This is a genomic window from Streptosporangium sp. NPDC006007 (genome assembly GCF_040614315.1).
Classification (GTDB): Bacteria; Actinomycetota; Actinomycetes; order Streptosporangiales; family Streptosporangiaceae; genus Streptosporangium.
Window position 1 is genome coordinate 229,108 of the sequence record NZ_JBEXUG010000003.1, and the last position, 56,578, is coordinate 285,685.

Annotated in this window: 50 protein-coding genes, 1 other RNA gene and 1 pseudogene (2 of these 52 running past the window's edge); 28 read left to right on the forward strand and 24 right to left on the reverse strand. The window is 69.9% G+C overall.

Features of this window, described 5'->3' with window-relative positions; all coding sequences use genetic code 11:
* A protein-coding gene (locus ABZ194_RS03970; protein WP_355592188.1) for an HAD hydrolase-like protein crosses the window boundary here: on the forward strand, nt 1-336 show its end. Its footprint begins 384 nt before the window's first position; 336 of the gene's 720 nt are visible here — the last part of the coding sequence; its start codon lies off the left edge, out of view; its stop codon occupies nt 334-336.
* A 78-nt stretch (nt 337-414) separates the two neighbouring features.
* On the opposite strand, the gene tgmC is transcribed toward ABZ194_RS03970, so the two are convergent.
* The 6 genes from tgmC to ABZ194_RS04000 all read right to left on the reverse strand — a co-directional run bounded on the left by tgmC (nt 415) and on the right by ABZ194_RS04000 (nt 4,763).
* Nucleotides 415-1,572: an ATP-grasp peptide maturase system methyltransferase gene (tgmC, locus tag ABZ194_RS03975; RefSeq protein WP_355592018.1), complete on the reverse strand. Its 1,158-nt coding sequence runs from the start codon at nt 1,570-1,572 to the stop codon at nt 415-417.
* Nucleotides 1,569-2,513: an ATP-grasp ribosomal peptide maturase gene (gene tgmB, locus ABZ194_RS03980; RefSeq protein ID WP_355592020.1), complete on the reverse strand. Its 945-nt coding sequence runs from the start codon at nt 2,511-2,513 to the stop codon at nt 1,569-1,571. The genes tgmC and tgmB overlap by 4 nt, the downstream gene beginning before the upstream one ends.
* Nucleotides 2,513-2,785, reverse strand: coding sequence for a putative ATP-grasp-modified RiPP (tgmA, locus tag ABZ194_RS03985; RefSeq protein ID WP_355592022.1), 273 nt, complete (start codon nt 2,783-2,785; stop codon nt 2,513-2,515). Before tgmA ends, tgmB begins: the two co-directional genes overlap by 1 nt.
* 324 nt (nt 2,786-3,109) lie before the next feature.
* The gene (locus ABZ194_RS03990) at nt 3,110-3,433 is read right to left on the reverse strand and encodes a hypothetical protein (RefSeq protein ID WP_355592025.1); all 324 of its coding nucleotides are present in this window, start codon (nt 3,431-3,433) and stop codon (nt 3,110-3,112) included.
* 214 nt (nt 3,434-3,647) lie between these two features.
* Nucleotides 3,648-3,989: a hypothetical protein gene (locus ABZ194_RS03995; RefSeq protein WP_355592027.1), complete on the reverse strand. Its 342-nt coding sequence runs from the start codon at nt 3,987-3,989 to the stop codon at nt 3,648-3,650.
* Nucleotides 3,990-4,433: 444 nt separating this feature from the next.
* Nucleotides 4,434-4,763 (reverse strand): hypothetical protein, encoded by a 330-nt coding sequence (locus ABZ194_RS04000; RefSeq protein WP_355592029.1) that lies wholly within the window; start codon nt 4,761-4,763, stop codon nt 4,434-4,436.
* Nucleotides 4,764-5,004: 241 nt separating this feature from the next.
* On the opposite strand from ABZ194_RS04000, the gene ABZ194_RS04005 reads away from it, so the two are divergent.
* The 5 genes from ABZ194_RS04005 to ABZ194_RS04025 all read left to right on the forward strand — a co-directional run bounded on the left by ABZ194_RS04005 (nt 5,005) and on the right by ABZ194_RS04025 (nt 10,171).
* A complete protein-coding gene (locus ABZ194_RS04005; RefSeq protein ID WP_355592031.1) occupies nt 5,005-6,351 on the forward strand; it encodes a hypothetical protein in 1,347 nt (448 codons plus the stop codon).
* Between the two features lie 530 nt (nt 6,352-6,881).
* On the forward strand, nt 6,882-7,616 hold the full coding sequence (locus ABZ194_RS04010) for a Clp protease N-terminal domain-containing protein (RefSeq protein ID WP_355592033.1): 735 nt from the start codon (nt 6,882-6,884) through the stop codon (nt 7,614-7,616).
* A gap of 329 nt (nt 7,617-7,945) precedes the next feature.
* Nucleotides 7,946-8,149 carry a hypothetical protein gene (locus ABZ194_RS04015; protein ID WP_355592035.1) on the forward strand — a complete coding sequence of 68 codons (204 nt, stop codon included), beginning with the start codon at nt 7,946-7,948 and terminating at the stop codon, nt 8,147-8,149.
* Nucleotides 8,150-8,268: 119 nt separating this feature from the next.
* Nucleotides 8,269-9,570 (forward strand): ATP-binding protein, encoded by a 1,302-nt coding sequence (locus ABZ194_RS04020; protein WP_355592037.1) that lies wholly within the window; start codon nt 8,269-8,271, stop codon nt 9,568-9,570.
* Entirely contained in the window at nt 9,548-10,171 is a 624-nt protein-coding gene (locus ABZ194_RS04025) for an RloB family protein (protein ID WP_355592039.1), read from the forward strand. The genes ABZ194_RS04020 and ABZ194_RS04025 overlap by 23 nt, the downstream gene beginning before the upstream one ends.
* A 169-nt stretch (nt 10,172-10,340) precedes the next feature.
* Here ABZ194_RS04025 and ABZ194_RS04030 read toward each other — a convergent pair whose 3' ends face one another.
* Complete coding sequence (locus ABZ194_RS04030; RefSeq protein ID WP_355592041.1) at nt 10,341-10,811, reverse strand: helix-turn-helix domain-containing protein; 471 nt, start codon at nt 10,809-10,811, stop codon at nt 10,341-10,343.
* A gap of 76 nt (nt 10,812-10,887) precedes the next feature.
* Here ABZ194_RS04030 and ABZ194_RS04035 point away from each other — a divergent pair, with 76 nt between their 5' ends.
* The 3 genes from ABZ194_RS04035 (at nt 10,888) to ABZ194_RS04045 (ending at nt 15,716) form a co-directional block, all read left to right on the forward strand.
* Nucleotides 10,888-11,772, forward strand: coding sequence for an ABC transporter ATP-binding protein (locus ABZ194_RS04035; protein ID WP_355592043.1), 885 nt, complete (start codon nt 10,888-10,890; stop codon nt 11,770-11,772).
* Complete coding sequence (locus ABZ194_RS04040) at nt 11,769-13,343, forward strand: ABC transporter permease (RefSeq protein WP_355592045.1); 1,575 nt, start codon at nt 11,769-11,771, stop codon at nt 13,341-13,343. The genes ABZ194_RS04035 and ABZ194_RS04040 overlap by 4 nt, the downstream gene beginning before the upstream one ends.
* Before the next feature lie 411 nt (nt 13,344-13,754).
* Nucleotides 13,755-15,716: an acetoacetate--CoA ligase gene (locus ABZ194_RS04045; RefSeq protein WP_355592047.1), complete on the forward strand. Its 1,962-nt coding sequence runs from the start codon at nt 13,755-13,757 to the stop codon at nt 15,714-15,716.
* 22 nt (nt 15,717-15,738) lie between these two features.
* Here ABZ194_RS04045 and ABZ194_RS04050 read toward each other — a convergent pair whose 3' ends face one another.
* Nucleotides 15,739-16,377, reverse strand: a complete 639-nt coding sequence (locus ABZ194_RS04050) for a GNAT family protein (RefSeq protein ID WP_355592050.1) — start codon at nt 16,375-16,377, stop codon at nt 15,739-15,741.
* Between the two features lie 99 nt (nt 16,378-16,476).
* The gene (locus ABZ194_RS04055) at nt 16,477-17,940 is read right to left on the reverse strand and encodes an FAD-binding oxidoreductase (protein ID WP_355592052.1); all 1,464 of its coding nucleotides are present in this window, start codon (nt 17,938-17,940) and stop codon (nt 16,477-16,479) included.
* A 255-nt stretch (nt 17,941-18,195) separates the two neighbouring features.
* On the opposite strand from ABZ194_RS04055, the gene ABZ194_RS04060 reads away from it, so the two are divergent.
* Nucleotides 18,196-18,957, forward strand: coding sequence for a TetR family transcriptional regulator (locus ABZ194_RS04060; RefSeq protein ID WP_355592054.1), 762 nt, complete (start codon nt 18,196-18,198; stop codon nt 18,955-18,957).
* 1,147 nt (nt 18,958-20,104) lie between these two features.
* Nucleotides 20,105-24,982, forward strand: a complete 4,878-nt coding sequence (locus tag ABZ194_RS04065; protein ID WP_355592056.1) for an NAD-glutamate dehydrogenase — start codon at nt 20,105-20,107, stop codon at nt 24,980-24,982.
* A gap of 200 nt (nt 24,983-25,182) precedes the next feature.
* On the opposite strand, the gene ABZ194_RS04070 is transcribed toward ABZ194_RS04065, so the two are convergent.
* A complete protein-coding gene (locus tag ABZ194_RS04070; RefSeq protein WP_355592058.1) occupies nt 25,183-26,220 on the reverse strand; it encodes a hypothetical protein in 1,038 nt (345 codons plus the stop codon).
* Between the two features lie 97 nt (nt 26,221-26,317).
* Here ABZ194_RS04070 and prfB point away from each other — a divergent pair, with 97 nt between their 5' ends.
* Nucleotides 26,318-27,436, forward strand: a complete 1,119-nt coding sequence (gene prfB / locus ABZ194_RS04075) for a peptide chain release factor 2 (RefSeq protein WP_355592060.1) — start codon at nt 26,318-26,320, stop codon at nt 27,434-27,436.
* Between the two features lie 154 nt (nt 27,437-27,590).
* Here the strand turns inward: prfB and ABZ194_RS04080 are convergent, their stop codons facing one another.
* Nucleotides 27,591-27,782 carry a hypothetical protein gene (locus ABZ194_RS04080; protein WP_355592062.1) on the reverse strand — a complete coding sequence of 64 codons (192 nt, stop codon included), beginning with the start codon at nt 27,780-27,782 and terminating at the stop codon, nt 27,591-27,593.
* Between the two features lie 235 nt (nt 27,783-28,017).
* On the opposite strand from ABZ194_RS04080, the gene ftsE reads away from it, so the two are divergent.
* The 6 genes from ftsE to ABZ194_RS04110 all read left to right on the forward strand — a co-directional run bounded on the left by ftsE (nt 28,018) and on the right by ABZ194_RS04110 (nt 33,773).
* Nucleotides 28,018-28,707, forward strand: coding sequence for a cell division ATP-binding protein FtsE (gene ftsE, locus ABZ194_RS04085; protein WP_355592064.1), 690 nt, complete (start codon nt 28,018-28,020; stop codon nt 28,705-28,707).
* A gap of 31 nt (nt 28,708-28,738) precedes the next feature.
* The gene (gene ftsX, locus ABZ194_RS04090; protein ID WP_355592190.1) at nt 28,739-29,647 is read left to right on the forward strand and encodes a permease-like cell division protein FtsX; all 909 of its coding nucleotides are present in this window, start codon (nt 28,739-28,741) and stop codon (nt 29,645-29,647) included.
* A gap of 180 nt (nt 29,648-29,827) precedes the next feature.
* Nucleotides 29,828-30,295: an SsrA-binding protein SmpB gene (smpB, locus tag ABZ194_RS04095; protein ID WP_355592066.1), complete on the forward strand. Its 468-nt coding sequence runs from the start codon at nt 29,828-29,830 to the stop codon at nt 30,293-30,295.
* Nucleotides 30,296-30,297: 2 nt separating this feature from the next.
* Nucleotides 30,298-32,181, forward strand: a complete 1,884-nt coding sequence (locus tag ABZ194_RS04100; RefSeq protein WP_355592068.1) for a penicillin-binding transpeptidase domain-containing protein — start codon at nt 30,298-30,300, stop codon at nt 32,179-32,181.
* 198 nt (nt 32,182-32,379) lie between these two features.
* Nucleotides 32,380-32,764: a transfer-messenger RNA gene (ssrA, locus tag ABZ194_RS04105) on the forward strand.
* Between the two features lie 163 nt (nt 32,765-32,927).
* Nucleotides 32,928-33,773 carry an isocitrate lyase/phosphoenolpyruvate mutase family protein gene (locus tag ABZ194_RS04110; protein ID WP_355592070.1) on the forward strand — a complete coding sequence of 282 codons (846 nt, stop codon included), beginning with the start codon at nt 32,928-32,930 and terminating at the stop codon, nt 33,771-33,773.
* A 79-nt stretch (nt 33,774-33,852) separates the two neighbouring features.
* On the opposite strand, the gene ABZ194_RS04115 is transcribed toward ABZ194_RS04110, so the two are convergent.
* Entirely contained in the window at nt 33,853-34,947 is a 1,095-nt protein-coding gene (locus ABZ194_RS04115) for a trypsin-like peptidase domain-containing protein (RefSeq protein WP_355592072.1), read from the reverse strand.
* A 275-nt stretch (nt 34,948-35,222) separates the two neighbouring features.
* Nucleotides 35,223-35,948 carry a hypothetical protein gene (locus ABZ194_RS04120; RefSeq protein ID WP_355592074.1) on the reverse strand — a complete coding sequence of 242 codons (726 nt, stop codon included), beginning with the start codon at nt 35,946-35,948 and terminating at the stop codon, nt 35,223-35,225.
* Here ABZ194_RS04120 and ABZ194_RS04125 point away from each other — a divergent pair.
* The 6 genes from ABZ194_RS04125 to ABZ194_RS04150 all read left to right on the forward strand — a co-directional run bounded on the left by ABZ194_RS04125 (nt 35,932) and on the right by ABZ194_RS04150 (nt 42,081).
* Nucleotides 35,932-36,654: a hypothetical protein gene (locus tag ABZ194_RS04125; protein ID WP_355592076.1), complete on the forward strand. Its 723-nt coding sequence runs from the start codon at nt 35,932-35,934 to the stop codon at nt 36,652-36,654. The genes ABZ194_RS04120 and ABZ194_RS04125 overlap by 17 nt on opposite strands.
* 54 nt (nt 36,655-36,708) lie before the next feature.
* Nucleotides 36,709-38,907 (forward strand): acyl-CoA dehydrogenase, encoded by a 2,199-nt coding sequence (locus tag ABZ194_RS04130; protein ID WP_355592078.1) that lies wholly within the window; start codon nt 36,709-36,711, stop codon nt 38,905-38,907.
* Between the two features lie 214 nt (nt 38,908-39,121).
* Entirely contained in the window at nt 39,122-39,652 is a 531-nt protein-coding gene (locus ABZ194_RS04135; protein ID WP_355592080.1) for an RICIN domain-containing protein, read from the forward strand.
* A gap of 193 nt (nt 39,653-39,845) precedes the next feature.
* A complete protein-coding gene (locus ABZ194_RS04140) occupies nt 39,846-41,396 on the forward strand; it encodes an acyl-CoA synthetase (RefSeq protein ID WP_355592083.1) in 1,551 nt (516 codons plus the stop codon).
* A gap of 57 nt (nt 41,397-41,453) precedes the next feature.
* Nucleotides 41,454-41,846 (forward strand): DUF1622 domain-containing protein, encoded by a 393-nt coding sequence (locus ABZ194_RS04145; RefSeq protein ID WP_355592085.1) that lies wholly within the window; start codon nt 41,454-41,456, stop codon nt 41,844-41,846.
* A complete protein-coding gene (locus ABZ194_RS04150) occupies nt 41,839-42,081 on the forward strand; it encodes a hypothetical protein (protein ID WP_355592087.1) in 243 nt (80 codons plus the stop codon). The genes ABZ194_RS04145 and ABZ194_RS04150 overlap by 8 nt, the downstream gene beginning before the upstream one ends.
* Before the next feature lie 37 nt (nt 42,082-42,118).
* Here the strand turns inward: ABZ194_RS04150 and ABZ194_RS04155 are convergent, their stop codons facing one another.
* Complete coding sequence (locus ABZ194_RS04155) at nt 42,119-43,168, reverse strand: hypothetical protein (protein WP_355592089.1); 1,050 nt, start codon at nt 43,166-43,168, stop codon at nt 42,119-42,121.
* On the opposite strand from ABZ194_RS04155, the gene ABZ194_RS04160 reads away from it, so the two are divergent.
* Nucleotides 43,158-44,453, forward strand: a complete 1,296-nt coding sequence (locus ABZ194_RS04160; protein ID WP_355592091.1) for an NAD(P)/FAD-dependent oxidoreductase — start codon at nt 43,158-43,160, stop codon at nt 44,451-44,453. The genes ABZ194_RS04155 and ABZ194_RS04160 overlap by 11 nt on opposite strands.
* Here ABZ194_RS04160 and ABZ194_RS04165 read toward each other — a convergent pair.
* The 7 genes from ABZ194_RS04165 to ABZ194_RS04195 all read right to left on the reverse strand — a co-directional run bounded on the left by ABZ194_RS04165 (nt 44,423) and on the right by ABZ194_RS04195 (nt 51,415).
* A complete protein-coding gene (locus ABZ194_RS04165) occupies nt 44,423-45,613 on the reverse strand; it encodes a cytochrome P450 (RefSeq protein ID WP_355592093.1) in 1,191 nt (396 codons plus the stop codon). The genes ABZ194_RS04160 and ABZ194_RS04165 overlap by 31 nt on opposite strands.
* Nucleotides 45,614-45,749: 136 nt before the next feature.
* Nucleotides 45,750-46,514 (reverse strand): SDR family oxidoreductase, encoded by a 765-nt coding sequence (locus ABZ194_RS04170; protein WP_355592095.1) that lies wholly within the window; start codon nt 46,512-46,514, stop codon nt 45,750-45,752.
* Entirely contained in the window at nt 46,514-47,926 is a 1,413-nt protein-coding gene (locus ABZ194_RS04175; RefSeq protein ID WP_355592097.1) for a cupin domain-containing protein, read from the reverse strand. The genes ABZ194_RS04170 and ABZ194_RS04175 overlap by 1 nt, the downstream gene beginning before the upstream one ends.
* Nucleotides 47,923-48,717 (reverse strand): SagB family peptide dehydrogenase, encoded by a 795-nt coding sequence (locus ABZ194_RS04180; protein WP_355592100.1) that lies wholly within the window; start codon nt 48,715-48,717, stop codon nt 47,923-47,925. The genes ABZ194_RS04175 and ABZ194_RS04180 overlap by 4 nt, the downstream gene beginning before the upstream one ends.
* Before the next feature lie 44 nt (nt 48,718-48,761).
* Nucleotides 48,762-50,030, reverse strand: coding sequence for a YcaO-like family protein (locus ABZ194_RS04185; protein WP_355592102.1), 1,269 nt, complete (start codon nt 50,028-50,030; stop codon nt 48,762-48,764).
* Nucleotides 50,031-50,067: 37 nt separating this feature from the next.
* Nucleotides 50,068-50,997: a TOMM precursor leader peptide-binding protein gene (locus ABZ194_RS04190; RefSeq protein ID WP_355592104.1), complete on the reverse strand. Its 930-nt coding sequence runs from the start codon at nt 50,995-50,997 to the stop codon at nt 50,068-50,070.
* Between the two features lie 4 nt (nt 50,998-51,001).
* Nucleotides 51,002-51,415, reverse strand: coding sequence for a hypothetical protein (locus ABZ194_RS04195; protein ID WP_355592106.1), 414 nt, complete (start codon nt 51,413-51,415; stop codon nt 51,002-51,004).
* 190 nt (nt 51,416-51,605) lie between these two features.
* Here ABZ194_RS04195 and ABZ194_RS04200 point away from each other — a divergent pair.
* The 3 genes and pseudogenes from ABZ194_RS04200 to ABZ194_RS04210 form a co-directional block, all read left to right on the forward strand.
* Nucleotides 51,606-51,749, forward strand: a pseudogene (locus ABZ194_RS04200) (Rieske 2Fe-2S domain-containing protein); the annotation flags it as partial.
* Nucleotides 51,750-51,965: 216 nt separating this feature from the next.
* Entirely contained in the window at nt 51,966-52,493 is a 528-nt protein-coding gene (locus ABZ194_RS04205; protein ID WP_355592192.1) for a hypothetical protein, read from the forward strand.
* Nucleotides 52,490-53,386 carry an alpha/beta hydrolase gene (locus tag ABZ194_RS04210; RefSeq protein ID WP_355592108.1) on the forward strand — a complete coding sequence of 299 codons (897 nt, stop codon included), beginning with the start codon at nt 52,490-52,492 and terminating at the stop codon, nt 53,384-53,386. The genes ABZ194_RS04205 and ABZ194_RS04210 overlap by 4 nt, the downstream gene beginning before the upstream one ends.
* On the opposite strand, the gene ABZ194_RS04215 is transcribed toward ABZ194_RS04210, so the two are convergent.
* The 3 genes from ABZ194_RS04215 to ABZ194_RS04225 form a co-directional block, all read right to left on the reverse strand.
* Complete coding sequence (locus tag ABZ194_RS04215; RefSeq protein ID WP_355592109.1) at nt 53,376-54,923, reverse strand: acyl-CoA reductase; 1,548 nt, start codon at nt 54,921-54,923, stop codon at nt 53,376-53,378. The two genes, ABZ194_RS04210 and ABZ194_RS04215, sit on opposite strands and share 11 nt — an antisense overlap.
* Nucleotides 54,923-56,191, reverse strand: a complete 1,269-nt coding sequence (locus ABZ194_RS04220; protein ID WP_355592110.1) for a hypothetical protein — start codon at nt 56,189-56,191, stop codon at nt 54,923-54,925. Before ABZ194_RS04220 ends, ABZ194_RS04215 begins: the two co-directional genes overlap by 1 nt.
* 236 nt (nt 56,192-56,427) lie before the next feature.
* A protein-coding gene (locus ABZ194_RS04225) for a LysR family transcriptional regulator (RefSeq protein WP_355592112.1) crosses the window boundary here: on the reverse strand, nt 56,428-56,578 show its 3' end. 716 nt of this gene lie beyond the right edge of the window; only the last 151 of its 867 coding nucleotides appear in the window; its start codon lies beyond the right edge, outside the window — the gene reads right to left on this strand; the stop codon is at nt 56,428-56,430.

The window sequence follows — 56,578 nt, forward strand, 5'->3', positions numbered from 1 at the left end:
GGCCTCGACAAGCACATCGACTTCGAGGTGGGCGGATACGGCGAGGAGGTCTACCCCAAGGCCACCCTGCTCCAGGTCGCCCAGGGCCGGGCCGGGAAGAAGTACGGCGCGATCTTCGACGGGAGCAACACCGTGATGATCGGCGACTCGGCCAGGGACGTCCAGGCCGCCAAGATCGCCGGAGCGTCGATGATCGCGGTGGCGTCCGGCCGCTCCCTCCCGGCCGCCCTCCGCGACGCGGGCGCCGACGTGATCCTCCCCGACCTCTCCAACCCGTCCGAGGTCGTCGCCGCCGTCGCCGGCCTCACCACCCCGGCCCGAGCCCGGCAGAGCTGACGACCTCGTTCACACCCCGAGCCCGCGATGAAGAAAACCGGCGTATACCCGCATGCGCGTCATTCCTTGGTGGGCCGTTCAGGCTGGAAGGTTCCAGCTCGGCCCGTCGGGGTCGCCCAGCCAGACGTATTGGCGGTCTCTGGTGACGGTGAGCCCGAATGCCGACTGGTGGGGGGAGCCGGCCTCCTGCCAGGTCAGGATGGCGTCCTCGACCGCGTCCCACAGCCGCAGCGGGCCGTGCTGGCGTACCGTCCACCCGCCTTGTGGGTCGGCTTCGGTGCCGGCCTGTGAACCGGTGGCCACATCCAGGAGAATCACTGCGTCGCCCTTGCCGAGTTTCATCGCCGACGGCGCGGCCAGTTGCCCCACGAACAGCCCGGCTTGATCGTCCAGGATGTTTGGGTCGACGCGGCTCGCCCGTTTCTCGCCCCTGAGATATGGAGAGGCCAGCGGGGGCGAGTCGTGCGGACGGGCGATCATGAAGTAGACATCGTCTTTCAGGAACCGGCCGCTGGCGGTGCCGTCGTCGGTGAGGGTGAGATGCGCGAACGCGCTGCCGTGCATCCAGCCGGACAGAGGGGCGGTGATGGTGCCGCCGTCACGGACCTGCCACATCCATGGGAACGGGATGAAGCGGACGGAGCAGGTGGCGATCAACCGGTCGTATTCGGCGTTCTTGTCGTATCCGTTCAGGCCGTCGCCGATCACCAGCGTGGGTGCGTATCCGGCGGCGGTAAGGGCCTGCCGAGCTCGACCGGCCACGACCGGGTCGTATTCGATGGAGGTCACGGCGCTGTCGCCGAGCCGATGACACATCAGCCCCGCTGAGTAGCCGGTGCCGGTGCCGACCTCTATCACCTTGTCGCCGTCGGTGATCCGCGCGGCCTCCAGCATCTGCACGACCAGGCCGGGCAACGTCGAGGAGGAAGTCGGTATCCCCCGCAGGATGCCGTGACCGTTCTCGACCATGTCCCTGTCGATCTGGGTCACCCATGTGGTGTCGCTGTAGACCAGCCGTAGCCACTCGTCGTCGGAGACATCGTCGCGGTGCGTCACCTGCCATCGGCCGCCATACTCCGTGGCTCCGGCGATCGCCCCGCCGACGAACAGCTCACGGGGGACGCTTTCTACCGCTTTCCGCCACGCCGGGTCGTTCAGGGAGCCCGCTTGGACGAGTTGGCGGGCCAGAGAACGGCGGAGCCGCGCCGCCAGGTCAGAGGTGTCGTCCGCGGTCACGTTGGTTTCTCCAGAAGCAGGTCGGCGACGGCGGCGGAGATAGGGAGTCCGGTGACCTCCTCCAGCCATCCCCATTGGCCGTTGGGATTGCACTCTAGGAACACCGGAACATCATCGTTGGTGAACGCGAAGTCGAACGCGCCAAAACGTAGGCCGAGATCTTCCAGGTAGGTGTGGCAGTGATCGGCCAGACCGGGAGGAGGCTCGATCACCGTGTAAGAGAGACGATCGTAGTCCTGCCGCCAGTCAAGAAGATCCGAGTCGATCCGGACGCAGAACACCTGCTCTCCAATGACGGTCACCCGAAGGTCGGCGACCTTGTCAATGCGTACCTGGAAAAGATGCGCGGTCTGGCTAATGGTGCCGTCCAGTTCCCCGGGTTCGACCTGGGTCGTCCAGATGGTGGCAGGCTCACCGTTGGGGTCGGTGCAGGGGGTGGCCCTTAGTGGCTTATAGATGATCGGGCCGTGCTTGGTGGCGAACGCGTGGGCGTCGTCCACTCGGTTCGTGATCAGTGTGGCGGGCACGTCGAATCCGACCCGACGCGCGGTGGTGAGCTGGACAGGCTTGTACTCGGCCGCAGCGATCGCCCATGGGTGGCTGACGTATGGGCATGGTAGAGCTGCGAGGACTCCGCCGACCCCGAAGCGGGCCTGCGTTCCAGCAAATCGCTCGACGTGTGACGAACTATCGGACAAGTAGGGGGTGGGCCGCCGATAGTAGACGGCCCGTACCTGGTTCAGGTCGATGTCCCGTGACGTGGTGATCAGCCGACTACGCGGCTGGTCTGTGAACCATGTGGAGAACTCTGCGGCGGCCGGAAAATCGACCCCGGGGTCGAACCGAACCACCTGCGCGTCTCGCGCGTTGAGATGGCCGATCACCATGTCCGCAGTCGAGTCCTCCAATCGGGTGAGGACCAACACCATCTCGTCTGCCATCAGTCGTCGCTGTAGTCAGTGATGGTGATCTCGTCTGAATCCTGGGGACTCTTGCCATCGCCTCCTCTGCCGGTCGTTTCCCTCTTGCTGGTCTCCCTGTTGGTGCCGTGCTTGCCTGCCTCGATGATCTGGCCGGTCTTCTCGTCACGGTAGATGCCGATCTGAGTGTCCGGATCGAGTTCAACGCTGAATGGATTGACGGGCGTAGCCGCTGCGGGTGGAAACGGGGCCGATCGTGTGAGGCCCCACGGTTGTCTGTGCCGGCTGCCCATGGTCGTCCTTTCCTCGCGTGTCCGGGAGTAGGGGAGTGGAGGCGTCCTCACGAAGGGAGGACGGGTGCGATGACCGGGAGGGACGGCTCTTCGCCCATCACGGTACTTATAGAGGCCCTGGATTTTGGCGTGTTTCGAGGAAGTGGTGGGAGCCGGTCAAGTGCCATCCCCGGTCAACTCGCGCCGGGTCCGCGTGCTGGCTCTTCTGGGTCCCCGAAACCCATGGGGCGGGGGAAGCGCCCTCGGTCTCTCACTTGTACGACGGTAGGGGCTCCAGGTAATCAAATGTTACTGACGGTGAGCGGTCATGTTCCCTGCGGGTTCTCACCCTGTCGGCCGCTGGTTGTGCTGGTAGGGAGGTGGGTGGCGGGGGCCGCCGGGTGGTGGGTGGTGGAGTTCGGTCTGTTGGATGAGGTTGATGAGGTCGTGGGGGTTTCGGGTTTCGATGGGTTCGGGGTGGGTGGTGATCCAGCAGGGGAAGGCCCAGTAGCGGCGGGCCCAGGGGCGCCAGAGGATGGCCCAGCCGGGGTTGCGGGCCTCCAGGTTGCGGGCGGTGTCGGCCGAGCCGGGCCCAAGGCCCGAACCGGAGCTGGGGTCGGGGGTGAGGTCGGGGTTGTGACTGGGGGTGGGGGTGTCGGGGGCGGGCATGGCCTCTCCGGTGGTTGGGCGGGGGCTGGTTTTGTGTGGGGTGGTGGGGTGGTGCGGGCCGGTTGAGTGCCACCCCTGGGACCGGCCCGCACCTGACCTTTCCGCGTGTCCCGTCCTTTCGGTGTCCCTGGGGCGCGCGGAAAGGGGGCGCGGCGACGGTGGTGGGAGGTGGCCCCCCACTGGGCCGGTTTCCCGCCGGGCCGCCGCGCCGGTCTTATCGCGTGGGGTTCGCCGTCGTGCCGGTCGTGTGGGTCGTGGTGAGGCGGTTGGCGATGTGGACGGCGATCTGGTCGACCTGGGTGGTGGGGGCGTGTTCGGCGCGTTCGCCGGGGCGGGCGGACCAGAAGAAGGTGTGGCCGGTGGGGTCGGTCCAGATGGTGAGGTCGTTTTTGACGTGCAGGCGGGGCAGGCCGTCGTCGTAGGCGGTGGAGGTGTGGACGCCGTTGTGGTGCAGGGCCTGTTGCAGGCGGCCGACGGCGGCGACGGCGGTGGCGCGCGGCCGGTGGAGGGCCGCGTCCGGGGGTGGGGCTGCCGGGGGGAGTGGGAAGGAGATCACGGTCGGCTCCTTTGCCGATGCGGTGTGGGCGGGGTGGTGCTGGGGGTGAGGGGGTGGTCGGCTCCGTTGCCGGTGGGTGGGAGTGTGGCCCCAGGAGCACCTGCCCGGTTCCCCCCGTTTGTCGGCTGGGCGGGGGGAGTGGGTGGGGTGTTCCCGGGGCCACCGGGAGCGGCGGGCCTCCGCTGTGGCCCCCTGCCTTCGTGCCGGGGAAGCGGGCGGGGGGTCACGGTGGCGGATGGGGCCCGCCGCAGGTTTGTGGCCGGGGTACGGAGGCCGGCGGCCTGGAGGCGTGTCGCCAGGTGATCGAGGGCGCGGGCTCGATCGCCGGTCCGCCGGGGGAGCGGGAAGAGAAGGCGGTGAGGCGGCGGCCGTACGGCTGTCACCTCACTGGCCGGTCACCGTGGTCTGGGGCCTGGGTCCGTTCGGTGGCGACGGGTGGCGGGGTCACTGGGGAAGTGGGTCGCGATACTCGGGGGCCTCGTCCGGGGGAGGTTGGGCGGCCAGCTGTCTGGCGAGCCGTTCGGCGGCCAGGTGCGGGGTGCGGTACAGCGCCAGCCGGGGTCTGCCGCGGCGGCCGGGTCCCTGGGTCGTCCACCAGATGAACTCGCCGTCGGTGCGGACGAGCAGACCGGGGGCAACCGAGACCGCGACACGGCCGGAGGCGAGTACGTGGGCGTCCGTCTGGTGGCCGTGCTCCAGCAATGCGTCCTGAAGCCGCGCGGCGGTGACGACGGCCTGTCGGCGTCGATGGCCGGTCGGCATCACGCCCTGCACGGCCGATGTTCGATCGGAGGCGATTGGAGAAGCTGCGGCCGGTGGGGATGACGGAGAGTGCATACTCTTAGTGAACGCCCGGTGACAGCGGCAGGGAAGGGGATGTCAGACGCCTTCCGTTGCCTTCCGGTTGCTCACCGTTGCTTCGCGCCGACATGGTCTTCGCATTCGGTTGCCAGAAGGCGGACTGGGACCACACCTCCAAGATGTGATCACGGCCTCAGGGGAGGCGGGAGAGTACGTGAACGTCACAGTAGACAGTCATCCGCTCACCGTGCTGCTCGCTCGCAACCGCTGGACTGCGGTCATGTTCCTGAAGCGGGTTGCTGATCGCCATCACGCCCGGGGAGACGGCGCAATCGCCACTCGCAAAGAGAAGGTCTCCCGCTGGATCTCGGGAACCGTTCCGGAGATCACCGTCCAACTCGCCATGGCCGAGGTGTTCAGCGTGGACCTGCGGGAGGTTCATCATCGAGGCTGGCCAGACTGGCTTTTGCTGGCGTTTAGTGACGATCGCACGATTTTGGAATCCCCTTGGGCTCCGGTGGGTACGGTGAAAGCACTGGAGAACGTAGGAGGGCCATTGGATCGACGGGGCTTTCTGATCGCTTCGACAAACACACTGGCCGCCATGGTCGCCCAGTGGGCCACAGCCCCATCAGCCACCGCGAGCACATCAGGACGCCGTATCGGTCAGCAGATCGTCACCCTGTTCGACGCCCGACTGGACACCTTACGACGCCTCGACGACCAAGCCGGCTCCAACCAGGCGTATGACGCGGCGACCGTCGAATTACGCCTGATCACCAGAACTCTGAGGGAATCCTCATACACGGAGAACACCGGCCGCAGCCTGTATGCCTCCGCAGCGGAAGCATCGCGAGTGGCCGGTTGGTGCGCCTACGATGCCGGGCACAATGCGGCGGCCGAGCGGCATTTCGTCACTGCGGTTCGGGCTGCGGCCAGCTCCGGAAACGACACGGTCGGAGCCACTGTTCTGGCATTCTGGGCCAATCTTCGCTATGCCAATGGTGATTCGCGCGGCGCTCTCGATCTCGTAAACGGTGCCTTGGTCTCCGCCCGGAAGATTTCCTCTCCTCGGGTGCTGGCCATGCTTCATGCGCGCCGTGCCCGCGCTCACTCCAAAGCCGGAGAGGCGGTCGCCGCCTATCAGGCGGTTGACGCCGCGCTCGCTGCCTATGATCGGGCGGGTCCGGCATCCGACGACCTGCCCGCCATGTACTGGGTGACCGCCGGTGAACTGCACCAAGTCGCGGCCAGTGCTGCGCTGTCCCTGGGCGAACCTCGACGTGCCCTGGATCACTTCGATGCTGCTCTGTCGCAGGATGACCCCTACGACCTCAACACGGAAGCCCGTGGTACATCCATCTACCTGGCGCGGAAAGTGGAGGCGTACCTCGCACTCGGCGACATCGACGCCGCGTTGGAGGCCGCCTACCAGGTCCTCGACCAGATGAGTGGGGTCGAATCCGCCCGAGCCTCCAATACGTTGGCTGACCTGAACGCCGAACTGCGTAACCATCAGCACATCCGCGCTGTTCAGGAGTTCCTCGGGTTGACCGCATAGCGTTCGCGATAGCCTCTGAGGCCGGAAAGCTGGCATAAAATACGACAGAGTTTGTCTTCTGGAAGATAACGCATTCGAGGCCGCATTCCGGAGCGGGTTCTTCTCGCCGAGGGAAGGAAACTGTGTGCGTTGACCGCCTGATCAATACCTCTCACTCAGCAGGGTAGGGAGCTCCTGGCGCGAATCCGCCCGGTGGTTTCTCGCCCTGCTGTCGTCCTACGGTATAAACCGTCAGGAGTGAGCCGTTTTCGCGCGCCCTACACCGGGCCCGCTTTACCGGCGGTGCGAGTATTCGATGAGCGGCTGCTGGCGGCGACTCTATCGTGCCCAGCGGCCTGCCCATTGGTGTCCTGCGCGATGAGAAGTTCGGTTTCCCGTTTCACGGTGATACTCGGCTCGATGAGGCGTTCGGAGGAACTTCGCGTGCCGGTGTTCGGCCGGAAGACGGGGGTGAGCCGTCGGGGTGGCGTGATCCACATATCGTCAACCTGAGGTTGACGATACGTGGATCGTCAACCTATGGTTGACGCATGACGGATCCAACGCGCAGGACGCATCCCATCCGCCTCGACGACCTGATCGAGGCCATCAAGAAGGCGCACTCCGACGCCCTTGACCAGCTCTCCGACGCGGTCATCGCCGCGGACCACCTCGGCGACGTGGCCGACCATCTGATCGGCCACTTCGTCGACCAGGCGCGACGCTCGGGCGCGTCCTGGACCGACATCGGCAGGAGCATGGGGGTCACCAAGCAGGCGGCTCAGAAGCGCTTCGTCCCCAAGGGGCCCGGCGAGGTGTCGGACCTCGATCCCAGCCAGGGGTTCAGCCGGTTCACCCCGCGGGCGAGGAACGTCGTCATGGCGGCGCACAACGAGGCTCACGCGGCGAGCAACAGCGAGGTCCGCCCCGAGCACCTGGCACTGGGGCTGCTGAGCGAGCCGGACGCGCTTGCCGCGAAGGCGATCGTCGCGCAGGGCGTGTCACTGGAGACCGTCCGGCAGGCCGTGGCCGCGACGCTGCCGCCGGCGGCGGATCAGGTGCCCGAGGTCATTCCGTACGACTCGGGGTCACGGAAGGCGCTGGAACTCACGTTCCGGGAGGCCCTGCGGATGGGGCACAACTACGTCGGGACCGAGCACATCCTGCTCGCACTGCTGGAACTCGAAGACGGCGCGGGCGTGCTCGCCGGCCTCGGTGTCGACAAGGCGACCGCCGAGGCCAACATCACCGCCGCCCTGGCCGCCATCCTCGCGGCCCGGGGATAGCGGTACCCCTCAGCGGCCTGGTCGCGGCCAGCCGACCTTGGATGGCACCGTACGAGATGGCCGTACGGGACAAGAGGCCGACCTCGGGCATCCGGAACCTGGCCCTTGGGGGCCCGGGCCGGTCGTTCTCATCCACCAGGTCACCGCTTACCGCCCGTGGATGAGCCCGCGCTTCGTCTGCGGACTTGAACGGACGGGGCGAGGGGAAGCCGGACTTGGAGGGTACGGCTCGGCGACATCGTCGGTGGGCGTGCCGTCCGGTCAGGCGTTGGCGAGCCGCCGCTCGAACCCCTTGGGGTCGGCGGCCCAGGTCCGCCACGCCTGCCCTTATGAACCGGTCGGCGGCTCATTCGCTGCTGACGACCCTGCCACCACTGCCGCACCTGCCCGCCGAGCAGTCACAGGCGCACGGCGGGCTGAGCGCCACCCTGGCGATGCTGGCGGCCTTGGAAAACGGGGCACATCAGGGGCTACGTCACCGGACACACGCCCGGCGAGGTCACTACCGGCGACGACGCCTCAGAGACCACTAAGTAAAGCTGGAGTACTAAGGAATGATGTGATTTGATGGCCGCAGGGCTACAGGCTGATACTTGCAAGTCACTTGCACAGAACAGGATGTAGCCCCAGAAAACAAGAGGGTGATCATCAGATGTTGCTGAGCTTTCGTTTTGCTAATCATCGTTCGTTTCGGGATGAACAGCAGCTTAACCTGCTACCAGCGTACGAATCGGATTATCCAGACGACATTCACGCACTTCCGGTAGTGGGGATTTTTGGCGCCAATGCATCTGGAAAATCGAACACCATCGGCGCCCTTGTCGATATGCAGCGCCTGGCAATCTACTCGGATAGAGAGTCCGATCCCGATACGGGGGTGGAGCGTTCGCCGTATCGGCTTGATCCCGGAGTGGCGGTAGAGCCTTCTCGGTACGTTGTTGACTTGATGATTGAAGGGATACGTTATACGTATGGATTTGCGCTTGACGACAACGAAATTCTAGAGGAATGGCTGTACAGTTATCCGCTAAAGCGACGGCGGGTCATCTTTGAGCGAAATGGGAGCGCTTTTCATTTCGGAGAAGAGGCGCAACGAACTCCATTGGACAGGGTGGTCGAAATAACGGCACCCAATGCGCTTTTCTTGACGATCGCAGCCCGCGCTCGACAGGAACCGGTAATCCCTGTGTTCAACTGGTTCTACCGAAATGTTAAGGTCAGTCTTCAGCAGTCACACTTCCTTAGTCAGCGAAACCTGTCAAGATATATCGAACGACTGGAAGACAAAAGGCGAAAAGAGATTGTCATAGATCTCGTCCGTGCTGCGGACCTTGGCCTTCAGGATGTACTGCTAAGCGCCCCCTCTGATTCAGAGCAGGAGCAACCAGATCTAGATTTCCTCTCCGGGAGAGAGGCTCTGGGGCCAGGCTACCGAATGGTACGGGGCAATGGGCGTCGTCTCCTTTTTAGTCACACGGGGGCGCAGGGCGAGGTTTTTCTGGAGTGGACTGATCAATCGACGGGAACTCGCCAGCTTTTCGATCTCGCACTCAAGGCGGAGAGTGTATTACACGGCGGCTCACTGCTTCTCGTGGACGAGATCGACTCCAGCCTTCATCCTGTACTGACGGCTAGTCTTATCAGACTGTTTCAGAACTTCGAGGTTAATAAAAAAGGTGCACAACTTATATTGACTACACATGATTCAACGCTTTTGGGCTCTCTTGAGGGCAGCGATATCCTGTGTAGGGACCAGATCTGGTTTACGGAGAAAGGGGATGACGGGGCATCGACTCTGTTTCCGCTGTCTGATTTTCATCCACGCAAGCAGGAAAATCGGCAACGCCGCTACCTCAACGGAAGTTACGGCGCCATTCCGATTGTCTCGGATGAGCTATTTGTAAAGGCGTTAACGAGTAGGGGGGATGCGGGTGACCCCGAGGAGAGCTCCTAATGCCCACGCGCGCGGGGTCACACTGGGGGAGGGAAGGGAAACAGACCTGGGCCGCCGTAAAGCATTCAAGGACAGCGGCTCAACAATACTGGTTCTTTCCAATGGAAAGAATACCGAGAAGCAGTACCTTGGGGCACTGAAGCGAGAGAGGTGGGGGCAGCCATTTCATATCTCTTTTAAGAATTATGCGCCGCTGGCATTGGTTGACCACGGAATATCGGAGAAGATCAACTCTGGATACGATCACGTCTGGTGTGTTTGCGACGTGGATAATTTTAATGTGGCGGATGCCTTAAAAAAGGCTGATGTTTGCGGTGTTCGAATCGCACTCTCTGAACCCTGCTTTGAGGTATGGCTAATCCTCCACAAAGTGGACTGGAGGCGCTCCTTTCAAAATGCCAAGGAAGCGGAGCGGGAGCTCAAGAAAATTCTCCCAAAATGGGATAAGGCAAACTTGAAGATGGAAGATTTTCGGGCTGACATTGAGGTGGCAGCTCATCGAGCCAAAAAACTCGGAGAGCCCCCCAACAACAACCCTTCGAGTTCGATGTGGCAGCTCGTCGAGTTCCTTAAACTCGTAGATGAGAAGAATGTTAATTAAGTATTTTGTGTAAAAATGTCAGGGAATGGCGCTTTGCTTATTCTCTGATCTGGGCTGGACCCGGCCCCGTCGGAGTGGTTTTCCCTCGACAGGGGTCGCGCGCCCCGATCCGGTTTCCGGGTTGGGCCGGACGGGGCGAGCGCGGTGGTGACGGGCGGTCTGGCGGGGGTCAGTCCTGGGCGGCCTGTCGTTCCCGCCATTTCTCCATCATCAGCGGGACCTCGTCATGGCAGAAGATGAAGAAGTCGCGCATCTCGGCTATGGCGCGGCCGGAGCGGGTGTCGGGGCCGCCGAGGGCGGCCACCCCCTCGTCGGCGGCGTCGGCGATGGACTTGAGCCGGTTCATCTTGGTGAGGCTGGCCTCCCACCAGGACTCGTTGGCCAGGCGGTAGAGGTCGCGCCGGGAGCCGGGCACCGGCTCCCGGCGGAGCAGGCCGCTGTCGGTGAGATACCGTACGGCGCCGGAGACGGCGCCGGAGCTGACGTCGAGCCGCTCGGCCAGGTCGAGGGCGCTGAGCGTGTCCTCCTCCGCGGTCATCACGGCGAACAGCACGCGGGCCGCCATCGGCGGGAACCCCCAATCGGACAGCTGCCGGCTCATGCGCTCCACGAACTGGCGCACGGCCTCCTCGTCTCGCATCGGTCCACCTCCCGGGCGTCAAGAATCCGTATTTATTACTTTCACGTGCGTCTGAAGTCTCTGTACAGTCTAAAGCATGAGTAACGTCATCTCCGTGTCCGGCGTGACGAAGAGCTTCGGCCGGACACGCGCACTGGACGGCCTGGACCTTGAGGTCCAGCCTGGTGAAGTGCATGGCTTCCTGGGCCCGAACGGCTCCGGGAAGTCGACCACGATCCGCGTCCTGCTCGGCCTGCTCCGGGCCGACTCCGGCGCGGTTCGCCTACTGGGCGGCGATCCCTGGAAGGACGCCGTCGAGCTCCACCGCCGTCTGGCCTACGTGCCCGGCGACGTCACCCTCTGGCCCAACCTGTCGGGTGGCGAGGTCATCGACCTGCTCGGGCGGCTGCGCGGAGGGTTCAACGAGGCCCGTAAGAAGGACCTGATCGAGCGGTTCGACCTGGACCCGAGGAAGAAGGGGCGGGCCTACTCCAAGGGTAACCGGCAGAAGGTCGCCCTGGTCGCCGCGCTCGCCTCCGACGTGGAGCTGCTGCTGCTGGACGAGCCGACCTCCGGCCTGGACCCGCTGATGGAGGCGGTCTTCACCGACTGCGTCGCCGAGATCCGCGCGCAGGGCCGTACGGTGCTGCTCTCCAGCCACATCCTGGCCGAGGTCGAGAAGCTGTGCGACCGGGTGAGCATCATCCGCGACGGCCGTACGGTCGAGACCGGCACGCTGGCCGAGCTGCGCCACCTGACCCGCACGTCGATCACCGCCGAGCTGGCCACCCCGCCCAACGGGCTGCACGGTGTCCACAAACTGCGCGTCAACGGCAACCGGGTGGACTTCGAGGTCGACACCGGCCGGCTGGACGAGGTGCTGCGGCAGCTGTCGGACTCCGGCGTGCGCTCGCTCACGAGCCGGCCGCCGACCCTGGAAGAGCTGTTCATGCGCCACTACCAGAGTGAGCCGGTCCGATGACCGGCACCGGCGCGCTCGTCAGGCTGATCCTGCGCCGAGACCGGGTGATCATGCCGCTCTGGGGGCTGATCCTGGCCGTGCTGCCGATCAGCCAGACCACGGGCATCGCCAAGCTCTACACGACCGATCAGGCGCTGCGGCAGTTCGCCGCCGCCTTCGCCGGCCCGGCGCTTGAGGCGCTCTACGGCCCGGTCACGCACTGGAACGCCGCCGCGCTGGGCGTGTGGCGTGCCGGATTCACCCCCGTGCTGCTGGGCCTGGCCAGCCTGCTCACGGTGATCAGGCACACCCGGGTGGAGGAGGAGGCCGGCCGCCGCGAACTGCTCGGCTCCACCGTGCTCGGCCGGCACGCGGGGCTGTCGGCCGCGCTGATCGTGACGGCGTCGGCCAACCTGGTCGTCGCGCTGATCATCATGGTCTCCTTCACCAAGCAGGGGTACCCGGCCTCCGGCGCGATCGCCACCGGCCTGGGTTATGCCATGGTCGGCATGGTGTTCGCCGCCGTGGGCGCGGTCGCCGCGCAGCTGACCGAGAGCGCGGGCGGCGCCCGCGCGATCGCCCTCTCGGTGCTCGGTGGCACCTACCTGCTGCGGATGGCGGGCGACTCGACCGGCGCCTCGGGGCTGTCCTGGCTGTCGCCGATCAGCTGGGGCCAGAAGCTGCGCCCCTTCGCCGGTGAGGTCTGGTGGCCCCTGGCCCTGTCGCTCGCGGTGCTCGTGGTGCTGTCGTCCGTCGCCTACGTCCTGGCCGGGCGGAGAGACGTCGCGGCGGGTCTGCTGCCGCCGCGCCTCGGCCCGGCGCGGGCGGCCCCCGGCTTCGCCTCCCCACTGGCGCTGGCCTGGCGGCTGCACCGTGGGGCGCTGCTCGGCTGGAGCGCGGGCTTTATCCTCTTCGGCCTGGTGATCGGCGGCGCGGCGAAGACCGCGGCCGACGCGATGGCCGAGAACAGGCAGCTGATGGAGATGATGGCCAGGCTGGGCGGCACCACGAACGTGGCGGACGTCTTCATCGCGGGCGTGCTGAGCATCTTCGGTATCGGCGCCTCCGGCTACGCCGTACAGGCCGCGCTGCGGATGCGCACCGAGGAGACGCTCATGCGCGCCGAGCCGATCCTGGCCGTCGCGGTGAGCAGGGCCGGCTGGATGGCGAGCCACCTGGTGTTCGCGCTGCTCGGCCCGGTCGTGGTGCTGGTGGTCCTCGGATTGGCGGTCGGGGTCGCCTACGGCGCCGGCGCCGACGACCTCGCCGGTCAGCTGCCCAGGGTGCTGGGCGCGACGCTCGCGCAGCTGCCCGCGGTGTGGTCCCTGGCCGCCCTGGCGGTCGCGCTGTTCGGCCTGCTGCCGAGGCTGGTCGCCGGGGCATGGGCGGCGCTGGCGGTGTTTCTCCTGTTCGGTCAGGTCGGCGCGTTGCTGGACCTGCCCCAGGCGCTGCTGGACCTGTCGCCCTTCAGTCACCTGCCCAAGCTCCCCGGCGGGGAGGTGACGGCGTCGCCGCTGCTCGCGCTGACGGCGATCGCCGCCGCGCTGGTGGCCGCGGGCCTGTACGGCTTCCGCCGCCGCGACGTCGGCTGACGGGTCGGCCGGCCGGACGACGGACCGGGCCGCCGGGGGCGAGGACCCATCACCCCTGAAAGCCAGGCGACCGAAGCATGAATTCAGACGGGCGGCGGCTGCGCGTACACGCTTTGGAATGAGGCGCATCGAGGCTGTGCGGGTGACAGCGGATACCCAGATCGTCGGGAAAGCTGACGACGGTCTCGATGTGGAGGTGTTTTCAGCGGGTGTTGACTGACCTCGTGCCCCGGGACCGCTTGGGCCTGCTCGTGGCTCTCCTGCCTTTCCCGGTGCCGAGCCCTTAACCGGTAGGGCGGTCGAGGGCTCGGCTCGGGGGTGGGGAACCTGCGTGGCCGGTCCACATCGGGGGCTTCGGGGGTGTGTGGCCCCGGGGATGACATTCCGGTGGGGCGCCGAGAGGATGGGGCCATGGTTGAGGAAGGCGCGCTGCTGTGGGAGCCCACTCCGGAGATCGTGGAGAAGGCCAAGGTCACCCGCTATCTGGAGTGGCTCGGCCGGCCCGTTGACTACCAGGCCCTGTGGGAGTGGTCGGTGGAGGCCCCGGCCGAGTTCTGGACGTCGATCTGGGACTACTTCGGCGTCGTGGGGGAGCGCGGTGACGGACCCGTCATGTCCGGGACGATGCCCGGCGTCGAGTGGTTCGCCGGGGCGAGGCTGAACTACGCGGCCAACGCGCTGCGCCGGGCCGCCGACGACCCCGGCCGACCGGCGGTGATCTTCCGTGGCGAGGTGGGCGGGCGCCGTACGCTCACCCTGGGCGAGCTGGCCGAGGAGGTCGCGCGGGTCCGGATGGGGCTCGCCGGGCTGGGGGTCGGCCGGGGGGACCGGGTCGCGGCCTACGCGCCGAACGTGCCCGAGACGCTCATCGCCTTCCTCGCCACCGCCTCCCTGGGGGCCGTCTGGTCCTCCTGCTCGCCGGACTTCGGCGCGCCCAGCGTGATCGACCGTTTCACCCAGATCGAGCCGAAGGTGCTCATCGCGGTCGACGGCTACGCCTACAACGGCAAGTGGTTCGACCGGGTCCAGGTGGTTCAGGACATCGCCGCCAAGCTGCCGGGGCTGGCCGCGCGGGTGCGGATGCCCGGCCCGGACGTCTCCGGCGAGGACGGGCCGTCGTCGGGCGGAGGCCGTACGGTGGACTGGGCGGACCTGCGGGCCACGGCCGGACCGCTCGCCTTCGAGCCGGTGCCCTTCGGCCACCCGCTCTGGGTCGTCTACTCCTCCGGCACCACCGGGCTGCCCAAGCCGATCGTGCACGGCCACGGTGGTGTGGTGCTTGAGCACCTCAAGGCGCTCTCCTTCCATCAGGACCTGGGCGAGGACGACGTCTTCTTCTGGTACACCACGACCGGCTGGATGATGTGGAACTACCTCGTCGGCGGCCTGCTGACCGGTTCGGCGGTGCTGCTCTACGACGGGGCGGCCACCTACCCGGAGACCGACGCGCTGTGGCGGCTGGCCGCCGAGGAGGAGGTCACCTACTTCGGGACCGGCGCGCCGTACCTCGTCGCGTCCATGAAGGCGGGGCTGCGGCCCTCCGGGCTCACCGCGCTGCGTGGTCTCGGCTCCACCGGCTCGCCGCTGCCGCCCGAGGGGTTCGCCTGGGTGCACGAGGCGCTGCCGGAGGTCCAGCTCGGCTCGTTCTCCGGCGGCACCGACGTCTGTACCGGCTTCGTCGGCGCGGTTCCGCTGCTCCCGGTCCGCGCGGGTGTCATCCCGTGCCGCTGCCTGGGGGCCAAGGTCGAGTCGTTCGGCCCGTCGGGCACGCCGGTGGTCGGCGAGGTGGGTGAGCTGGTGCTGACCGTGCCCATGCCGTCGATGCCGGTCATGTTCTGGAACGACCCCGACGGGACGAGGTACCGGGAGAGCTACTTCGCCGACTATCCGGGCGTCTGGCGGCACGGCGACTGGATCAAGATCCTCCCCGATGGCGGCTGTGTGATCTACGGCCGCTCCGACTCCACCCTCAACCGGGGCGGCGTCCGGATGGGGACCAGCGAGTTCTACCGCGTGGTCGAGCGTTTCGAGGAGATCGCCGACAGTCTGGTGATCGACACCGGCCGGCTCGGCCAGGAGGGGCGCCTGCTGCTCTACGTCACCATGGTCGAGGGAGTCCCCCTGTCCGGCAAGCTGATCATGAGTCTGCGTAAGGCGCTAAAGGGGGAACTCTCCCCCCGCCACGTGCCGAACGAGATCATCGAGGTTCCCGGCATCCCCCGCACTCTCAGCGGCAAGAAGCTGGAGGTTCCCATCCGTAAGATCCTCCTCGGCATCCCGCCCGAGCGGGCCGCCAACCTCGACGCCATGGCCAACCCCGAGGTTCTGTCGTACTTCACCCCGGTGGCCGAACCTCCCGTCTCACCGGGGTGAGGTCCGGCGTCGCAGAGGCCGATCAGGCCGGGGCGGCGCCGAAGAGGGGGAGGCAGGGGGCGAGGCCGTGGATCTCGAACCCCGGCGGGGTGGTCCAGTCGTCGCGGGAGAGGCGCAGGCGGAGCGTCTCCACGGGTTCCCCCTGCCGGTTGTGGATCTGAACTCCGTCGCCGACGTAGCCGAGCCTGCGGGAGACCGCCAGGGAGGCGGGGTTGTCGGCGAACGCCCCGGAGGTGGCGTAGCGGGCCCCGAGGCCGTGAAAGGCCAGGTGGAGTACTGCCGCGCGCATCTCGGTGCCGATGCCCAGGCCGTGGAACCGGCGGCCGAGCCAGGAGCCGCTGGAGACCTCCCGGGTGACGGCGAAGTCGGCGCCCGCCAGCCCCTGGGTGCCGACGACCTGCCCGTCGAAGACCACGACGAAGGGGCAGTCCCACTTCTCCGGAGACCATGCGCCCCACTGGCGGAAGTGGAACTGAACGGTTCCCCGGGCCCGCTCGGCCGGCTCCCCCTCGCTCCAGGGCGTCAGGAACGGCAGGAGGCCCGGGGCGTGGACGCCCTCGGCGGCGCGGTCGCCGAGGGCGTCCAGGTCGTCGAGGGACGGAAGCCGGAGTTCGAGGCGAGGGGTGGTCACCCGGAGCCCGAAGAGTGGCCAGTTGCGCATGCCTTCGATCCTGCCGACCCGTCCCCGTGCGGGTCCACTCAATTACGGCCGGCAAGAGCGATTACGGCAGGTGAGATCCCCAGGCCCCCTCCGCCGCGTTCAGATGCCCTGGGGGAGGCGGAAGAGGCGGCCGGGGTCGTAGGCCGCCTTGACGCGGGCGAGGCGGGTGGCGTTGGCCCCGTAGTAGGCCGCGCGCCAGCCGCTCAGCTCGGGGTCGACGTAGTTGACGTAGGCGTGGTCGCCGAAGTGGGGGCGCATCGCGGCGTGCGCGTTCCTGGCCCATCCGGCCGCTCCGGCGCGGTGGGCGTAGTACTGGACGCTGTAGAGGGCACTCCGGTGCGGGAAGGCCGTCGCCTCGGGGCCGACCCTGCCGACCGCGCCGCCGAGGGCGTCCAGGAGCACCGTGTGGTTGCCAGGACGGGAGACCTCGGCGACCAGCGCCCTGGCGCCCGCCTCGGAGAGCGGGCGGTAGGCCATGTGCGACTTGCCGCGGAAGTTGTCCCGGCTGAGCCTGCCGTCGCGGGTCTGTCCCGGCAGGGAGCCCGGCCGGTGGCACTGGGAGACCGAGAGCGTGGAACAGCCCGCCATGATCATCATGGCGTGGCGGTGGGAGGTCTGCCGGACGAACGTGGTGGAGACCGGGCCGATCCGGTCCGCCAGCCGGTCGAGCAGACGCTCGCAGGCCGCTCTGTCGCCCAGGTAGAGCCCGCCGACCTGCACGTCCGTCCCGCCGTCGTTGCCGAGGTGCATCGTGGACCACATCTCGTCGGGTGTCGTGGGCATCCAGGACTGCCACGCCCGGAGCGCCCTGGCGGCCTTCGCCCACGGCCAGTGCAGGAAGAACACGGTGACCTCGCGGGTGGCGTGGGTCCGGAAACCGAAGGAGACCGCCACGCCGAGGTTGCCGCCGCCCCCGCCCCGCGAGGCCCAGTAGAGGTCCGGGTGGTGGTCGGCGTCGCAGGTCAGCAGCCGGCCGTCGGCCGTGACGAGCTGGACCGACTCCATCGCGTCGCAGGTCAGGCCGTACTTCCTGGACACCACGCCGATCCCGCCGCCCAGTGTCAGCCCGCTGACCCCCACCGTGGGGCAGGTCCCCGCCGGGATGCTCACCCCGCTCGCGGCGAGCCGGTCGTAGACGTCGACGAGCTTGGCGCCCGCGCCGACGGTCGCGCGCCCGGCGGTCCGGGTGACCTTGTTCATCCGGGAGACGTCGAGGACGAGGCCGGTCCCGGTCGACCAGCCGCCGTAGGAGTGGCCGCCCGAGCGTACAGCCAGCGGCACGTTCGTCCGGCGGGCGAAGTTCACACACTCCACCACGTCCGAGGGGTGGGCGCAGTAGGCCACGCCTGCCGGCCGTACCGCGTCGAAGGCCGGGTTGAACAGGCGGCGGGCCGTGTCGTAGACGGCGTCGCCGGGCCGGACGAGCCTGCCGTCCAGTCCCCGGCCCAGGGCGTTCCAGTCGGACGGGGCCGGGGCCGCCCAGGCGGGGGATCCGGCCCCCAGGGTCAGAGCGGCCAGGCCGCCGGCTCGAAGGAATGTCCGCCTGTCCGGAGCGGGCCGCATGATCGTCTCCCCGATGGGTTGGTATCGCCTGCCCGGTGAGACGGCCGGAGGGCCCGCTTGGTTGGTCACATTCGTATCACTTTGATGATGTGTGGATCTTTTGTCGGAAGAGTCGGTTCACCCGGGGGGACAGATCAGCTTTTATCGTCCCGGTCGCCCACTGTTGATCTCCCTCGGAGCCCCCATCGCTAACCGGTGGTCAGTAATGTCAGCCGGGTTGCCGACCGGCGGTCAGGGGAGCGCTAGGCTTGTCCCGTGGGCGAGACGACCTCACCGGACACCCGTGTGAGGATCCTGCGGGCGGCGCTCGACCTTTTCGCCCGGTACGGCTACCAGCGCACGCCGGTGCGGAGGATCGCCGAACGGCTGGGCCTGACCAAGACCGCGGTTCTCTACCACTTCCCCGCCAAGGCCGACATCCTGGCCGCGCTGGCCGAACCCCTGGTCCGCGACCTGGAGGCGGCCGTGACCGCCGCCGCCGGGCCGGATCCGCGAGAGGCGCGCCGGAAGGTGGTCGAGGGCGTGCTGGAGGCGTATCTCACCCACCGGCGGGTGCTGCGCCCGATCTTTCACGACCTCGCCTCGCTCACCGGGGATCCGGTCCTCCACCGCTTCGTCCGGGTCTCCGGCGAGGCGAGACGCCTGGTGGCGGGGCCCGATCCGGACCTGGCGGAGCGGGTGCGCGCGGCCCAGGCCGTCGCCATGCTCGGCGACCCGATCGTCCTCCTCGCCGGCACGCCCACCGAATCGCTGAGGCGGGAGGTACTGGCCGGCGTGCGCGGGCTGTTCGGCGAGGCCACCCGGGAGCACGGGGTGGCGGCAGCGGACCCCGGAGTCCCCCCGGAGCCGCGCCGCCGGACGGGCGGCAGGCCCGGCGTGATGAGCCCCGAGATGATCGACACCGCGCGGCGGATGCACGCGGGCGGCTCGCGCACCGCGGCGGAGATCGCCGCCGTACTCGGGGTGTCCCGCGCCACGGTGTACCGGCACCTGCCCCTCACCGACCCGCACCGCTGAGGCGTCCTCCGCCACCTGAGTGCCGCGCCGATCCGGCCCTTCGGGATCTCCGGGCCCGTCGCATCCCCTCGGCTCCCCCGGGGGAGGTGCCGGACGGCCCCTGGATTCGAGCGCCCTCGGCGGCCTTTTCGCGACACCGTTCTGAGACATCGTTCTGAGACGCCTTTTGAGATGTTTTTTTGAGACAGCACGCGAGTGGGAGCCGTACGTGGAACACTGCGGAGTCGTCGAGCCCACCCGTTGCGGGTTCGTACGGTTTGCGAGACATGCGGGCCTTCCACGGCCCTCGCCGGGCAGGGGTGACCCTGCGGTCCGTGCGGAGCCTGATCCCCTGGATCGGCTGCGTACCGGGCCTCCGGGATGGGCGGGCTTCCGAAGCCGCCGGGTGTCGTCGGGCCGGATCCTCCGGGACCTCGGCGACGACCGGACCACGTTGACGTTTTGCAGCTTTTCGGGTGGTATCAAGAGCGGCGGCATGCTTCGGTCAACGGGGATCGAGGTAGATGGCCGCTGGAGGTGTTGTGCCACGGGCCATGCCCGATGGGCGAGGTTTCGGCGAGCAGTGGGTGATTTCGTCCCATCGCTCCGGTCCGAGGGCTCCCCTGGGGCGGTTCGAGGTGCTTGGGACGATGAGACCGCCGGACCTCAGGGACCGGCCGGCTCGGCCCGGCGAGTTCCGCGGAACCGGGTTCCCCACGCCGGTGGGGAACGCGATCCGTCCGGGACACACCGGTGAGGCCCGGCAGGGGAGCACCGGTAAGACCGGACTCGCCCGGCGGTGCCACCGCCCCTCCCGGCCCACCATGTGGGATGCTTGTCTCACCGCCCTCTCCCAGCAAGGATCCGTCGCCCCCGACCGGGGGATCTTCGGTCCTGCGCTGACGGTGGCGAGGCACCGGGGGCCCATCACGACCCACGGCAACTGGCCGAAGACCGGCCCACCATGACAAGACCGCTGCCTATGGCGGACATGTCACACATTGGCCGGGTGACGTATCGGTATGAAGCTGGGTAGAGGTATTTCGACGGGGTGCCCTATCCGGCAGGGCGCGCACGCCCAATTCGCTTTCCCCGTCGTGGGAACGACGAGTTTCATCGTGAATCCCATCAAAATATGAAAAATCCCTCACAAAGGAGTGAGAGCGACATGCCGCTCGACGAGGCGAAGGACGAGCTGCTGAGGAGTGCCGCGAAGATCTGCGCGCGCATGCCCGGCGGCAACCACGTGAGTGATGAGCAGGCACTCGGTTTTCTCAGGCTCTACTACCGGCATGTCGCGCCAGAGGATCTGCTGAGCCGCGACCCGGTCGACGTCTACGGCCCGGCGAGGGCCCAGCGGCGACTCGCCGAACGGCGCCCCCAGGGCCGGGCCCTGGTGCGGGCGTACACGCCGAGAATGGAGGAGCACGGCTGGGAGCCCGGCTGCTCCGTCGTCGAGGTCGTCACCGACGACATGCCCTTCCTGGTCGACTCGGTGACCATGGAGCTGGACCGGCACGGGATCACCGCGCGCCGGGTCGTCCACCCCCAGATGCGGGTGCGCAGGGACGTCGCCGGGGCCCTGCGCGGCCTGGCCACGGAGGACGACGCCGAGCAGGCGCTCGTCGAGTCCTGGATGCAGTTCCAGATCGACCGGCAGGCCGACCCGGCCACGCTCAAGCAGCTGGAGACCGACCTGCAGCGGGTCCTGGAGGACGTGCGCTACACCGTCGAGGACTTCGCCAAGATGCAGGCCCTCGCCGTACAGACCGCCGAGGACGTGTCGGTCAACCCGCCGCCGCTGGACCCGTCGGGGGTGACCGACAGCCTGGAGCTGATGCGCTGGCTGGCCGACGGGCACTTCACCTTCCTGGGGTACCGCGAGTACCGGCTGGAGGCGGGCGAGGGCGGCGACGCGCTGCGCCCGATGCCCGGGACCGGTCTCGGCATACTCCGCCACGACAAGGCGGGGTCGGAGAGCTTCGCCGCCCTCCCCCCGGAGCTGCGGGCAAAGGCCCGTGAGAAGCAGCAGATGCTGATCATCACGAAGGCCAACACCCGCGCCACCGTGTACCGCCCGGCCTACCTCGACTACGTCGGCGTGAAGCTCTTCGACGACGGGGGCGAGGTCGTCGGTGAGCGGCGCTTCCTCGGCCTGTTCACCCACGTGGCCTACAGCGAGTCGATCTCCCGTATCCCGGTGCTCCGGCGCAAGCTGGCCGAGGTCCTCGACCTGGCCGGGCTGGCCCCCGACAGCCACGACGGCAAGGACCTCATCGAGATACTGGAGACCTTCCCCCGGGACGAGCTCTTCCAGACCTCGGTGGAGCAGCTGATGCCGATAGCGCTCGGCGTGCTCAGGCTGCGCGAGCGCAAGCAGGTCAAGGTCTTCCTCCGGCCGGACGACTACGGCCGCTACATCTCCTTCCTGATCTACCTCCCGCGTGACCGCTACACCACCAAGATCCGCATCAGGATGCAGGAGATCCTGCTCAAGGCGGTCGGCGGGGCCTCCTTCGACTACAGCGCGATGATCGGCGAGTCCGCCCTGGCCCGGCTGCACGTGGTCGTGCGCGGTGAGCGGGGCAAGCCGCTGAGCGCCGACACGGTGAACGTGGAGGAGCTGGAGGCCGATCTGGCCGCGGCCACCCGCTCCTGGGACGACGACCTGGCGGACGCCATCACCGAGCTGAGCCCCCAGGAGGAGGCCCCCGCGCTCATCCGCCGGTACGCCAACGCCTTCCCCGAGGGCTACAAGGCCGACTTCCCGGCCAGTACGGCCGTGGCCGACCTGCGCCGCCTGGAGGCGCTCGCCGGATCACCCGACGAGATCGGGATGAACCTCTACGAACCCTACGACGCCGCGGAGGGCGAGCGCCGGTTCAAGCTCTACCGGATCGGTGCGTCCATCTCCCTCTCGCACGTGCTGCCGCTGCTCCAGCGGATGGGCGTCGAGGTGGTCGACGAGCGGCCGTACGAGATCGACCGGGACAACGACCCGGCGACCAAGGACGCCTGGATCTACGACTTCGGCCTGCGCTACACCCCCTCGTCGGAGGTGGACAGGGACGAGTTCAAGCGGCTGTTCCAGGACGCCTTCGGCGCGCTGTGGCGGGGCCGGGTGGAGAGCGACGGATTCAACGCGCTCGTCCTGGCCGCCGGGCTGACCTGGGAACAGGCCGAGATCCTGCGGGTCTACGCCAAGTATCTGCGCCAGGCGGGGACCACGTTCAGCCAGGACTACATCGAGCGGGTGCTGCTCGGCAACGTACGGCTCGCGCGGCTGCTGGTGCGGCTGTTCGAGGCCAGGCTCGACCCCCGGCGCGCCGGCGACGTCCGTTCGGACCTGAGCGAGGCGCTGAACGAGGAGACCCTCGGCGCCCTGGACGACGTCGCGTCGCTGGACGAGGACCGCATCCTGCGGGCCTACCTGGAAATGATCAACGCCACCCTGCGGACCAACTACTTCCAGACGGTGGACGGCGAGCGCAAGCCGTACATCAGCCTGAAGTTCGACTCGCCGTCGATCAGCGTGCTCCCGCTGCCCCGGCCGAAGTTCGAGGTCTTCGTCTACTCGCCCAGGGTCGAGGGCGTGCACCTGCGCTTCGGCAAGGTCGCCCGAGGCGGCCTGCGCTGGTCGGACCGGATGGAGGACTTCCGTACCGAGGTCCTCGGGCTGGTGAAGGCGCAGATGGTGAAGAACACCGTCATCGTCCCCACCGGTTCCAAGGGCGGCTTCGTGGTGAAGAACCCGCCGAAGTCGGGCGGGCGTGAGGAGGTGCTCGCCGAGGGCGTCTCCTGCTACCGGTCCTTCATCTCCGGCCTGCTGGACATCACCGACAACCTGGTCGACGGCCAGGTGGTCCCGCCCGCCGACGTGGTCAGGCACGACGAGGACGACACCTACCTGGTGGTCGCCGCGGACAAGGGCACCGCGAAGTTCTCCGACATCGCCAACGAGGTCGCCAAGGAGTACGGCTTCTGGCTGGGCGACGCCTTCGCCTCCGGCGGCTCCATCGGCTACGACCACAAGGGAATGGGCATCACCGCCCGAGGTGCCTGGGAGTCGGTCAAGTATCACTTCCGCACCGCCGGCGTGGACATCCAGACCACCGACTTCACCGTGGCCGGCGTCGGAGACATGTCCGGTGACGTGTTCGGCAACGGCATGCTGCTCTCCCAGCACATCCGGCTGATCGCGGCCTTCGACCACCGGCACGTCTTCGTCGACCCCGACCCCGACTCCGCGCGCGGCTACGCCGAGCGGGCCCGGCTGTTCGCGCTGCCGCGCAGCTCGTGGGAGGACTACGACGCCTCGCTCATCGCGCCCGGCGGCGGGGTCTGGCCGCGCACGGCCAAGTCGATCCCGGTGTCGCCGCAGATGCGCGTCGCGCTCGGCATCGCCGACGGGGTGACGTCGCTGGCCCCCAACGACCTGATCAGCGCCATCCTGCGGTCCCCGGTGGACCTGCTCTGGAACGGCGGCATCGGCACCTACGTCAAGGCGTCGAACGAGTCCCACGGCGACGTCGGCGACAAGGCCAACGACAGCCTGCGGGTCAACGCCTCCGAGCTGCGCTGCAAGGTGATCGGTGAGGGCGGCAACCTGGGCTTCACCCAGCTCGCCCGGATAGAGTTCGCGCGTGGCGGCGGGCTCGTCAACACCGACTTCATCGACAACTCCGCGGGGGTGGACACCTCCGACCACGAGGTGAACATCAAGATCCTGCTGGACCGGGCGGTCCGGGACGGCGAGCTCACCGACAAGCAGCGCAACCAGCTCTTCCTCGACATGACCGACGAGGTCGCCAGACTGGTCCTGCGCGACAACTACGACCAGAACGTGGTGCTGGCCGCGGCCCGCGCGCAGGCGTCCGAGATGCTGCACATCCACTCGCGCCAGCTCCGCAAGCTGGAGCGGGCCGGGCTGATCAACCGTGAGCTGGAGTTCCTGCCGACGGACAAGGCGCTCGCCGAGCGGCGCCAGGCCGGGCTCGGGCTGACCGCGCCGGAGTTCTCGGTGCTGCTGGCCTACACCAAGCTGGTGGCGGACGCCCAGATCCTCGGCTCCGACCTGCCCGACGACCCCTACCTGGCCTCCTGGCTGGTGTCCTACTTCCCGTCGGCGCTGCGCGAGCGCATGCGTCACTACATGGACTCCCACCCGCTCCGCCGGGAGATCATCACCACCGGGGTGGTGAACGACCTGGTCAACTCCAGCGGCACCACCTTCATGTTCCGCCTCGGCGAGGAGAGCGGCGCGTCCACCCCGGACATCGCCCGCGCCTACCTGGTCACCCGTGAGGTCTTCGACCTGCCGAGCTTCTGGCGGCAGATCGAGGCGCTGGACAACAAGGTGGACACCTCCACCCAGATCGCCATGGAGCTGGAGGCCCGCAAGCTCGCCGAGCGGGGCACCCGCTGGCTGCTCGGCAACCGGCGCGCGCCGCTGGACCTCGCCTCCACGGTGAACTTCTTCGCCAAGGGCATGAACGGCCTCCTGCCGCACCTGCCCAAGCTGCTGACCGGATCCGACCTGGCGGGGTTCGAGGAGCGGCGCGACGCCTTCGTCTCCCGGGGCGTGCCCGGGGAGATGGCCGAGCGGGTCGCCGCCATGGTGCCGGCCTACTCCACCTTCGACCTGGTCGAGGTGGCCGCGCAGACCGGCCGTCCGGTGAACGAGGTGGCCGAGGTCTACTTCGACCTGGCCGACCGGCTCCAGGTGGCCAGGCTGCGTGAGCGTGTGATCGCGCTGCCCAGGGACAGCCGGTGGAACTCCATGGCCAGGGCCGCGCTCCGCGACGACCTCTACGCCGCGCACGCCTCACTCACCCGCGACGTCCTGGCGCACAGCACGCCGGGACTGACCCCCGAGGAGCGGCTGGCGCGCTGGACCAAGGCCAACTCGGCGGCGGTCGCCCGGTCCCGGCAGACCCTGTCGGAGATCTGGGAGAGCGACAACTTCGACCTCGCCACTCTGTCGGTGGCGCTGCGCGCCATCCGCACGCTGGTGGCCTCCACCGGCCTCCCGCACAGCGAGCGGTGACCTGAGCCGGGCCGGATCCCACCGAGGGGTCCGGCCCGCCTCCGGGGCTCCGGGGTCCGGCCCGCCTTCACGGCTCCCGGGCGCCGGTCGGCTTTCACGGTTCCCGGGGCCGGCCCGTCGCCGGCTCCGGGATCTCGGGGTCTCACGGCTCCGAGGGCCGGCCCGTTCACGGTTCCGGGGTCTCGCGGCCTCGGGGCCGGTCAGTTGGCGAACACCTTGGTGACGCCGCCGAGGTAGCCGATCACCCTGGCCGGCCTGCGGCTGTTCTTCGCCGGGACGGTGCTCACGTACTGCTGCGTCTCCACGGTCCGCAACTCCTTGCGGGCGCCGGGCTCCGAGGCCAGCTTCTCGGCGTTCGGCGGAACCCTGATCTCCGCGCACGGCTCGATCTTGGAGGTCACGGTGGTGGTCCTGACCAGCGAGTACATCACCACGGCGCCGCCGTCGACGGTGCGTAGCGCGTGCACCGGGTAGTTGCTCGCGCCGAAGATCGAGTCGTAGCCCAGGCAGTCGGTCTTGTACTTCGGACGCCTGCCCGCGATCTCCTCGGCGTAGCCGGTGGTGTGCGGCCCCTTCTCGATCAGCCCGGCGGCGAACCCCGCGGTGCCCTCCTCGGCGGAGGTCGCGTGCAGCGGCGCCATGAGCCGGGGGCTGATCGCCGTGGTCGGATCGTCGTCGTCCAGCGCGGTGGCGTACCCCTGCGCGTCCGTCGCGACCTCCGGCGCCCGCGCGCCCGGCTCCAGCAGTGAGGTGGAGCTGAGATACCAGGAGCGCTCGCCGTACTTTGTCACGGTCAGTATGGCGGTGCGCACCTTGCCCGCCTCGTCCTCCCGATCCACGATCGCGGCGAACCAGAAGGGTGCCCGCTGCTCCCGGGGGACCAGCAGTCGCGGGCTGCCCCAGGTGTAGCGGGGGAAGGCGTCGGCCGAGCCGTTGAAGGCGGCAGAGGTGAGCGCCTCCTGCGCGTCGCGCGTCTGCGCCAGGACGTTCCTGCGATCGGCGTCCAGATGCGGCCCGGCACTCCCCAGCACCCCCTCGGCGCCGAGGAGACCGGCCAGCGCCCGGCCCGCCTGCGCCTGGGTGACCGGGGGGCCGGCCAGGGCGGCGGGGGTGGAGGCCGCGCCGGTGGCCGCCAGGCTCCGCCTCGGGGCGGAGCCGCCGGAATCCGAGCACGCCGCGGTGACGGTCACCAGGACCAGGGTGAGCGCGAGCAGCCCCCGTCGCCCACGTCCTCGCACGTCCGCCTCCTCACGATCTCCTCGGCGCCCATGCTAGCCATGGCGGGGGTGCGAGCCGTACACAACGGGGTTCGCCGGTCGCGTACCCTTTACAGACGTGGCAGTCATCGATCCGGCAGAAGAGATCAACGAGCTTGTCGGCACCCTGAACAGCGTTCAGGACGTGCTCGACCTCGACGTGATGCGCAAGCAGATCGAGGAGCTCGGAGATCAGGCCGCCGCGCCCGACCTGTGGAACGACCAGGACCGGGCCCAGAAGGTCACCAGCAGGCTCTCCTACCTCCAGGGTGAGGTCAACAGGGTGGAGTCCCTGGGGCGCCGGCTGGAGGACCTGGGCGTCCTGTACGAGCTCGCCGCCGCCGAGGACGACGAGGAGACCCGCGAGGAGGCCGGCCGCGAGCTGGCGTCCCTCAGGAGCGACATCGGCGCCCTGGAGGTCCGCACCCTGCTCTCGGGCGAGTACGACGCCCGTGAGGCGGTCGTCACGATCAACTCCCAGGCCGGTGGCGTGGACGCCGCGGACTGGGCCCAGATGCTGCTGCGGATGTACATCCGGTGGGCCGAGCGCAAGGGATACCCGACGGAGGTCTACGAGACCTCCTACGCCGAGGAGGCCGGCATCAAGTCGGCCACCTTCACGGTCAAGGCGCCCTACGCCTACGGCACCCTCCGGGGCGAGCACGGCACGCACCGCCTGGTGCGGATCAGCCCGTTCGACAACCAGGGCCGCCGGCAGACCTCCTTCGCCGGGGTGGACGTGGTGCCGGTCGTCGAGACGACCGATCACATCGACGTCAACGAGGACGACCTGCGGGTCGACGTCTACCGCTCCTCCGGCCCCGGGGGCCAGGGCGTCAACACCACCGACTCCGCGGTCCGGCTGACCCACCTGCCCACCGGCATCGTGGTCTCCTGCCAGAACGAGCGCTCCCAGCTGCAGAACAAGGCGACCGCGATGGCGGTCCTGCAGTCCAAGCTGCTGGAGCGCAAGCGGCAGGAGGAGGCGGCGGCGCTCAACGAGATCCGGGGAGAGTCCACCACCTCGTGGGGCACCCAGATTCGCAACTACGTGCTGCACCCCTATCAGATCGTCAAGGACCTGCGGACGGGCACCGAGGCGGGCAACCCGAGCGCGGTGCTCGACGGCGATCTCGACGAGTTCATCGAGTCGGAGATCCGGTGGATCCGCCGCCAGGAGTCGGGCGTCGACGGGTAGGAACGCGGCGGTCCGCGACGGCGGGTGACGCCACGGCCATGCGGCCGGGGCCCTCCTTTTTCGGTGGGGAGGTGTCCTCCGTGCCCGGCGGGCGACCCCGGGATGCCTGAGACGTCTCCGCCGGTCGTCTCCGGGCGCCCCCTCGGGGGTTCTCTCAGGTGCCGGTGAGGTGCTTCAGCGCGAGGGTGAGGAAGAGCAGTGCGAGCAGCAGCAGCGAGAGCATCGCCGGGGTCATGCCGCCGAGGCCCTGATGGTGCATTCGATCACGGTAGGCCCGGCACTGGGGGCAGCGACCCTCCGCGACGGGGTGGGCGCACCGGGCGCAGACGAGGTCTTCACAGCTCATGAGAGCCTCCCGCTCCTAGGTCAGAACTACTTTATGTGGTCGTTACCGGGCGCCGAATCGTTTTGTTTCTGTTATGGACGTTCCATGCCAGTCTTCCCCCTAGACTGGGCTTCGGCCAACCGGAACGTCGATCAAGAGTCAAGACCGGCGCCCCCCGGCAGGCGAGAGGCGGAAGTGAACCTCTGCCACCACCGCGACCGTCCTAACCCCTAGACTGGCATGCCGTGATGCGCCCGTGATCCATTTTGATAATGTCACCAAGGTCTACGCGAACCAGACCCGGCCCGCGTTGGACCACGTCAGCGTCGATGTCGACAAGGGCGAGTTCGTGTTCCTCGTCGGCCCCTCGGGGTCCGGGAAGTCGACCTTCCTGCGCCTGGTCCTCAAGGAGGAGCGCCCGAACTCGGGGGCGATCCACGTGGCCGGCAAGGACCTCGCCCGACTCTCCAACTTCAAGATCCCGCACCTGCGCCGCCGTATCGGCTGTGTCTTCCAGGACTTTCGGCTGCTGCCGAACAAGAACGTGTACGAGAACGTCGCGTTCGCCCTGGAGGTCATCGGCAAGCCGCGCCGGTTCATCCGTAAGGTTGTGCCCGAGGTCGTCGAACTGGTGGGGCTTGAGGGCAAGGCCCACCGGATGCCCGACGAGCTGTCCGGTGGCGAGCAGCAGCGGGTCGCCATGGCCCGCGCGTTCGTGAACCGTCCGATGATCCTCCTGGCGGACGAGCCGACGGGAAACATCGACCCGGCTACGAGCATCGGCATCATGAAGGTGCTTGACCGGATCAACCGAACGGGTACCACCGTCGTCATGGCCACCCACGACGCGGCCATCGTCGACTCCATGCGCAAGCGCGTAGTGGAACTGGAGGACGGCAAGATCGTCCGAGACCAGTCGCGTGGCGTGTACGGCCAGGCGTACTGACACCAGGACCGGCAAAAGCGACAGGAAGAGCATGCGGGCAAACTTCATCTTCTCTGAGGTCTGGATCGGCCTCCGCCGTAATCTCACGATGACCATCGCGGTCATCGTGACCGTGGCGATCGGCATGGCCTTGCTGGGCGTTGGCCTGATGATCAACTCTCAGGTCGCGAACATGAGAAGCTTCTGGTCGGGGAAGGTCGAGGTGTCGGCCTTCCTGTGCAAGAAGAACGACGCCTTCCCCTCCTGTAAGGGCAGCGCCGGTGTGAGCGCGCAGGCGCGAACGGATCTGATGAAAATGATCCAGGCCATGCCCGAGGTTCAGCAGGTCGACTTCGAGAACGCGGCGGCGGCCTACGAGAACTTCAAGAGCATGTACGCCGAGAACACCATCATGCTTGAGGCGATTCAGGTCCAGGACATGCCCGAGTCCTTCCGAATCAAGCTGAGGGATCCGGAAAAGTATACCGCGGTGATCGATTCACTGAAAAGTGCTCAAGGCATTTCAGCCGTGGTGGACGAGCGTAAGATTTTGGATCGTTTCTTCGAGTTCATGGAGAAAATCCGCTGGTTCGCCCTGGTGATCGCCGGCTTCCTGGTGCTCGCGGTGATTCTCCTCATCGGAAACACCGTCCGCCTGTCGGCCTACAACCGCAGGCGTGAGACCGGGATCATGCGATTGGTCGGCGCATCCAATCTGTACATTCAGTTGCCCTTCGTCATGGAGGGCATCATCTCCGGTCTGCTGGGCGGCGTCGTGTCGGCGGTGCTGCTCATCGTGACGAAGGTGTTCCTCTTCGAGGACCTGCAGATCAGCCTGGCGGCGGGCACCCAGCTCACCTGGAACGACGTGGCCCAGGTCATCATCGGGACGATGTTCACCGGCGTCCTGATCTGTGTCGTCGCCTCGTTCGTCACCCTGCGCCGTTATCTGAAGGTCTGACGCGTCAGCGGAATCCGAGCCGCCGCGGAGCCGGTCGGCCGACGCCTCGCGCCCTTTCCTTTCCGCGAGGCGTCGGAGGGCATGGCGTTCCCCCCGGGTCGCGCGCCACGGCGTTCCCGGCGAGGCGCGGACGCCCACCGCACCGGAGAATGTCCCGTGTGGCGCCGGTAGGCTCGGGGCATGCCACGTGAGACCGGGCGGAAGGTCATCGCCCAGAACAAGCGTGCCTGGCACGACTACCACATCGAGGACACCTACGAGGCTGGTCTCGTGCTACAGGGCACCGAGGTCAAGTCGCTCCGCCTCGGCCGGGCCTCCCTCGTTGACGGATACGCCGTCATCAAGGACGGCGAAGCCTGGTTGATCAACGTCCACATCCCCGAGTACACGATGGGGACGTGGACCAACCACGCGGCGCGCCGTACCCGGAAACTCCTGCTCCACCGTAAGGAGATCGAAAAGCTGGTCTCCAAGACCAAGGACGGCGGTCTTACCCTGGTGCCGCTCGCGATCTACTTCAAGGACGGCAAGGCCAAGATCGAGATCGGTCTCGCCAAGGGTAAGAAGGACTGGGACAAACGGCAGACTCTGGCCGAGAATCAGGCCAAGCGCGAGATGGCTCGCGCGCTCAGGCACAGGAACAGGTAATTGTGACGGGGAAGGCTCGGCGGACCGTCGCCGCGGCGCTCGCGCTGGTGACGACGGTCCCCATGCTGTCCGCGTGTTTCGAGGAGCCCTCGGCCCACGAGGCGGTGCGTGACTTTCTGGTCGGCTGGCAGACGGGCAACTACACCGCGGCCGCCCGGCGCACCGACGGGGACGAGAAAGTGGTCCGCAGGGCTCTGGAGGACGCCAAGGTTCAGCTTGACGCGGCCTCGTTCCGTTTCACGGTCAAGGGGCTCAGGCGCGCGGGCGACGAGTCCGAGGCGGACTTCGAGGCCGAGGTCGACCTGGGGGAGAACAACCCCCTGTGGGAGTACACCGGCAAGCTCCCGCTCCACCTGGTGAACGGCCACTGGAAGGTGCACTGGTCGCCCAGCGTGCTCCACCCCCAGCTGCACGAGGGCCAGCGCTTCGCGGTGGACGTCATCCCCGAGGGGCGCAAGCCGATCCTCGACCGCAAGAACGACCCGCTCCAGCAGGAGGCGACACTGTACGTGGCGAACGTCGTCCCGGCCACGCTGAAGGACGACGTCGCGGTCTGCAGGCAGCTCTCCAAGATCACTGGTTTCCCGCAGGACCGCCTGCTGAGCCGGATCCGGTCCGCCCGTCCCAACGTGCAGGTCCCCCTGGTCACCTTCGGGCGTGCCAAGTTCGCCCAGCTCCGCGACAAGCTGGTGGCCATCCAGGGCGTCAGCGTCTCCACGCCGAAGCAGCCGGTCGCGCCCGACTCTCCCGCCCAGATCGTCGGCATGGTCACCGCCGTCACCCCCGAGACCGAGCAGCAGCTCGGCGGGCCGCAACGGGCCGGCGACACGGTCGGCAGGACCGGGCTGCAGAAGGCCTACCAGGAGCACCTGACCGGATCGACCGAGACCCGGGTGATCACGGTGGATCTCAGGACCAACGAGCAGGTGGCCGAGCTGCGCAAATGGCGGCCCAGCCGGTCCACCTCGCCGGTCCGCACCACCCTCGACGGTTCCACCCAGAAGGCCGCCGACGCCGCGCTGCTCGGCAGCACGCCCGCCATGCTGGTCGCGGTCCAGGCCTCGACCGGCAACGTGTGGGCCGTCGGCAGCACCAAGGAGTATCACCAGGAGAAGGACGCCCTGGCCGGGAGGTTCCCCGCGGGCACCACCTTCTCGATCATGTCTGTCGAGGCGCTGCTGAAGGCTCGGTTCAGCACCAAGCAGAAACTGGCCTGCCCCGTCGACCGCAGCGTCGGCGGCGCCCAGTTCCACCAGGCAGGTCCGCCCGCCGGGAGCACGCAGACCTTCCAGGCCAACTTCGCCGACGGCTGCGTGACCGCGCTGGCCGCGCTGGCCCGCAGGATCGACGGCGCCGAGCTGGCGGCCAGCGCCGCCAAGTTCGGCATCGACGCGCGGTGGACCCTGCCGCTGAAGTCCTTCAGCGGCGCGATGAGGTCGCCGGTCACGGACGCGGCCACGGCCAGGGCCATCGCCGGCCAGAACGTCTCGGTCAGCCCGCTGTCCATGGCCCTGGTCGCCGGGGCGATCGCCTCGGGCACCTGGCGTCCGCCGACCCTCGTCACCAACCCCAAGAGCCCGGATCCGTCGGCCGAGGCCGAGCCGCCGAAGTCACCCGACCCGGTCAAGATCGACGAAAAGACGATCAGTGCGCTCCGCACCCTCATGCGCGCCGGGGTGACCGGCGGCTCGGCCCGGTTGGCATCGGCTCAGGGAGGCCCGGTCCACGGCGTCACCGCCGCCGCGTCACAGGGGCGCAAGCCGCTGGCCTGGTTCGTCGGCTGGCAGGGGAACGTGGCGGTGGCGGTGCTGGCGGAGAGCGGCGACCCCACTGCGGGGGCGGCCATCGCCGGCCGGTTCTTCCAGGCCCTGCACGCCGGGATATGACGTCCGGAAACACTCTCGTCACACTGGGCGACCGTCCGGTGTCCCGGCGGCGCCCTTCTGAGTGATCGGGCACCGCTTGGGGGTTGCGGGCTCGCCGCCTCCGCCGCCCGCCGCAGGGAATCAAGTTGGCGTTACCGGTGTTGTAACCGGTATCTTCGGATAGCTCGGTCTCTCGGGGCCGGGTTGACAACTCAACAGGGGGGTGACTGGTTTCGACTTTGGCTTTGCAAGTGGGGAGAAGCGGGTCGAGGACTGCGGACATAACCTCGTTAACACTGTGACCGCGACCAATAAGTGCCAATAAGACGCACTCCGAAGTCAGCCAGGGCAACCTGGCACTCGCCGCCTAAGCAGCGAGTGACTTCTGCCGGCCCGGGAGCGCCTCCGGCCCGGATCCGGCATCGCTAGGAGGCTCAACCGATCGACCCGGCCACGGGGAAGATCGGGAAAACAAACAGTGGCTGAGCCCGTCGGCGTCTTGCCTGTGTGATCGCCGGGGCTGAGAAAAACAGAGCAGGCTGCGCCCGGAGAAGCCCTCTCTTGGAGTCGAAGGACGCGGGTTCGATTCCCGCCACCTCCACCCCCGTTCCGTGTTCGAACGCGCGGAGCAGACCGCCGGAGGGGGGGGGGGGGGGGGGATTACCCCCCCCCACCGGCCGCCCTCCGTCTTTTCCCGGCCCCTCCCTGGGCGAGGGCGGGTCCGGAAACGGGGCGGTGATGTTGATCGGAACTGATTTACTCCTTCCATGACGACTCTTCCCATGACGACCCTTCGCGACAAGGCGGAACTGTTTCACTCGCTGCACACGGGTGGCGAGGTGCTGGTCCTGGCCAATGCCTGGGACGTGGCCAGCGCGTGTCTGGTCGAGGAGGCGGGGGCCAGGGCGGTGGCCACCACCAGCGCCGGTGTGGCGTGGAGCCTTGGGGCCCCCGACGGCGACCGGCTCGACCGGGACCGTGCCCTCGATCTTGTCGCCCGGGTCGCCGCCGCCGTGGGCGTTCCGGTCACCGCCGACATCGAGAGCGGTTTCGCCGACACTCCCGAGGGGGTCGCCGAGACCGTCCGGGGCGTGCTCGACGCGGGCGCCGTGGGCGTCAACATCGAGGACGCGCGTTACGACGGGTCCTCGCCGTTGCGTCCGGTCCAGGAGCAGTGCGACCGGATCGCCGCGGCCCGGCAGGCGGCCGACGCCGCGGGGGTCCCGCTCTACATCAACGCGCGTGCCGACGTCTACCTGTGCGCCGTGGGCGACCCGGCCGGGCGGCTGGACGCGACCCTGGAGCGCGCCACCGCCTATCTCGCCGCCGGCGCCAGCGGCGTCTTCGTCCCGGGGGTCGTCGACCCGGCGACCGTGTCGGCCCTCACCGGCGCCATCGCGGCACCGTTGAACATCCTGGCCGGGCCCGCTGCCCCCGCCGTCGCCGAACTGGCCGGGCTCGGCGTCGCCCGGGTCAGTGTGGGCCCCAGGGTCGTCGCGGCCGCCTACGCCGCCGCCCGGCAGGCCACCAGGGAACTGCTCACCGAGGGCACCTACACCGGCCTGGCCGGAGCCCTCGACTACGACGAGCTCAACGCCCTGCTGGGCGGCTGACACACCGCCGGGGCGGGATCCCGTGCTCGGGTCCCGAGCCCAGGTCTTGAGCCCGGGCCCTGGGCTCGGCCCCCCGTGCTCAGTCGCCGGGGAGTTCGCCCAGGGTCACGGTGACCGTCGCGGTGGAGCCGTCGAGGTGGGTGATCTCGACCTTGGCCCGGTCGCCGGGGTTGAGGGTGCTGAGGATCTCCGCCAGGGCCTGCGTGTCCCGCGTGGCCGTGCCGTTGATCGAGACGATCACATCGCCACGCCTGATGCCCGCCTTGCCGGCGGCCCCGCCGGGGGACACCCGCACCACGCCGACCCCCGTGGGCCGGTCCTCGGAGTCGATCACGGTCTGTACGGTGATCCCGAGGGCGGCCCGGTGGGTGTTGGTGACCTTGCCGTTCTTGATGATCTGGTTGGCGATGTCGGTGGCGGTGTTGGACGGGATGGCGAAGCCGATGCCCGGGGCGCTGCCCCCGCCTAGTTCGGGGTCGACGGCGGTCAGGGTGGGGATGCCGATGACCTCGTTCGAGAGGTTGACCAGGGCGCCGCCGCTGTTGCCGGGATTGATCGCGGCCGAGGTCTGGATGGCGCCGGTGATCGTCGCACCGGGTGCTCCGGGCTCCTGTGGCTCGCTGACCGTACGGCCCAGCGCCGAGACGATGCCGTCGGTGACGCTGCCGGACAGGCCCAGGGGGTTGCCCATGGCGAGCACGAACTGCCCGACCCGCAGCTTTCCGGAGTCGCCGAATGTGGCGGGCCTGAGCCCCGAGGGGTCGTCCACCTTGATCACTGCCAGGTCGCCGAGCCGGAAGCTCTGCACGAGTCTGGCCTTCCGGGGCGCGCCGCCGGTGGCGAGCGTCACCTCGAAGTCCTTGGCCCGGTCGACCACGTGGGCGTTGGTGATGATGTGCCCCGAGCGGTCGTAGACGATGCCTGAGCCGAGACCGTTCTTGGTGGTGATCTGCACGATGGACGGCAGCACCGTGGCGATGACCTGCTCGTATCTGGACTCCAGGGCCTCGGGGCCGGTGGAGGCGCCGGGCGGTGTGGCGGGTGGTGCCGTGGCCGTCGTACCCGTGCTCGACGGATTCGCGCCCAGCGGCTGCGATCTCGCGCTCTGACCGCATCCGGTGAGCATCATGACGATGGTGGCGAACAGTGCGACGCGTGAGCTCGATCCCTGCATGCGGGTGTATCTTCCCAGCTCAGAGTGGAAGATACGTCTCGCGAGGAGTGCTGGGGCCAAGCTTGTCCAGCGGGTGGGGGCGGCGGGTCCCGCGGAGGCGGGCCTCACGGTTCGGGCCGTGCCGAATGATGTTCCGTACCTGGGGAAAGGGCTGATCCGGCCGGATCGGCGGGCCCCTCGTGGCCGAAGTGTGATGGTATGCGCTCCATCTATCCGGCGAGGTGACATAGCCTGGCGCTCATGGCGGACGTTGGCGGCGACTCCTCCGGGCGCTCTCAGGACAGGTACATCCCGTCGTACGACGCGCCTACGGCGCCCATACCCGCTATCCGCGCCGAGGACGGCACGCTGATCAATCCTCGGGTGCCCCGCCGGTTTCCCATCGGTGACGGCGAGGAGACCGTGCTCGTTCCCCGGCCGGCCCCCGCCACGGCGAACCCCGTCGACCCGAGCCCCGCCCAGCCGGAGCCTGCCGGGTCGAAATCCGCCGGACCGGAGCCTGCCGGGTCGAAATCCGCCGGACCGGAGTCCGCCGGACCGGAGCCCGAGAGCTCTGAGCCGGGGGGCGGGAGACCCGTCCGGCGCAGGTCCGGGGAGGGGGAGCCGGGGGAGGGGGAGTTGGAGTCCGCCTGGTTCTTCCCCGCCCTCGGGTTTCCGGAGGGGGTGTCCGTCGAGCCCGCGTCGGTGGTGACGGAGCCCGCCGAGCCGAAGGCCGCGGATCCCGAGCCCGCCGGGCCGGACCCCATCCGGTCGTTCTTCCCGCCCAGGACCTCCGGGCCGGAGTCCGCCGGGCCGTACGCCCCGCCCCGGGCTCCCAGGCCGGGGCCCGTCAGGACTCCTCCCGGCGCCGGGCCGGCCGGACCGCTCCCCCGGCCCCGTCCCGTCACCTCGTCCCTCACACCGGGCTCGCCGCCGCCGCCCTTCTCGTCGCGGGCGGCACCCCGGGCCGTCAGGGTGAGCGCGCCGAGAAAGGACAGCCTGCTGATGCGGATCGGGGACATCCCGATCCGGGTCGTCTACAGTTTCGGGGCCGCCCTCGTCACGGCTCTCGCGGTCTTCCTCATCTTCGTCCTGTTCTCCGGCGACCAGCCCGCCGCCCCGGCCGGGACCGGTCGGGCGGGCACCGGCGCCACGGTGCGGCCCTCGCCGTCCGCGTCCCCGATCACGCTGCCGAGTCTGCCCGCGCCGACGGCGCTGCGGGTGCTGCCCGGCACGCGGAGTCCGGTGCTGGGCGCGGTGACCGACAGCAGGGCCGCGATCACCTATGCCAAGCTGGGGCGGCCCTGGGCGGTCTCGGAGATCCCGTCGTTCTCCGTCGGTCAGCGGGTCGGGACGGAACGGCTGCCGAGCACGATGATCGTCTCCGGCCTGCTCCCCGGAGACACCCCGCGAGCCGATCTGAAGACCGACGCCCAGTTCCGCGCCGCGGCGACGGGCGCGGTGAGATGGGCGATCCGCGACCACTATCCGGCGGGCGGCAAGGTCGTGTGGACCGCCTCGCAGAAGCCGGTCATCGGCAAGGGGTGGACGCTCGGCTACCGGGTGACCTACGTGCTGAAGGGGAGGAAGCGCACCTCCCAGGCGGCGCTCACCCTGCTGGACATCGGCCGCCGCAGGCCCGCGATGCTCCTGGTGACCGTGCCGGACACGCGTAAGCAGCTCTGGGCGGACATCGCCCCTCTGGTGGCCAGTGCCCGCCCGTTGTGATGACGGCGGGTTCCAGAATATAGTTCTGCTACTGGACCCTGGCTGGAGGCTGTCATGGCGATCGGGTTAAGCGAGGAGCACGAGGCGCTCCGTGAGTCGGTGGCCGGCTGGGCGGAGCGGAACATCCCGCCCGAGGTCGTGCGGGCCGCGGTCGCGGCCGAGGACGAGCGGCGCCCCGGCTTCTGGCCCGGCCTCGCGGACCAGGGACTTCTCGGACTCCACCTTCCGGAGGAGTACGGCGGCAGCGGATACGGCCTGCTGGAGGTCGCCGTGGTCGTCGAGGCGCTCGGCGAGCGGGTCGCCCCCGGCCCCTACCTGCCGACGGTCCTCGCCGGTGCGGTGATCCTGGCCTGTGACGGCAAGGCCCGCGCCGAACTCCTGCCCGGTCTCGCCGACGGCACGCTGACCGGCGCGGTCGCGCTGTCCGGTTCGATCACCGGCACCCGGGGCGAGGACGGGACGCTCACGATCGGCGGCGTCGCCGAGCCGGTCCTGGGCGGTGCGCTCGCCGACATCCTGGTGCTCCCGGTGAGCACCGAGGCGGGGGAGGAGTGGATCGCCGTGGACTCCTCCGCGGCGACGGTGATCCCTGTCAGGTCGCTGGACGTCACCCGTGGCGTGGCCAGGGTCGAGGTGGAGGCGGTGGCCGTACCCGCGACCCGGATCCTGGACGGCCTTGAGCGGCCGGCGGTGCGCGACCTGGCCGCGACCCTGCTCGGGGCCGAGGCCGTGGGCGTCGCGTCGTGGTGCGTGACCGCCGCGGCGGAGTACGCCAAGGTGCGCGTGCAGTTCGGCCGCCCGATCGGGCAGTTCCAGGGCGTCAAGCACAAGGCGGCCCGGATGCTCGTCGCGCTGGAGCAGGCCCGCGCCACCGTGTGGGACGCCACCCGCGCCTCCGGGGACGAGACGGCCTACGCCGCCGCGATCGCGGGCGTGGTCGCCCCCGACGCCGGGGTGCGGTGCGCGAAGGACGCCATTCAGATCTTCGGCGGCATCGGCTACACCTATGAGCACGACGCCCACCTCTACTACCGCCGCGCGCTGACCCTGCGCGCGCTGCTCGGCTCCTCCGCCGAGTGGGCCGGCTCGGTCGCCTCGCTGGCGCTGAGCGGGGTGAGCCGGGTGATGGAGATCGAGCTGCCGGAGGACACCGCCGCGCTCCGTGAGCGGATCCGGGCCGAGATCGACGAGATCGCCGCCTTGGAGGGCGTGGAGCAGCGGCGGGCGCTGGCCGGAGCCGGTTACGTCATGCCACACCTGCCCAGGCCGTGGGGGCGCGACGCCACGCCGCTGGAGCAGGTGCTCATACTCCAGGAGCTCAGGGCCGCCCGGATCAGGCCCCCGCAGATGATCATCGGTGCCTGGGTGGTGCCGTCCATCGTCGCCTACGGCACGCCCGAGCAGCAGGAGCGCTTCCTGCCCGCCACCTTGAGCGGTGAGCTGATGTGGTGCCAGCTCTTCTCCGAGCCGGGCGCCGGCTCCGACCTCGCCTCGCTCCAGATGAGGGCCGAGAAGGTCGAGGGGGGCTGGCGGCTCAACGGCCAGAAGGTCTGGACCTCCATGGCCCAGGTCGCCGAGTGGGCGATCTGTGTCGCCCGCAACTCCTCGGCGGGCTCCAAGCACGACGGCATCACCTACTTCCTGATCGACATGAGGAGCGAGGGCCTCACGGTCCGGCCGCTGACCGAGATGACCGGGGAGAGCATCTTCAACCAGGTCTTCCTCGACGACGTGTTCGTCCCGGACGGACTGGTCGTCGGTGAGGTCGGGCAGGGCTGGAAGGTGGCACGCAACACCCTGTCCAATGAGCGGGTCTCGCTCTCCTCGGGCTCCGGCGGCACCGGTTCGTCGGTCCCCGACCTGCTCGGGCTGGTCGGCCGGCTCGGTCGCGAGCTGACCGGGGCCGAGCGCCGGGAACTGGCCGATGTGGTCTGCGAGGGGCACTCGATCGACACCCTCGGCCTGCGGGTGACGTTGAAGCAGCTGACCGGCGCCGAGCCGGGCGCCGACGCCTCGGTCCGCAAGCTGCTGTCCACCTCGCACGCCCAGCACGTCGCGGAGTGCGCGGTCGGGCTGCTGGGCGCCTCCGCCGTGGTCGCCGCCGACGCGGGGCTCGGCGACGCGGGTTACTGGAACCGCGCCGTGCTCGCCACCCGCGCCATGACGATCTACGGCGGCACCACCGAGGTGCAGCTCAACATCATCGGTGAGCGGATGCTCGGCCTGCCCCGCGACCCCGAACCGGGCAGGTGAGCCCGTCGGATTCCGGGTTCCGCGAAAATCGCGGTCCTACGGTGGGTTCCGTGTCGCCGTGGGTCAGCGTTATCCGTTGATTTCACGGCGATTACCGCCGGACCCCCAAGAACGGTCTTCACACCTTCAACTACGCGGTGTTACTTCCCGGCGCGTTCCGTCCTCCGTGCTACGAAAGGGATGTTGATCTTTCAGGAGCGTCCCAGGAGGCCCGATGACACCCATTCGCGCTGGTCGCAGCGTAGCCCTCGCCGCCGTTCTGCTCGCCTGCCCGCTCACCGTCGTGCCCGCCGAGGGGGCTGACGGTCCTGTGCCGCGCGCCGCGACGGCGTTCACCACCAACCTCATCGCCCGGCAGAGCGACAGATGCCTGGCGATCTCCGCCGGAAGCACCAGGAACGGCGCCTCGGTGATCCAGTGGGACTGCGGTCCGCAGCCCGACCAGCTGTGGCGGCTGATCTCGATCGGCGGCGGTTACTACCACGTCCGGGCGACCCACAGCGGCAAGTGCCTGTCGGTCGCCGACGGCGGCGTCAGAAACGGCGCCTTCGCCGTCCAGTGGGACTGCGGTTCCCAGACCGACCAGCAGTGGAAGCTCGTGCAGAAGAACGACGGCTTCTTCGCCCTTGTCGCCCGGCACAGCGTCAAGTGCCTGTCGGTGTACGGCGGAAGCTCCCACAACGGCGCCTCCGTCATTCAGTGGGAGTGCGGTTCCCAGTACGACCAGCAGTGGAAGCTCGCCTGACCCGGACGGCGCGGCGCCCCCTCCATGGTCGTAATCAAGCGATTGCTTGGTATGTCTCGGGAGAGTTAGTCTGCCCTTGTGGGTGAGAACAAGTTCTTGTTCTCACCTCCCTATGCCGCCGGAGTCTGCTGAGATACCAGTAACGTGATTCACTTCGGCGGCTCGGGAGCCTTTCCGGCAGAGAGGATTTCCGATGGGCACGCTCGGCTTCTGGAGGCTCGCGCAGGCGGACCCCGACTGGATCGCCGCCGTGGACCCCGACGGCACGGAACACCGCGCCGGCGACCTCCTGGCCCGTGCCAACCGCCTCGTGCACGGCCTGCGAGAGCTGGGACTCAGGCCGGGAGACGGCGTCTGCGGGCTGGTCCCCAACGGCTCGGACGGGCTGGTGCTCCATCTGGCCGCGCTCCAGGCCGGGTGGTATCACACCCCGGTCAACTGGCATCTGACCGGCTCCGAGATCGGCTACATCCTGGCCGACAGCGAGGCACGGGCCTTCTTCGTCGACGAGCGCCACGCGCGCGAAGGTCTGCGCGCCGTCACCCAGACGGGTTTCGACCGTGGCCGCGTCTTCGCGTTCGGGCAGGTCGAGGGGGTGCGCCCCGAGGTGGAGCTGACCCGGGAGCAGCCCGCCACCACCCCCGCCGGCCGTACGGCGGGCGCCGCCATGCACTACACCTCCGGCACCACAGGCAAGCCCAAGGGCGTGCGCCGGGCGCTCACCGGCCTGGACCCGGACGACGCGGCCGAACTGGCGACCTTCCTGCTCGGCATGTTCGGCGTCACCCCGGGCGGGGAGAACACCCATCTGGTCACCTCGCCGAACTACCACACCGCCGTCAGCCAGTTCGGCGGTACGGCCCTGCACATGGGCCACCGGCTCGTCTACATGGACAGGTGGGATCCCGAGGAGACGCTCAGGCTCTGCGAGAGATACCGCGTCACCAGCTCGCACCTGGTCCCCACCCACTTCAAGCGGCTGCTCGCCCTGCCCGGCGAGGTGAGGGCCCGCTACGACCTCTCCTCGCTCAGGTGGATGATCCACGCGGCCGCGCCCTGCCCGGTGCCGGTCAAGCGGGCGATGCTGGAGTGGTGGGGCGACTGCGTCTACGAGTACTACGCCGCGACCGAGGGTGGCGGCACCATCGCGACCCCGGAGGACTGGAAGAGGCGTCCCGGCACGGTCGGCACGGCCTGGCCGGTCAGTGAGCTGCTCGTCGTGGACGAGAACCTGGAACCGGTCCCGGCCGGCACCCACGGCACGATCTACATGAGGATGACGGGCGCCGGTTTCGAGTACAAGGGCGACCGGGCGAAGACCGAGGCCGGCCGCCTCAAGGACCACTTCACCGTCGGCGACGTCGGCTACCTCGACGACGAGGGCTTCCTGTTCCTCTGCGACCGCAAGGCCGATCTGATCATCTCGGGTGGGGTCAACATCTACCCGGCCGAGATAGAGAACGAGCTGACGGTCCACCCCAAGGTCGCCGACGTGGCGGTGTTCGGCGTCCCCGACGAGGAGTGGGGCGAGCGGGTCAAGGCCGTGGTCGAGCCCGCGCCCGGCGTCGCGGCCTCGCCCGAGCTCGCCGCCGAGCTCCTCGACTCGCTCAGGGGCCGCCTGTCGAAGACGAAATGGCCCAGGTCCATCGACTTCGTCGAGGAGATGCCGCGCGAGCCCAACGGCAAACTCCTCAAACGCCGGCTGCGCGACCCGTACTGGGAGGGGCGGGACCGGGTGATCTGACCGGGGCCGCACCGCCCGCACCGCTTAGGCCGGTGAGTCACCGGGTAACAGCAGCACATGGTGGATCTCCTGCCCCAGGAGGCTCTCCGGGAGGTCGTCGACCTGTTCGTCCGCCTGGTCGAGGCAGCCGGGGCGATCGTCATCTTCGTCGGGGCGGCGGCGGCCTTCGCGCGCTTCCTCACGGTCGCGGTACGACGGCAGGGCGACACCGGGTTCATCGCGGTGCGCCTGTTTTTGGGACGATTCCTCGCGCTGGGCCTGGAGTTCCAGCTGGCCGGCGACGTGCTGCGTACGGCCATCGCCCCGAGCTTCACACAGATCGGGCAGCTGGCGGCGATCGCGGCCATCCGTACCGCGCTGAACTACTTCCTGAGCAGGGAGATCGAGCGGGAGAGGCGCACGGTGGGCGACTTTCGGCCGCCGTCCACGGCCGGTGCCGGGGATGGCTGAACTCATCCGGACGGCCGTCCCCCTGGTCGGCGTCATGGGACTGGCCGCCGCGCTGGCGTTCCTGCTGCTCGGCGGCGGCCCGAAGGCCGCGATGGCCGTGCTGCTGGACTTTCTCCTCGCGGCGGGCCTGCTCCGCCTCTCCCAGGCGCAGACCTGGGCGGCGATCCTGGTGGCGGCGGTCACGATGGTGATCCGCAAGGTCGTCGTCGCGGGATTCCTCCTCCGGCCGCGTTGACGCGCCGACCGCGTACCTCCGCCGGGTCGGCGGCCGGTCAGAAGCCGGGAGGGGTGCTTCTCCCGCCGGAGCCTCCCGGCCGGCCGGAGGCCGAGCGTGACGGACCCCCGACGGGCCAGAAGTAGAACGTGAGAGAGGGGCGCCGGCGGGCGCCGCCCACCGCGATCAGGCCCAGCCTGACCCCGGCCCCGTGGGCCGCCATCGCCGCGCGCAGCCGCAGGAGCGGGCCGAGGTCGTGGCCGGACGTCCGCTGCAGGAAGCCGAGAAGCTCGGCGAGCCCCTCGGGGCGGTCCCAGCCCCACGCCGCGCAGAAGAAGAAGACCTTCTGCCGGGTCACGGCCCCGTCGTGCGAGAGCTGCAGGAAGAGCGACCGGTCGGCGGGTCTGGGCCGCGACACGCCGGCGAAGCGGTCGTGCAACCGCCTGGCGGGGAGCAGGTCCGGGTGCGTCCCGGCGCGGTCGCCGAAGGCGCGTCCGGGATCCACCGGCAGCCACTTGTAGGTCTTCCACGCCGTGAGCTCGCCGCCCACCAGGTCGTATCCCATCACCTCGACGGCCCCGGGAAGCCGGCAGCCGTGCAGACGCTCGGCCTCCCCGAGGGACTCCGTCCGCAGCGGGAACCTGGCGGCGAGTTCGTCCGGGCCGAGCCAGCCGGTCCTGAAGTAGACCGTTCCGCGCCTGCGGCCCCCCGCCCCGTAGCCCAGACCGAGCATCAGCGGAGCCGCAAGGCCGGCGGGGGCGCCGGCCAGGTGCGTCCGGAACAGCTCCAGCAGCCGGGCGTCCTGTTCGGCGGTGGAGCATCCGGTGACGGAACGGGCGTGCGTCAGGGAGTGCTCCCAGTCTCCGGCGCGATGCTCCACCATGTCGATGACGCAGCGCAGGGTGGGGACGCCCCGCTCGTCGAGTTTCAGGGAAACCTCAACCGGCACGGCGGAGTCGGTGAGAATGGAGTGCCGGCGCGGCTCCCCGGTGATCCGGAGCAGTTCGGCCGCCGTGGCGCCGGCGTCGTCGCGGACGCCGAGCCGTACGGCGAGGTCGCCGAACGCGGCGGCCAGCCGCGTTGTCGCGGTGGGGTCCATGGAGGCCATGGGTGTCTCCTCGGGGCAGGTGGGGAGCGCGCTGATGGCCGAAACAGCCGACGTCGTGGTCATCGGGGCCGGTGTCGCCGGACTGGCCTGTGCCCGTGAGCTCTCCGCGGGCGGGTTCGACGTCGTGGTGCTTGAGGCCCGGAGCGCGATCGGCGGCAGGGTCCGCACCCTCCGGATGGGGGCGGCGGGCCCGGTCGAGCTGGGCGCCCAGGTGGTGCACCCGGTCGGCTGCGACGCCTTCGACGACCTGCTCCGCGAGGCGCGGATCGGCACCGCCCCCATGGGGACGGGCGCCGAGTTCGTCGTCGTCTCCGGCGGCGCGCACTACGACGCCGCCGCTCTCGCCGCCCGGATCCGGCCGCTGCCGTGGGTGGCGGAGGACGGCCTCTACGCCGCGCCGCCCCGGTCCGGCACGGTGGATCGGGCGCTCTCCGGCCTCGCCCCGCCCGCCCGCGCGCTCGCGCGGTGCTGGATGGAGCAGGTGGTGGGGGAGGACCCGGGGCTGCTCGACCTGACGGAGACGGCCATGACCTACCACGGCGGGGGGCGCGGCGGCGAGCGCGTGGTCGTGGACGGGTTCGACCGGGTGGTCCACGCGCTGGCCGGGGGGCTGGAGATCCGTACGGACTCCCCGGTCGAGCGGTTGCGCTGGGGCGGGGACGGCGTGGAGGCCGCGACCGCCTCCGGGACGGTCCGCGCGCGTGCGGCCGTGCTCACCCCGCCCCCGCCGGTGGTCGCCGGCGGAGGTCTCGGCCTCGATCCGCCGCTGCCCCCGTCCAAGGTGGCGGCCGCCGCCGCGCTCGCCTCGTGCGACGCCGTCGCGGTCGTCCTGGTCACCGCCCGGCCGACGGCCCGCTCGGAGTGGCTCCTGCTGGCCGACCCGCCCGGCGGTCTCTGGACCGGGCGGGCCGGTTCGCGGGTCGTGACCGGCCACGTCAAGGGCCCCTCCGCGAGCCTGGTCAGGCGGCGGGGCTGGGAGTCCGACCTCCTTCGGTCGCTCGGCCCCCGGCTGGGGGACCTGGACGACGTGCTCGTCCTGGACTGGGGACGTGACCGGTGGTTCCGCGGTGCCTACAGCGTTCCGGTGGCCGGCGTGGGCGCGGCCTCGGCCGAGTGGGCCGCGCGGCTTGGCGGAACCGTCTTCTTCGCCGGGGAGGCGTCGGCCGAGGCGGGCCTGCGCGGCCTGGTCCAGGGGGCGCTGGCCAGCGGCGAAAGGGCGGCGGCCGAGGTGACGCTCAGCCTGTCCGGTGGACCTCATGACCAGCGCAGCGGCAGGGACGCGTAGCCTCGGGGGACGGTGCCCGGACGGCGGACCGCGGCCGCCGCACCCGGAGCCGGCTCGACCGGGCACCCGTGGACGGCCGCGATCAGCAGCCGCGCGAACAGCCTGACGAGGGGCGCCCCGAGGCAGGCGTGCCGCCCGGCCCCGAACGACAGGTGCGGGTTGACGCGGCGGCCCAGGTCGAGCCGGTCGGGGTCGGAGAACCTCGCGCCGTCGCGGTTGGCCGCCCCGAGCAGCGGCACGACGCCGTCGCCCCGGCGGATCGACCGGCCGCCGATGACGAGGTCCTCCCCGGCGGTGCGGGCGGTGAACTGGATGGGCGGGTCGATCCTCAGCAACTCCTCGGCCGCGCCTCTGACCGACGATCGGGCCGACGGCCGATCGGCGTCCGCCAGGTCGCGCCAGCGGCCCGGCGCGGCCAGCAGGGCGGCGACGGCGTTGGTGATCATGTCGCCCAGGGGTTCCACCCCGCCGACGACCAGGAGCCCGGCCGTGGACATGGCCTCGGCCGGTGCGATCAGCCCCTCGACGTGTCCTCGCGCGAGGACGGTGAACGCGTCCGGGCGCGGGTCGGCGATCCTGGCGAACAGGTGGTCGGCGAAACGGTCGTGCATCGCCGACATCGCGGCCTCCCCTGGGTGCGCCGGATCGGCGAAGGGGTCGAGGTTGCCCGCGACGGCGTCCGCCCAGCCGTCGAAGTCGGCCAGATCGTCGTCCGGCAGCCCCAGGAAACCGGCGAGCACCCGGACGGCCAGCGGGCGGGCGAACTCGGTGGCGAGATCCGTCTCCCGGCCGGCGCGCGCCGCCTCGCGCACCCGCAGCGCCCACCTGCCGACCAGCGGGGCGAGCCAGCGCTCGTGCTCGCGCAGCGCCCGTGGCCGGAACGCCGGGGCGGCGGCCCGCCGGAGCCTCGTGTGGTCGGGCGGGTCGGTGTTCAGCATGGACACGGGCAGCGCGGTGTGGCGCTGCCGCAACCGCTGCCCCTGCCGAGCGGAGAAACGGGAATCGCAGAGTACGGCGAGGCAGTCCCGGTGCCGCGTCAGGAACCAGAGCCGGGCCCCGGGCACGAGATGAACCGGGTCGTGCTCGCGCAGGGCGCGGTAGGCGGGGTAGGGGTCGGCGTGGATCTCCGGGGCGCGAGGGTCGTACCCGGGCCGTGGCATCGAGAAGTCCTCCTCTGGCGGGCGACCGGCGGTGGAGCGGGAATCCGTACGGCCGGGGCAAGGGGCCGCCCCCCTACGGGGGCGAAGGAGGCGCTTTGTGCCCTCCGGGGTCGTCGGGGCGGCCGTCTCCCCGGGGTCAGTGCATGGTCAGGCCGCCGTCGACCGTGAGCACCTGGCCGCTGATGAACTCCGAGTCCGCGGAGCAGAGGAACAGCATGGCGCCGACGAGGTCGCGCGGGTGCTGGTGCCGTTTCACCGACTGGTAGTGCAGGATCTCCTCCACGGTCTCCTGCCCCGCCGGGGTGAGCGGCCGGTCGGGAAGGTCGGGGACCACGGCCCCGGGCGCCAGGGCGTTCACCCGGACCCCGTGCTCGCCGTACTCGCGGGCGAGCGCCTTGGTCAGCCCGATCACCCCCGACTTGGCCGCGATGTAGTGGGCCATGTTGGCCAGCCCGGACCAGACCAGGTTCGTGGCCACGTTGACGATCGCGCCGTGGCCCTGTTTCCTCATCACCGGCAGCACCGCCCGGCAGCAGAGGAAGACGCTGTCGAGGTTGAGCGCAATCACCCGCCGCCAGGCGTCGTGGTCGATGTCGTCGAAGGCCACGTGCGGGTAGCTGCCCGCGTTGTTGACCAGCACGTCGACGGTCCCGAACCGGGACAGCACGGCGGAGGCCAGGTCGGCGGTCTGCTCGGGCGAGGTCACGTCGAGTCCGATGGGGTGCGCGCGGTCCGCCCCCGCCCGCTCGTTGAGCCAGCCGGCGAAACCGGCCGCGCCCTCCCCGTCGATGTCGCACACCACGACCCGGGCGCCCTCCTGGACGAGGGCGGTGCAGTACCACCGCCCGATGCCGTTGGCCCCGCCCGTGACGATGACGACGCTGTCGTCCAGCCTGCCCATCAGATCCTCTCCTGACCGTCGTCCGGCTGGTAGAACATCAGCCGGTTGCCGTCGATGTCCTGGGCCTCCAGGAAGCGGCCGACACCCGCGACGGCGCGCGTCCTCGCCGGCGGGGTCGTTTTGTCGCGGTCGAGCAGCTCGCGGGTGCGCTCCAGGTCGTTCACCCGGAAGTCCAGCACCGCTCCGCCGGTCACCCCGGCGGTGGCGATCTCCGACAGGCCGAGGCTCACCCCCGGCACCGGGGACGTCAGCTCGATCCAGCCGAACTCCGGGATCGCGGTCAGGACACGGCATCCGAGCATCCGTCCGTACCACTCCGCCGCGGCCTCGGCGTTCGCCACGGTCAGCACGCACTGCAGCCTGCGGTCGCAGGCCTCGCCGGCGTCCCGCGTCCGCTCGGCCATCCGGGCGGCGGCGCTGCCCTGGGAGGCCGAGGTCGCGGCCGCGAGCAGGCCGTCGTCCAGCGGGAGCGCCCTGAGCTCGTCGATCAGCTCCTCCCGCCGGTCCGCCAGGAAGCCGGTCGCCTCACGGGCCGTCTCACGGGGCGTCCCGGCGGCTGCCCCGTCGTCCGGCGGGAGCCCGGAGCGCCACGCCTCCCGCTCCTCCAGCCGGGCCCGGACGGCGCCGGTGAGGAGGCCGAGGACGTCCACCGGCGCGAACGAGATGTTGACGGCGAGGGAGTGTCCCACCGCCTTCGCGCTGTGCCAGGTCCCCGCGGGCAGGCAGAGCACGTCCCCCGGGCCGAGCAGGACCTCGGCGAACGTCTCCGGCGCGATCTTTGGGCGCTCCCAGGGACGGACCGAGCTGGGGGCGCGCCCGATGTAGCGCACGGCGCCGCCGGAGTCGGCGAAGGCGTTGCCCCGGGGGAACGGGACGCCCGGCGTCCGGGACAGGCGCCACCGCTTGTGCCCGTCCAGCTGGAGGGTGGTCACGACATGGGCGTCGAAGTGGGTGTTGAAACCGTAGCCGTGGGGGGACAGGTAGCACTTGACGCCGGTGTCGCCGTGGTGGCCGAGCTCGGCTTTCAGCCGGGTGGCCAGGTCCGCGACGCGGGGGGCGGCCCGCTCGACGGGTTCCACACAGATCGAGGCGCCGCTCCTGAGATGACCGGCCACCTCGGCGGCCTCCACCGAGACGTGCGCCCCGGCGGCGCCTCCGTCGCCCTCCCGGTCGCCGCTGACCCGGATGAGCAGCCCCAGCTCCCGCTGGCGGCTCATCGCCTCGCGCAGGTCCGCCATGGTGAAGAGGTCGTGGAACCGGCCGGGCGGCCCCTGGACGTGCAGCGGCCTGCGCTGCCAGTACGCGGTGCGGAACACCTCGGGGTCGAGCGGGTGCACGAGCGAGGCCAGCGCGGAGGCGTCCGGCCGCGCGGGTCCGGGGGCGGCGACGGTCAGCGGCCACGTGCCGGTCACTGCGGCCCCCGGGGGCCGAGGAGAAGGCAGTAGACGACCGACTCGTGCAGCCCGTCGAAGCCGAGCAGGTCGTCCAGCTCACGGTCGAAGTAACCGCCGACGGGCACCGAGGCCAGACCGCGCCCGGACGCGGCGAGCACCGCGTTCTGCACGACGTGCCCGGCCTCGATGAGCACGAAGCGGTAGCCGCGCTCGCCGTACTTGAAGGCGGAGCGGTAGAACACCGCCGAGACCAGCACCACGGCCGGCGCCGAGGCGACGAGCTCGGACTGGACGAAGCAGTCGCCGGCCTCGAAGGCGCCCAGCTCGTGCAGCTCGTGCGCCGCGGGGTCGTAGTGGTAGAGCCCCCGCACCAGGCCGGACACGTCGCGCGCCCAGAGGTACAGCTCCAGGGGGTAGAGGGCGCCGCCGGAGGGGGCGGCGCGGAACGGCCGAGGGTAGCGGCCGTCCGCGTTGGACCTCGTCACGCCGTACGCGCAGCGCAGGACCTTCGCCACGTCCGGCAGCCCGACGGTGCCCGGACCGAATCCCCGGGCCGACTCGCGGCCGGTCAGCGCCTCGTCGAGGCCGACCTCCGACGCCGGGAGATCGTACGGCAGGGCGATCCGGGGACGGTCACGGTACGGCTTCGTCTCGCGCAGCCCGTTCATCATCGCGACGACCGCGCTGTCGGAGGGGTGCCGGTCGAAGTACAGGTGCGGTGTGGCCCTGGTCGTCTTGGAGTTCTCGTGGAAGCTCTCCCAGACGGCCTCCTCGCCCTCCTCCAGCAGGAACGCGTCGACCGGATGCATGGCGGCCCTTCCTCGTCGGGGGATTTCCCACATCGGGGAACTCGTCAGGGAAACGGGTGGGGATGGGGGTTGTCGTCGCCGGGGGACCAGCCGGGCAGCGCGGCCAGGCGCCGCCCTCCGGTCGCCCGGTTGGAGTGGCCCATGTGCAGCGGATGCAGGCCGGGCACGACCACGCGCACCACCGACAGTCCGAGATCGGCGATGTCCGGCGTGGTGAGGTCGCAGGCGATCACGTCCTCGCCGGTCGCCGCCACCGCCGCGACGAGCGCGCCGAGGGAGCGGTCGCGGCCGGGGGAGAGGTCCAGGTCGACCTCCTCTGCGGAGTCCCAGGCGAAGCGGGCGTACTCCTTGGACTCCTGGGGGCAGTAGTAGCGCAGATGGGCCCGCTGCCCGTCGACCGAGGGGTGACCGGCCTCCACCTCGACGGGGACCGGGGGGAGGTACTCCATCACCTGGACGGAGAACTTCCGGGTGTGCGCGAGCTCCTCCAGGCTCTTGCGGCAGGCGATCTCGGCGTCCGGGTGGGAGGCGGCGGCGAAGGCGAGCGCGGGCGACGTCCGGGTGAAGCCCTCCGCGATCGCCATGACGGACGGGCAGCCGACGTCCGTGCCGATGTCCACCAGGTGCACCGCCGCCCCGACGGCGTGGAAGCGCCGCACCAGGTCGGCGAGGGACTCCGGCAGGTTGTCCGGCCTGATCCGGGGGCGGCTCAGCCGTCCCTGCCACATGAGCGTGAACGCGTCGCGCTCGACGACCTCGCACAGGGCCGACAAGGTGGCCTCCTCGGGGGAGGACCCGCAGGCGAGCCCCGTGGAGATGGGCTGGGCGATCGCGGTGTCGGACCGGTAGTGGTAGGGGACGTAGACGAAGGCGGCGGGGAGGAGGATCTCGTCTCCGCTGACCAGGGAGCGCCCGCGCGTCCAGGCCACCCGCGTCCCCGAGGTGAACGGCCGCCAGGGGAAGCCCGGGGCGTCGTACTGCTCCGGGCGGTAGAGGGCGTAGGAGTCCGGCGGGGTGGCGGGCCCGTCGAGCTCGTCGTAGGTCGCGGTCAGCAGGTCGTCATAGGAGAAGCAGGCCGAGCAGTAGCGCTCGACCGCCTCGCCGACCGCCTTGGCCAGGGCTCTCCGCCGGTCCGTCGCGGCGCCGCCGTTGTTGCCGAAGTTCTTCAGAAAGCCCAGGGCCTCGGTGGAACAGGCCTCGGACAGGTAGTGGACGAAGCGTGGCTCGTCATCGTCGATCCGGAGCTCGGTGATCTCTCGGACGATGCCCGTGCGAGGGTCCACGAGATCCGTCCATATGTCGAGCAGGTCCATCTTCTCCTCTCCCGGCGGGGCACTTCTCCTGGCGGGGTCACTCCGTCAGCTGGGAGCCGTGAGCGATCACGGGCGCGCTCTGCCGCGCGGTCCCGCCGCAGTCGGGGCAGCGCGGGACGCGCAGCACCCGGCGGACGGCCGAGTGGAACGGCACCAGGCTGACCTCGATGACACGACCGCACGCGGTCACCGGCAGCCCGGTCAGGTGCTTGACGGCCTCGGTGGCCGCGATCTCCCCCGCCACCGTGGAGATCGAGGGCAGGAATCCGGCGCCGGATGACCGCTGGGCGCGCAGCAGCGCGTGGGCCTCGCGCCACACGTCGCTCGCGTCGGTGCGGAGGAGGTGACAGCGCAGGCAGGCGGTGTCGAAGGGGTGGGTGAGCGGGCCGACCCGGATGACGAGGTCGTCGATCCAGACCGGCAGCAGGACGGCGCGCGCGTCCAGCGCGCGCCGCGCCACGTCGGTGAGGGCGGGGTCCGCCGGGCCGTCGGCCGCTGCGCACCAGAGATCCCAGCCGTCCTCGTCGGCCGCCGGTGCGGGCCGGATCGAGACCCGGCCCACACCGCACGCCGTCAGTGCCCGGGCGAGGGCGTCGGCGACCCGGCCGGCCCCGGCCACGAGCACCGCCGACTTGGCGATCTCTCCGGGACCGTCCGGGGACAGCCGTGCCATGCTCGCCCAGAACCGGGCCGCCGGATCGTCTCCCACGTCCTCGCGGAGCAGGCCCCGCGCCTGAAGGGTGGTGGCCACCTGGCGGGCGTCCTCCCGCTCTTCCGGGGGGAACGCGTCGACGAGCTCGTCCAGCGAACGCGATCCGTCCGCGAGGGCGACGACCTGGTTGAGCAGGGCGCCGACCCCCGGGGCCGTCAGCCGTGTCTCCGTCAGCCCGCGTTTCGCGACGACCTCGTCCGGGCCCAGGTGGGCCACCTGGAGCTCCCGCGCGCTCAGCGGTTCCTGGGTCGCCAAGGCGCTAGGAGGCCGCGTGGGTCATGTCGGCGGCCGCGCAGGAGCAGCAGGGGGTGCAGCAGCAGCACGAGACGTCGACGCTCCTCACTGTGCCTCCGTGCCTGGCGACATCCCTGCCGACGGAGCGCTTGAACTCGAAGAACACGCCCTCCAGGTCCTGCAGGTCGTTGAGGTTCAGCGCGGTGACGCGCTCGTTGCCGGTGGGGATGCCGGTGAACTCGGAGGCGAGGTCCTCAAGGTCGTGGACCGTGAGGTCGCGGATCCTGGGCAGCTGCGCCAGCTCCTCGGGCGAGACCAGGCCCAGGTCGCTGATGGTCCGGAGCTCCTGCTTCCGCCGGAGGTTCTCTCCGCGCTGGGGGTCTCCGTCCACCGCCTCCGGCCCCGCGGAGAGGTCTTTGAATGGATTGTTCTCGGTCATCGATCAGCCTCTTTCGGTTGGGGGCTGTTCCTGTACCATAAACTTTTGGAGCTTAACAAGCAATGGCGAACAATCATTCGTGCAACTGTTTTATGTGACGGGACGAGTGTGATCTTTAAGTGAAGAAACGATCAATGGAAAGATCAATGGAAAGGGGTGGGAATTGTCGATCTGCTCGGGGTGGGCGCAGGTGGCGTTCGACGCCGATCTCGGTGAGGACGTCGCCGTTCTCGATCTCGCCGGCCATTCGCTGATCGCGGTCAGAAGCGGTGATGAAGTGGGGGTTTACGATGCGACATGTCCACATAGAGGTGCTCATCTCGGGTATGGCGGAAAGGTCGATGGAAATGTAATTATCTGCCCCTTCCATGGAAATCGAGTGCATCTCGGGGGGGAGAAAGGAGGTCGCTTCCAGGTCGGCCGTCACCGTTCCACGGTCCGCGCCGGCGGCCTTTTCGTGCTGCTCGACCCGTCGTGCGACACCGGGCTCGAAACGTTCCTCGACGGCCTTCAGAAAAGCCACCGAATCGTCTCAGGGTTCTCATTTCGCGTGAAGGTTCCGGCGGAGTACGTCATCGAGAACGTCTTCGACGCCGACCATTTCGCCCCGGTCCACGGCCTCGACCGGCGCCCCAGGCTGAGCGTCCGCCCGGCCGAGAACGGGGTGCTCTGCGTCGAGGGAGACCTCGACATGGCGCGCCCCAACCGCTGGCAGACGGGCGAGCCGGAGGGTGATCCGGCCACGGCGCGCTTCCGGGCCCTGGTGTTCAGCCCGAACCTGGTCGCCACCGAGCTGGGATCACCCGGCGAGCCCAACGTGGTCATCACCGCGGCCACCCCGGCCGGTGACGGCATGTCCGTGGTCAGGGTGACGGTCGCCGTGCCCACTCGCCGGGCCGCCGGGCCCGCGACCGTCCGCGAGGTGGCCTCGCTCGTCAGCGGCAGCCGTACGGCGTTCGAGCAGGACGCGGTGATCTGGGAGCACCTCGACACCTCGGTCGTCCCCCGATACACCGAGGGCGACGATCTCGTCCTCACCTACCGGGCGTACTGCCGGCGGTTCGGGGTCGACGGGTGAGCGACGACCGGCCGGGCCCCGCGGCCGGCGAGAACGGCGACGGGGACGGTCCGGCCGGCACCGCGAGTGACGACTGGGACGGCCTGGCCGTCATCGAGCACGGCCGGGGGACCGGTCTGCTCTGGCTGCACGGCTACACGATGAGCGCGGCCGTCTGGCCGCCGCTCTGGCGGCATCTGCCGGGTCACCGGCACGTGGCGGTCGACCTTCCATGGCACGGCGGGTCGAGGTCGCTGCGCGCCGGGGAGGACCGCGCGGCCCTGGCCGACCTGCTGGTGCGCCGCGCGCTGGAGACGGGCGTGCGGCATGTCGTCGCCCTGTCCTTCGGCACCGTCGTCGCCCTGGAGATGGCGCTGCGCCACCCGCGCGCGTTCGCCTCCTGGACGCTCGCCGCGCCGTCCTACGCGGGTGGGCCGCAGGAGCGGGCGATCGAACGCCACTACCTCGATCTGATGCTCCTGCACCGGCGCGCCGGCTCCAGGGCGACGACGGCCGCGCTGTGGATGTCGTGCCGCCCGATCTTCGGCGGGATCGCGGCGCGTCCCGCGGCGCACGCCGCGCTCGCCGCCGTCATCGGACGGCACGCCTGGGACGAGCTCGGCGGCACCGGCATGCGCCGCCTGCTGGAACCCCGGCAGCCGGTCGCCCGGCTGGCCTCGGTGACGGCCCCCCTCCTCGTGCTGGTGGGCGACGGAGAGATTCCGGCACACCGCGCCTGCGCCGAGACGATCTCGGCCTCGGCCCCCCGAGGTGTCCTGCGCGTCCTGCCCGGCACGGGGCACCTCGTCCTGCTGGAGGAGCCGCGCGCGGCCCTGGACGTCGTCGGCGCGCACCTCGCCGCGGCCGAGTCCGGCGAGCCGCCCGGCGCGCCTTCGGCGGGGGTCAGCCGTTGACCCACCGGACCAGCCGGTTGAGCACCCGCATGCCGTCGTGCGGACGCCCGGCGTACCCCTGCTCGGCCGCGCCGAGTGGGACGACGCTGTCCACCCCGCACGCGGCGACGGCGTCCCGCAGGGCGAGCCGGGTCTCCTCGGGGGCCACCCCCACCGTCGAGACGGCCGGCCCCAGCAGGGGAAGCGCCCGCCGCAGGTCGTCGACCGCGTGGACCAGGACGAGCCGGGAGCCGGGATGGTGCGCGAGGTCGAAGGCGCCGTCGACCCGCACGACCGCCGACGACACCTCGGGCCAGTCGCCGTTGACGTGCCAGCGCCCGGTGCCGAGCAGGCCCCTGCGCAGCCGGACCAGGTGCCCCTGGACCCGCCGCGACGGCCGGTGCGGGAGCGCCGCGTCCCACTCGGCCAGCACCCGGGCGAGGGCGCGCGCGTAGTCGTCGGCCGTGGCGGCGTCGCACTCCACGACGTGGAGCAGCGAGGACGTGCAGGCGGCCTGGTTGGCGATCAGCGAGTCGACCGCGGCACGGCGGGCCGCGCCCTCCGGATCCGTCCGGATGAGAGCGGACCCGATCATGCTCAGTGAGAAACGCGGCCCCATGACCACGGTGTCGGTACCTCCGCCGCGGGCCGTCACGCTGCGGATCGTCTCGGCCGACCCCCAGACGACCCGCCGGTCGAAGGCCCCGTCGGCCAGCAACGTCGTCTCCACCCCCCGGTCGCCGCCCCGCCAGTAGGCGAGCGTCGTGTGCCTGGCCAGCGGGTGGGCGGGGTCGGTGTCCCGCAGGGCCGTACCCAGCGCGACGACGAGCGCGGCGGCCTCGGCGGCGGGTTTGACGACACAGGCCCCCTTCGTCGCCCACGCCCACAGCAGCGAGACCACCGGGACCACCGGGGCGTTTCCCGAGGTCAGATGGAGCTGCCTGGTGGGCAGCGCGCGCAGCGCCGGCGGGGTCTCGCAGTGAAGGCCCGCGAGGCGGGCGGTCATTCCCGGAACGGGCGTCTCCCCGGCCTCCCGCCAGGCGTCGAGCGAGGCCGCCCCGAGCTCACTCTCGATCATGCGGCCGACGGCGGCGCCGTCGAAGAGCGACGGCAACTGGGAGAGGAAGGCGTGGTGCGCGCGGTCGGTGACCAGCGAGGTGGCCGCCAGCAGTGCCCCCGCCTCGCGGGAGGCCCGCGAGCCGGACCGCAGCGCCTCCCCGATCGCGTCCACGAAGGCGAGCACCTCGGCCACCGGGGTGCGCGCCAGCTCCAGCAGCGCGCCCGCCGGATCGGGTTCGAGCAGGGAGGGCGCCTCGGGGGCGGGCAGCACGAGCACCTGAGTCTCGCCGGTGAGCCGGAGGGTGTCGCGATCCACCACCGGCCGCCCGATCAGATGACAGCCGTCGCCGGCCGGGCCCCGGACACGGTGCGGCCCCCTCTCCGCGACGGCCCGGCGGATGTCGGCCACCCCGGGCCACGGCGGCATCACCACCTCCCCGCGCACCACGGCGGGGAGCCGGACGATCTGCGTCCCGGCCACGGTACGGGCGTCGAGCATCACCGGTCCGTTTCCCCCGTCGTCTCCCGCGCCGGTTCCTGTGCGGTGCCGCAGCCGCGCTCCCCGGCTCCGGCGGCGCGCACGATGGGAGCGGCCAGGGTCGGTCCCGGCAGGCCGCACCCGCACGGGTCGCGGCGGAGCCGTACGGCGTCGCCGGTGACGACGAACCCCGGGTAGGAGAGCGCGAACGGATCCAGCACGGCCAGCCTGCCTTCCACGTCGTCGCCCTCGACCGGGGTCAGGAGGTCGTCCACGACGAGCGGCTCGACGCACGGGGGGATGTGGTAGCGATCGTTGCCGCAGGTCAAAAAGACGGTGTTCAGCTCCGAGGTGGAGTAGGTGTCGACGCATCGGCCGGGCGGGACGCCGAGCCGGTCGGTCACCTCCTGGACCAGGTCCTCTCGCCGGATCGCGGTGCGGCCCTTCCAGCCGCCGCCGGTGACGACCTGGCTGCCCGGGAGCAGCCGCACCCGCCTGTCCGCCGACGCGAGGTGGCCGACCATCCCCGCCACCTCCGCGGGCGTCCCGAACACCAGCACCGGCCGTTCGGACCGCGACAGGAAGTCGATCGCGGCGTCGTGGTCGGGGACGGCCCGCTGTTCCGCTCCGCCCGCGAGGGAGCGGAGGTCGAACGGAACGGCCCGCAGACGGTGGACGCGTACCGCTCCGGCGGCCAGGCCGGTGGCTCCCGACTGGATGCCGAGACCCAGCCCGGGGGTGACCAGCTGGAGAAAGTCGTAGCTCCCCGGGGGGAGTGCCCAGGGAAGGCGGACACCGGAGCAGGCGCGCAGGGCGGTGAGGGTCAGGCGATCCCTCGGCACGAGGGACGGGCGCCCGCCGGTGCCGCTGGAGAACGTGACGTACACCCCGTGCCGTTTCAGGGCGGCACGCCACTGGTTGACGTCGTCGGCGGTGAGATCCAGGTCGGTGAGCCGTTCGATGAAGATCGACCCCAGCCAGCGGGAGAGTTCGGGCAGCGCCTCCCGCAACCAGATCGGGTCGTAGCTCTTGAAGAGTTCGTCGGTGACCAGGAACCGGCGGCGGACGTCGGCCAGGGTGACCGCGGCGGCGGGGGACGGTTCGTCGATCAGCGCGGCGTAGGCGGGGATGGTCGCGGCGTAGCGACGATGGTTGTCGATGAGGACGGCCGCCCTGAGCCGGGCCACCGCCTCCTCGTCGATCGGGGCTCCCGTGGACCAGAGCCTGCCGCAGACAAGCAGGGCCTGCAGATCGGGAACGGCCGTCAGCCGTGGATTCGGACCGGGCACGGTTCGATGGTCGCCGTTCTTCGGCGACCTGAACAGAGCGTAGGGCGAAGAATACGTATGGTATTCCCGGTGGGCGACATTGAATGCCGTCATTTAATGGTTTATAGCGTCAGATAAAGATTGGATGCCGGTGGGCGGGTGGCCCGGTATGTGGTCGCGACGGGCCGCCTCAGGTTTTCGACGCGCCGTCGCCGTGGACGTGTCAACGCTGTGACGTGGCGCCGCTGTGGACGCTGCTACGGGCGCATTACGGAGGTCAGGGCGGTCAGGAGCGCGGCGGTGGCCGGGGGGACGGGAGGCTCGCCGTAGGTGGCGGCGTAGACCTGCCGGACCGAACCGGGCAGTTCGGTCACGTTGACCTTGGGGTTACGGTGCGCCTGCATGGCC

Excerpts from the sequence above, each read along its gene's own strand:
- ABZ194_RS04135 (WP_355592080.1), top strand. The coding sequence starts at position 39,122 with ATGACACCCATTCGCGCTGGTCGCAGCGTAGCCCTCGCCGCCGTTCTG.
- ABZ194_RS04125 (WP_355592076.1), top strand. The coding sequence starts at position 35,932 with ATGCGGATCGGGGACATCCCGATCCGGGTCGTCTACAGTTTCGGGGCC.
- ABZ194_RS04010 (WP_355592033.1), top strand. The coding sequence starts at position 6,882 with ATGACGGATCCAACGCGCAGGACGCATCCCATCCGCCTCGACGACCTG.
- ABZ194_RS04155 (WP_355592089.1), bottom strand. The coding sequence starts at position 43,168 with ATGGCCTCCATGGACCCCACCGCGACAACGCGGCTGGCCGCCGCGTTC.
- ABZ194_RS04030 (WP_355592041.1), bottom strand. The coding sequence starts at position 10,811 with ATGCGAGACGAGGAGGCCGTGCGCCAGTTCGTGGAGCGCATGAGCCGG.
- ABZ194_RS04015 (WP_355592035.1), top strand. The coding sequence starts at position 7,946 with ATGAACCGGTCGGCGGCTCATTCGCTGCTGACGACCCTGCCACCACTG.
- ftsX (WP_355592190.1), top strand. The coding sequence starts at position 28,739 with ATGCGGGCAAACTTCATCTTCTCTGAGGTCTGGATCGGCCTCCGCCGT.
- ABZ194_RS04045 (WP_355592047.1), top strand. The coding sequence starts at position 13,755 with ATGGTTGAGGAAGGCGCGCTGCTGTGGGAGCCCACTCCGGAGATCGTG.
- ABZ194_RS04050 (WP_355592050.1), bottom strand. The coding sequence starts at position 16,377 with ATGCGCAACTGGCCACTCTTCGGGCTCCGGGTGACCACCCCTCGCCTC.
- ABZ194_RS04120 (WP_355592074.1), bottom strand. The coding sequence starts at position 35,948 with ATGTCCCCGATCCGCATCAGCAGGCTGTCCTTTCTCGGCGCGCTCACC.
- ABZ194_RS04150 (WP_355592087.1), top strand. The coding sequence starts at position 41,839 with ATGGCTGAACTCATCCGGACGGCCGTCCCCCTGGTCGGCGTCATGGGA.
- ABZ194_RS04110 (WP_355592070.1), top strand. The coding sequence starts at position 32,928 with ATGACGACTCTTCCCATGACGACCCTTCGCGACAAGGCGGAACTGTTT.
- ABZ194_RS04215 (WP_355592109.1), bottom strand. The coding sequence starts at position 54,923 with ATGCTCGACGCCCGTACCGTGGCCGGGACGCAGATCGTCCGGCTCCCC.
- ABZ194_RS04035 (WP_355592043.1), top strand. The coding sequence starts at position 10,888 with ATGAGTAACGTCATCTCCGTGTCCGGCGTGACGAAGAGCTTCGGCCGG.
- ABZ194_RS04040 (WP_355592045.1), top strand. The coding sequence starts at position 11,769 with ATGACCGGCACCGGCGCGCTCGTCAGGCTGATCCTGCGCCGAGACCGG.
- tgmB (WP_355592020.1), bottom strand. The coding sequence starts at position 2,513 with ATGGCAGACGAGATGGTGTTGGTCCTCACCCGATTGGAGGACTCGACT.
- ABZ194_RS04115 (WP_355592072.1), bottom strand. The coding sequence starts at position 34,947 with ATGCAGGGATCGAGCTCACGCGTCGCACTGTTCGCCACCATCGTCATG.
- ABZ194_RS04165 (WP_355592093.1), bottom strand. The coding sequence starts at position 45,613 with ATGCCACGGCCCGGGTACGACCCTCGCGCCCCGGAGATCCACGCCGAC.
- ABZ194_RS04140 (WP_355592083.1), top strand. The coding sequence starts at position 39,846 with ATGGGCACGCTCGGCTTCTGGAGGCTCGCGCAGGCGGACCCCGACTGG.
- smpB (WP_355592066.1), top strand. The coding sequence starts at position 29,828 with ATGCCACGTGAGACCGGGCGGAAGGTCATCGCCCAGAACAAGCGTGCC.
- ABZ194_RS04055 (WP_355592052.1), bottom strand. The coding sequence starts at position 17,940 with ATGCGGCCCGCTCCGGACAGGCGGACATTCCTTCGAGCCGGCGGCCTG.
- ABZ194_RS04020 (WP_355592037.1), top strand. The coding sequence starts at position 8,269 with ATGTTGCTGAGCTTTCGTTTTGCTAATCATCGTTCGTTTCGGGATGAA.
- tgmA (WP_355592022.1), bottom strand. The coding sequence starts at position 2,785 with ATGGGCAGCCGGCACAGACAACCGTGGGGCCTCACACGATCGGCCCCG.
- ABZ194_RS04080 (WP_355592062.1), bottom strand. The coding sequence starts at position 27,782 with ATGAGCTGTGAAGACCTCGTCTGCGCCCGGTGCGCCCACCCCGTCGCG.
- ABZ194_RS04130 (WP_355592078.1), top strand. The coding sequence starts at position 36,709 with ATGGCGATCGGGTTAAGCGAGGAGCACGAGGCGCTCCGTGAGTCGGTG.
- ABZ194_RS04145 (WP_355592085.1), top strand. The coding sequence starts at position 41,454 with ATGGTGGATCTCCTGCCCCAGGAGGCTCTCCGGGAGGTCGTCGACCTG.
- ABZ194_RS04160 (WP_355592091.1), top strand. The coding sequence starts at position 43,158 with ATGGAGGCCATGGGTGTCTCCTCGGGGCAGGTGGGGAGCGCGCTGATG.
- ABZ194_RS04065 (WP_355592056.1), top strand. The coding sequence starts at position 20,105 with ATGCCGCTCGACGAGGCGAAGGACGAGCTGCTGAGGAGTGCCGCGAAG.
- ABZ194_RS04185 (WP_355592102.1), bottom strand. The coding sequence starts at position 50,030 with ATGGACCTGCTCGACATATGGACGGATCTCGTGGACCCTCGCACGGGC.
- ABZ194_RS03990 (WP_355592025.1), bottom strand. The coding sequence starts at position 3,433 with ATGCCCGCCCCCGACACCCCCACCCCCAGTCACAACCCCGACCTCACC.
- ABZ194_RS04180 (WP_355592100.1), bottom strand. The coding sequence starts at position 48,717 with ATGCATCCGGTCGACGCGTTCCTGCTGGAGGAGGGCGAGGAGGCCGTC.
- ABZ194_RS04170 (WP_355592095.1), bottom strand. The coding sequence starts at position 46,514 with ATGGGCAGGCTGGACGACAGCGTCGTCATCGTCACGGGCGGGGCCAAC.
- ABZ194_RS04195 (WP_355592106.1), bottom strand. The coding sequence starts at position 51,415 with ATGACCGAGAACAATCCATTCAAAGACCTCTCCGCGGGGCCGGAGGCG.